This window comes from Streptomyces alfalfae (assembly GCF_004127445.1).
GTDB classification, from domain to species: domain Bacteria; phylum Actinomycetota; class Actinomycetes; order Streptomycetales; family Streptomycetaceae; genus Streptomyces; species Streptomyces alfalfae.
On sequence record NZ_QEXM01000003.1, the window covers coordinates 1 to 55,484 of the forward strand.

Sequence of the window (55,484 nt, forward strand, 5' to 3'; positions counted from 1 at the left end):
GGGGCGCGCGTGGGGGTGGGTCCGGGGTGGGTGGTCCGGGTCAGGCGCCGGCCAGCGCGTCCTGCTCGGTCGCGATGACGATGCGCTCGGACGCCGTACGGGCCGTGCGTTCGGCGCCCCGGCCGTCCGGCCCGGTGGCGATCACGAAGCCGGAGCGCTCCCAGGAACTGCGGATCGGTTCGACGTGCGAGCCCACGGCGACGGAGACGGCGACGTCGCGCACGCCCGCCGTGGACCGGGCCTCGTCGATCCCGCTGACGGACGTGACGCGGCCGGGCCGGACACCCAAGAAGCGGATGGCTGCGCCTTGTGGCCGCCGTGGTGCCGCAGCGGGCTCCTGCCCGGCCGCGATGCGGAACCAGTTGCGCAACAGGTCCCAGTCGTAGGCGAGTTCGATGAGCCTGTGGATCTGGTCGCCGGGCAGCCTCGCGGCGCACTCCACCAGGTGCGGCATCCCGTCCTCGATGATCCACTCGCCGTGCATGACGCCGGTACGGAATCCGGACGCGCGGGCCAGGGCCAGCATGCTGGCGCTCAGCGATTCGCGTACGCCGCCCTCGGGCGGAGCCGGGACGACGTGTCCCATCTCCACCGGGTGGACGCCACCGAGCAGACGCTTGGCGGTCACGTTACAGAACAGCGCGGCGCCGTCGCGCAGCAGCAGCTCGACGCTGAACTCCTCGCCCAGGAGCCGTCGTTCGGCCAGGCACGGGGAGGGCGCCCCGTCCAGGCGCATGGTCCCCCCGATGACGTTGCGCGCGGTGGTGTGCCGCCAGGCCGCCGCCACGTCCGCGCCGGGTTCGAGGACAAGGACGCCTTCGCTGGACTGGAGGGTGGCAGGCTTGAGGACGAACCCGTCGGGGCACCCGGCGGCGAATTCCGCCGCTTCGGCCGCGTCGGACACCTCTCTCCAGGTGGGCTGGGGGATGCCCGCCTCGTCGGCGAGCCGTCGCTGACGGCGCTTGTCGCGAAAGGTCCGGGCGGCCTCGGCGCCGGGGCCGGGCAGACCCCAGGCGTCGGCGAGCACCGCTGCGGCCACGACGCCGTAGTCGTTTCCCGGCAGCACGGCACTGACACCGGGCGGCGGGGCGACGAGGGCGGGCAGCCGGTCCGCGTCGGTCTGCACCGGGGCGGGCAGGACGTCGGCGAAGCAGGCGATCTCGCCGGTGCGGTCACGGGCGCCTCGCACGGCGAGGACTTCCGGTTCGTCCATGACGAGGACGCTGTCCGGCGCCAGGAAGCCGTCGAGGACGCGCAGCAGGTCCGCGCTGTATCCCACCAGGAGGTATGCGGGCATGATCGGTCCCTTTCAGATCTCTCCGGGGCACAGTTCGCCGTGCTGGACGCCGCAGCCCAGAGCCGCCTGCATGAGCAGGACCGCTTCGAGTCGGTTGCGCACGCACAGCTTGGTCAGGGCGTGGGAGACGTGGCTCTTGATGGTGGCCGGGGAGACGACGAGGCAGTCGGACACCTCGCCGGTCGACATCCCCTCCGCGAGCAGGGTCAGCACCTCCCGTTCCCGTCGGGTCAGGCAGCGCAGCCGGACCGCGAGATCACGGCCGGCGTCCGCGGGCTGCATGGCCACGCAGAGTCCGACGAGATCAGGCGAGAGCACGATGTGCCCGGTCGCGGCGGCGGCAGCGGCTTGCGGCAGGTGGGACAGCGCCCAGTCCTTGCTCAGGCAGCCCGAGGTGCCCGAGGCCAGGGCGGCGTCCAGCCGGTGCTTGGACCAGTCGACGCCCACCAGGAGGGTCCTGCCGCCGCGGCGGTTGACGTCCTGGGCCTTGAGGACGTGGTTCTCCAACGGTCCGGAGACCAGGATCGTCAGGTCCGCCCGGTGCAGCGGCCACTCCGCGGCCGGGCGGCGGCTGTCGCCGGTGGCGACCAGGCTGACCTGGTCGTCCGCGTGCAGGGTGCCGCCGAAGACCTGGCGGGAGACCGGGTCCCCGTCGACCAGGAGGACACGGGGTGGTTCGGCGGAGGGCGGGGCGGCCGGCGCGAACACCTGCGCAGGTGCGGGCGCCGTGGCGAGCTCGGCGGTGGCGGGTCCTCCCGTGGTGGCCGCTTCGGCCGGCCCCACGGGGCCGGCCCCTTTTACGACGGGTCCGGCCGGGCGCGAGGGGAGGCGGGGAAGGTTGTCGAGGAGCGCGGCGGCGGGGAGCATTCCGCCCCACGCGCTCGCGCCGGTCTCGCGCGGGGGGTGGCTCGTGATACGGGTCATCGCGGCACCTCCGCGGTCAGGGCGAGACGACACCGGGAAGCTTCGGGAAGGCGGTGGTCTGCCACACGTAGTCGGCGCCCACCAGGTAGCGGGTGAAGCGCTGGACACCGAGCCCGAAGCCCGCGCTCGGCGGTATGCCCTTCTTCACCTCGTCCAGGTACCAGCCGTACTTGGCGGGGTTCTCCCCCGTCTCGCGCATCCGGGTGATCAGACGCCGGTAGTCCGACTCGCGTTCGCCGCCGCTGATGACCTCGCCGTAGCCCTCCGGCATCAGGAGGTCGAACGTCCGCAGCACGCCCGGCCGTTGACTGTCCTCTCGCTCCAGGAAGACGCGTGAGCCCTTGGGGTAGTCGGTCAGGAACACGGGGCGGCCGCTGCCCTCGGAGAGGAGGCGCTCGCCTTCCCAGTCGATCTCGGCCGCCGCGCTCTGGGCATGGCCGCCGTCGACGAGACGGGTGACGGCGTCCGTGTGAGCGAGCCGTTCGAACGGGGCCGCGAGCATCGCCCGCAGCGCGTCCACGTCGCGCCCCAGGTCGCGCAGCGCCGGTTCGCACTCGGCGACGACCGCTCGGGTAGCGGTGGCGATCAGCTCCTCGGCCAGGTCCATCACTTGTTCGCGGCTGGTGTGCGCCATCTCGATGTCCAGCTGATGGAACTCCGCGAGATGGCGCTGGGTGGAGCAGGTCTCCAGTGGCTCCATCCGTACGTTCGGAGCGACGTAGAAGATCTTGTCGTAGGCGAGCAAGGCCGCCTGCTTGTAGACGAAGGCGCTCGTCATGAGTTTGTAGCGGTGGCCGTAGAAGTCGACGTCGACCTGTTTGGCGCCGCGAATTCCGGGGTCGGTGACCGGGCCGATGACGGGAGGGAGGAGTTCCACGAATCCGGCTTCGTACAGGAATTCCCGGGCATGCCGCAGAAATAAGTTCTGCAGGCGGAGAATCCGGCGGGTGCTGTCGGAGCTGAGGTGTGCTCGTGGCCCGGGCGGGAGGTGCGCGCCAACCAAGACTGCGGGTGCTGACATTCTTCGTGCTCCCTCTTTCGCTAAAGGGTCAGGGAAGAACTTCGCCTGATCCACGCTAGGGGAGGGAAGTGACCGGTCCGGAATTTTCCGGCGGAATATAACCGGAACTCTGCCGACAGGACGACCGGCTCGCGGGCAGGTGGGCGCGCCCTGCGGACGTACCACTCGGGAGTGGGGTCTGCGCAGGGCGCGCGGGAGCGTCACGGCCGGGCGCCGGTGTATCGCCGGGGCGCGTCCGTGCACTCAGCGGGTGCGACGTTCCATGTATGCGGTGCCGCCGTCGACGGCGGCCAACCGCCAGCCGTCGCGGGCCACCTCCGTGAGAACACCGGTGGCACCGGGGCCGGACCCCTCGGGGAGCGGCACGGCCCTGTACTCGTAGGCGCAGGTGAGCGCGGGGCGCCGCACATCCGGTGCACCGGCTGGTTCCGCGTCCCTGTCGTCCCCGTCCGCGCCGGTTCCGGCAGCGGCCGGCCGGGCCGTCCCAGCGAGGGCTCCCGGGTCGGTATCGGGGCGCGTTCCCTTGGTGGAGGCGGGAGAGGTGAGCGGGATCGATCCCTGACCGAGCGAGGAACCGGACAACCGTGGTCCCTGTTCGGGGAGTCCATGAGCGTCGTGAAAGGGCTCCCCCGGGGCGGTGGGCCGTCCGAAGTCCGGCGGACCGACGCCGCCCGGACTTCCGTGCGGGCCTTCACGTTCCCCTTCCACGGCGAGTTTCAGCAACCGGTACCGAGTGGACCCGTCGATACGCAGAGCGTCGGCCAGCAGCTGGACGGTCTCTTTGCGCGGATGGCGCACATGACCTTTCTCCAGGTTTCTTATCGCGCGGGAACTGATGGTGGAGAGGTCGGCCAACTGCTGCTGGGTGATGCCTGAACGCAGTCTGGTGCGCATCAGCATTTCGGCGAACTGAAGGTTTTCCATGAGGTCACTCCGACATCTCGTGGACCATACTTCCCCGGATCCGGTACGCGGCCTCCGGCGTCGCCGCGCTCGGCGCATCCGGCGGCGCCGCTTCCCACCATAGGAAGCGCGCTGCCGGGCCTCCACGTCACGACCGTCACACGCCTACGCTTCGCGACAACCTTCCAGCGGCCGACGTCCCCTCCCCGTATGCACAGGTGGGACGCCGCTCCCCAGCCACGGATCCATTCGGCTGACCGAACGGGCAAGAGGCGCCCGAACGGCCCGCCCGCACCACGCGCCCGACCGGGCCCAGGCCGTCGCACCCTGTCTGAGCTGCGGGATGGGCGACCCGGCAGTGCGGCACCGGCGACAGACACCGAACGGCGCCCGCTCACCAATGCAAAATCTGCCAAATGGCCGATTACCTGTGCTAGTTGGTCATACATGGGAATGCGAGTGCCGAGCAGCACCCCTTCAGCCCGCCTCGACGCGTTTGCGTACGCCGCCGGCCGCCCTCCCCACCAGACATCGGCCTGTCTGCAGGTCAGACAGCCTTCGAACTGCTGACCCCTCACCCGGCCGCCCAGGTCGCGGCCCGGCCACCGCCCTACGCCGGCCCTCGCACCACCGAGGCCGTCAGCGGCTGCCCTTCGTACTGATCCGGGAATAGCACCACGAATATCAGGATGCGATGTTGTCCTGCGCGACATCCTCGACGAACGGGCCGACGACGGGCGACGGACCGACCGGCACGCCCGAGACCGCCACGGCCATGTCCGGTCACGATTCACGGGCGGCTCTGTCACCCGTTGACGCCACGCACTCCCGGAGCACCGGTTCCAGGCGCAGCTGGGTGTCCTCGCGGTCGAAGACTTGGAGGGTGCCGAGAAAGTCGACGATCAGCCGTGCCTCGTCCTCGTCATCGATCTTGAGCGCGACGGCGGTCGCCGCGCCTTCCAGGTCGAAGAGGCCGTCCTTGAACTCGTCGGGGAGGGCCCGGTATCCGGCGGCCGGCAGGGGATCCTCGCACACGCCGGTGGCCTCGGCGGATGCGCGGGCCTCGACCCGGTCCGCGCGGAGGTCGGCCAGACGACGCAGCACCTCGTCGGGGTCACTCCATTCCTCGCGCAGGCGGTGGGCTCGGTCCACCAGGAGCGGCCAGCCGCCGGTCAGTTCGTGGAGACGGTCCAGGCGGCCCTCCGCAGGGGACACGTTGACGCGCTGGGCCCAGCAGCGCAGGCTGCGGTGGTCACGCCTACGCAGCACTACCGGGGCGGCCGAGGTGGGCTCGGTTTCCGTCAGCAGGGAGCGCCATAGGGCGAGCTGAGCGGGGTCGGCGACGAGGACGACCCCGCGGGTGACCCCCGGAGTGGCGGGCAGTGGCGTCTCTGCCAGGTCGACGGCTTCGCGACAGGTCTCAGCACGGACCGGCTCCCGGTAGTTGATGAAGGCGCTGATGACGACCCGTCGTTCTCGGGCGCGTCCGCCAGAGCACACCCTGGGCTCCTGACCCCCGCAGCCGCCGCCCACGCACTGCCGGCAACCCGCATCCGCGCAGATCAGCGCACCCGTCCCCGGGGCTTCAGGGGCACAGACGGCAGTTCCGGAGCGGGCAGCGGGTCCCCGTCGTAGCCGTGGACCTCGCCGAAGCGGGCGCCGGCCGTCCAGTCCGCACGCGCCTGCACGATGTCCTCGTTCGACCGTCCGATGAAGTTCCACCACATGATGATCTCCTCGCCGAACGGCGTCCCGCCGATCAGGAGCACGCGCGCGGGCGTGTCCGACTCGTTGGTGAGTGTCAGGGTGGTGTGGCCCGTGCCGAGGTAGCCGAGCTCCGCCGGGCGCAGGGTGGCGCCGGCCATGACGATCTGGCCCTGGTCGACGAGGAGGCCGTGTTCGAAGGACGCGTCCACGGCGAGCGTGGTCGTCGCGCGCGGCTCGATGAGCAGTTCGGCGCCGAGCAGCGGCGAGAACGTCCGCACCGGCGATGTCGAGCCCGCCAGCGTGCCCAGGAAGACCCTGGCCTCGGCTCCGTCCACCCGTACCGGAGTGGGGACGTAGTGCTGGAAGTCCCGGTCGGCGTTCCGATGCCCGTCGGGCAGCGCCACCCAGAGCTGGACGCCGTGGAGCACGGTGGTGGCGGGCGTGGAGACCTCCGAGTGGGCGATGCCGTGGCCGCCCGTCATCAGGTTCAGCTCCCCGGGCCGGACGAAGGCGTGGCTGCCGAGGCTGTCCCTGTGCTCGATCTCCCCGCTGAACAGCCAACTCACGGTCTGCAGGCCGATGTGCGGGTGCGGTGCGACGTCCATGCCGCCGGATGCGGACACGTCGTCGGGTCCGTAGTGGTCGACGAAACACCAGGCTCCGATCAGCGTACGGGCGCGCTGGGGAAGGGTGCGCCGCACCGCCATGGCCCGCGGGCCGCCCAGCGGCACCTCGCGCGCGGAGAGGACCTCGGCCCGACGCGCGGTGCCACTGCCCTCGGCTCCGCAGCGCAGGGCGGCGGGATCACGCTCGGCATTGCTCATCGCTGCCTTCCCCCATCAAGATACTTTGGCTTTCAACCACTGTCTTCGATCATAAACCTTCACGAGTCCCAGAGGGAGCCCACATGGAGCGGCACGACCACCCGGAGCAGCGCGCCCACCAGCCGGAGCAGCACGCCCACCCGACCGTGCAGCGCGTCTACGTCGACAAGCAGAGCCCCAAGGCCTATCACGCGATGGTCGAGGCGTCGGCCGCCGTCAGGGCCACGGCGGCCGACGCCGGGCTCGACCGCATCCTCGTGGAGCTGGTCAACCTCCGCGTCTCCCAGCTCAACGGCTGCGCGTACTGCCTCGACGTGCACACCCGTACCGCCCTGCGCGAGGGCGAGACGACCCGACGCCTCGGCGTGCTGGCCGCCTGGCGGGACACCGAACTGTTCACGCCCCGGGAGCGGGCGGCGCTGGCCCTGGCGGAGGCCACCACGCACCCGGCGGACGCCGCCGCACAGGAGGCGGCGTACGCCGCCGCGCGTGAGCTGTTCTCCGACGCCGAGATATCGGCGGTGATCTGGGTGGCGATCACGATCAACGCGTTCAACCGCGTCTCCATCCTGAGCAAGCATCCGGTGCGGGGCGCCCAGGGGCGGTGAGCGGTCACAGCCGGTGCGCCGGGCGTCGACTCCCGCCGCCCGGCCGTCCCTGGCGTGGCGGACGACGGCCCCATGACGCGGCGTGCGCCACGAGTCGGCGTACGGCGAGTGCCTCCCCGGCGGTCACAGCCGCTCGGGCGTCGTGGGCGCCGCATGTGTCGGGTGCGCCGTATACGTGGGGTCTGCCGCCTGCGTCGGGTGAGCTGCGTGCCCTGCGCGAGCCAGGTGCGCCGCCACGTGAGCGGCAAAGGTGCGCGGCGCGCGGCCCGTGACGCGTTCCACGACGTCGCTGGTACGGTCCTCCGCTCCTCCGGCGATCGCCTCGTCCATGCCGGCGAGGAGATCGGCGAACGGTTCCGGCAGGCCCGTCGCGGTCAGCCGGTCCCGCATCGCCTCGCGGGAGACCGCGCGATGGCGGACCGTACGGCCCGTGACACGGGTGAGCGTGGCGGCGGCGTCGGCGTAACTGAGGGCCTCGGGGCCGGTGATGAGAGGGGCCGCGTTGTGCGGCCGTTCGTCCGTGAGGGCCCGTGCGGCGACCTCCGCGATGTCGTCGGCGTCGATGAACGCGACGCGGCCGTCCCCGGTGGCCGTCACGATCTCGCCGCGCTCGCGGATGCTTTGCGCGTGCACATGGTCACCGGTGAAGTTCTGCATGAACCAGGAAGGTCGGAGCACCGCCCACTGCGGGAACCTCTCACGGATGCCCCGGTACACCTCGCCCAGGCCCTCGTCCGTCTCCGCGATCGCCGATGACCCGAGCAGCACCACCCGCTCGACGCCCGCGCCGCGTGCCCGGTCCAGGAACGGGAGCATGGGCGCGGCCGGGTCCGGTGCGCCCACGGGCGCGACGAGGTAGACGCGGCGCACTCCGTCGAGCGCGGGGGCGTGGGTCGCCGGGTCGTTCCAGTCGAAGCGGGCCGTCTCCAGGCCGGCGGCCGGAGCGAGGCCAGCGGTCGTCCCGTGGGCAGCGGCCGGGTCGGGACCGGCAGCCGTGCCGTCATCGACCGCGGGGCCAGGATGGCGGCTCGCCACTCTGACCGCGTGCCCCGCCGCCACGAGGCGGGCCGTCACGCGACGGCCCGTCGTGCCGGTGCCGCCCGTCACCAGAACGCGCGTCGCCGTGCTCATCGGGCCGCTCCCACGAACGGCGCGTCGGCGCCGCCCGCGATCTCCAGGGCGGTCAGCGGGTTCCAGTAGTCGCGGTAGTGGGTGATCAGTCCCTCCTCGACGGTCACCACGGCCACGTACGACATCTCGAAAGGGTGCCCGGTGGCCACCGCGCGCCCTTCGGAGCGCATCTCGACGACCACCACGTCCGGGTCGCCGGTCCGGTGGACCTCGACGTACGGGATGGCGGTGAGGTCGATGTGGTCGGGATACGCGGTCATGTACGCGCTGACGGCGGCCTTGCCTTCCAGGCGGCACGGGGCGCCCGGCGGGGCGAAGGGGAACTCCATGACTCCGCCCTCGGCCCAGAGGTCGATCCACGCGTCGAACCGCTTGGCGAGGAGGAGGTCGATGCCCTGGCGGAAGACGCCCTCCGGTGTCGACGCCGGCGGGGCGTCCGTGCGGGTGCTGCTGCTGTCGTACGTCATGGCAGTGCGGTGCCTTTCGGCGTAGGGGTGAGGAGTGGCGGGCGGGGCCGCGAGGGCTCGGCCCAGCGCCACACCGCGCGGCGGGCTAATATACGGACCAGCGGTCCGCATCTAGCCCGACTATACGGACCGCTAGTCCGCTTTCGCAATCCCCGCTGCCCACTGCCCCGGAGGAACCCGTGCCCCCACCCCCTCGCAAGGAGCGGGCCGACGCCCAGCGCAACCGCGAGGCCGTACTGGCCGCCGCGGAGGAGTTGTTCGGCGCGCACGGTGACCCGGAGCGCGTGTCCATGGACGACATCGCGGTGGCCGCCGGGGTCGGCAAAGGCACGTTGTTCCGCCGGTTCGGCGACCGCCTCGGGCTCGTCAAGGCGCTCGTGGAGCGGCGCACCGAACAGCTTCGGGCCGACGTCGTCGCCGGTCCTCCGCCGCTGGGCCCCGGCGCGCCCGCCGACGCACGCGCCCTCGCCCTCCTGGACGCCCTGCTCACCCTGAAGCTCGACACGCGTCCTCTGATGCTCGCCCTGGAGAGCGCCGGCCGGGGCAGCCCGTACGACAACGACACCTACGAGCTGTGGCACGCCGAACTCACCGCGCTGCTCACCGAGGCCCGCGGCGAGCGCGACGCCGCCTTCCTGGCACACGCGCTGCTGGCCGCCGTGCGCAGCGACCTGATCGAACACCTCACCACGCATGGCACTTCCCCGGACCACATCCGCGCGGGGGTCACCGCCCTCACCCGCGCCACCCTGCGGCGGCCCTGATCCCGCCGCCTAGCCCGCACGGGCGGCTCGCACGCTGGTGGCTGGCGCCGCAGGGATCGAGTGGAGCGAGACGCGGTGCCGCGCGAACGGCTCTCTCCCGGCAGGACCGCTTGCTCGGCCACCGGGCGGCTCGCTGATGCCGCGCTCTACGAGGCCGTGGCCGGCGACGGCGACCGAACGGAACGGCCGGGCCGGGGAGGGCAACCGCACCCCTCCCCGGCCCGGCCGCCCCTCTACTGACCTGCCGACCCACCGACCACATGACCCTCCGGCCAAGCGGCCGATCGGTTCGGTTCGGCTCACCAGATCCGGACCCGATCCTCCGGGTCCAGCCACAGCCCGTCGCCCTTCACCGTGCCGAACGCCTCGTGGAACTCGTCGAGGTTGCGGACGATGTTGGCGCGGAACTCCGGCGGGGAGTGCGGGTCGATCGTGAGGTACTGCTGCTCCTGCTCCTTGCGGCGCTTGGTGCGCCAGCAGTACGACCAGTTCATGAAGAGTCGCTGGGAGCCGGTGGTGCCGTCCTCGTCGCGCGGCATCGGCGCTCCGTCGAGCGCGATGAGGTACGCCGTGTGCCCGATGGTCAGGCCGCCGAGGTCACCGATGTTCTCGCCGACCGTCAGTGAGCCGTTGACGTGCTCGCCGGGCAGGTTGCGGGGCGAGAAGGCGTCGTACTGCTCGATCAACGCCTTCGACTTCGCCTCGAACGCGGTCTTGTCGGCGGCGGTCCACCAGTCGTTGAGGTTGCCCGCGCCGTCGTACTGCGCGCCCTGGTCGTCGAAGCCGTGGCCGATCTCGTGGCCGATGACCGAGCCGATGCCGCCGTAGTTCTCCGCAGGGTCGGCGTCGGGCGAGAAGAACGGCTTCTGCAGGATGCCCGCGGGGAAGCAGATCTCGTTGGTGCCCGGGTTGTAGTACGCGTTCACCGTCTGCGGCAGCATGAACCACTCGTCGCGGTCGACCGGCGAGCCGATCTTCGCGAGCTCGCGGTCCGACTCGAAGGCGGCCGCCGCCTGCGCGTTGCCGAGCAGGTCGTCGGAGCTGACCCGGAGCGCGGAGTAGTCGCGGAAGGTGTCGGGGTAGCCGATCTTCGGCCGGAAGGTCGCGAGCTTCTCGTACGCCCGCTCCTTCGTCTCGTCCGTCATCCAGTCGAGGCGGGCGATGGACTGCCGGTAGGCCTCCAGGAGGTTGGCCACCAGGTCGTCCATCATCGCCTTGGAGGACGGCGGGAAGTGCCGTGCCACGTACTCCTTGCCGACGGCCTCGCCCATGGCGCCCTCGACGAAGGAGACGGCGCGCTTCCAGCGGGCGCGCAGCTCGGGCGTGCCGTTGAGGGTGCGTCCGTAGAACTCGAAGTTGACGCGCACGAACTCGTCCGGCAGGTACGGGGCGCAGGCGCGCAGGACCCGTGTCGTCGCCCAGTCCCGCCACCGCTCGATCGGCACCTCGGTGAGGACCGTGGAGAGGTGGGAGAGGTAGGACGGCTGGCGCACGCACGTCTCGGCGATGGTGGCGTCCGAGCCGCCCAGGCCGGTCACATAGCCGCGCCAGTCGAACTCGGGCGCGAGGGCGACCAGTTCGTCGTACGTCGTGAGGTTGTAGGTCTTCAGGACGTCACGCGTGGCCGCCCGCTCCCAGTGTCCGGAGGCGAGCCGGGTCTCCAGTGCGAGGACCGTCTTCGCGGCGGCCTCCGGCTCGGCGTGCTTGCCGAGAGTGAGCAGCTCGGTGAGGTGGGCGACGTACTTCTCGCGGATCTCGGCGAACTTCTCCTCGCGGTAGTACGACTCGTCGGGCAGGCCGAGGCCGCCCTGGAGGACGTTGAAGAGATAGCGGTCGGAGTCGCGGTCGTCGGAGTCGATGTACGAACCGAAGAGACCTGAGCCGCCGACGCGCTCGAAGCGGCCGAGGAACGCCGCGAGCTCGCGGACGTCCCGCAGCCCGGCGACCTCGTCGAGCAGCGGCTGCGCGGGGGCGAGGCCGCGGGCGGCGATGGTCTCCTCGTCCATGAAGGAGGCGTACAGCGCGGCGATCTTCTGGGCCTCCTCGGCGGAGGCGCCCTCGCCGGCCGGGGTGTCGGCCAGGTCCTGGATGATCTCCTTCACCTGCTGCTCGGCCGTGTCGGCGAGCTGCACGAAGGGGCCCCAGCTGGAGCGGTCCTCCGGGATCTTCTCCGTGTCGAGCCAGCGGCCGTTGACGTGTCCGAAGAGGTCGTCCTGCGGTCGGATGTCGGGGTTCATGCCCGGGCGGGCGTCATCCAGAATGCTCATCCTGGCAGCCTATGCGAGCGATCAGCCCGGCACGAAGGGCTTGTGCCCGGCAGAACACGGCGGATGGCCGCTCGCGGGGTTCCCACGGGCCCCGCACGAGGTCCGCGTGAGGTCCTCACGGGGTTCGCCCGGCCGCTGGCGGCATGGCTCACGATCGGGGTGCTCTGGCCCTCGCGGGCAGAGCGGCCCGGTGCTCGCGGCCGGAGTGGCTGGGTGCTCGCGGCCGGAGCGGCCCGGTGCTCGCGACAGTGACGCGCCCGCGAAATGCCCCAATCGGAGCGATAAAGTATCGCGTCAGCCTCGTCCCCCCACTGTCTCACCGGGAGCACTTCCGTGACCGTAGCCATGGCCCCGTCCGACGAATTCTGGTCGCCCGAGGAACCCGATGAAGCGGAGCCGGCCTCTCCCGAGGCAGCGGGGGCGCCTTCCCCGTCATCCGGCTCGTCCGGCTCGTCCGACTCGTCCGGGGAGGACAGGCAGTCCGCCGACGCCGCGCGTCTGATCTCCGAGGACGCCCGCGCCTTCGGGGCCTACGCGCGCACCGGCGGCTGGGCCTTCGCCCTGAAGGTCGCCCGCAGCGTCCGGCCGGGCGGGCAGGGCGCGGGCGAGACGCCGAAGATCTCCGCCAAGGAGTTCGCGGAGCTCGCGGAATGCTCGGCCGAGCGCGTCATGCGCTACTACAAGGCCTGGGACAAGGCCGCCGACGACGGCATGGTGCCGCACTTCGAGGCGCTCGCGCCGGGCATGGAGGTGGAACTGCCCGACGCCGACGTCTGGTCGACGTACTACGCCGCGCGCTCCAGCGCCCTGACCCCGCGCGGCAACGCGATCTCCGAGGCCGCCGAGGCCGAGGGCATCCGCCCCACCAAGGCCCTGGAGGTCGCCGAGAACCCGACCGCCCTGCGCGCCGCGATCCTCGCCGACCCGGGCACCGCGGAGGCGGCCCGCAAGGCGCTGATGGACCGCATCGACGAGGACCCGGCGCTCCGCACGGAGCTGGTCCGCGACATCGTCCGCACCGACGATCTCAAGAAGGCCGTCGCCGCCGAGTCCAAGGCGGGCGACCGCGTCGACTACGTCCGCCAGATCGTGGAGAAGGGCCAGGTCAAGACGCCTGCGGGCCAGATGATCGAGGCCCCGGCCGAGCTGCGCGAGGAGGCCGAACGGCACCTGTCCCTCATCGACGAACTCGACGAGGGCGAGGACTCCGGCGAGTGGGCGCGCGAGGCGTACGACACGGTGCGCGACCTCATCGCGGAGACCGTGCAGAGCAACCCGGAGCTGCGGGTGCAGGAGCGCCGCGCCAAGTTCTACAGCAGCCTGCAGAAGGCGACGAAGGTCTTCGAGGAGCTGACCTTCGACGACGTCGATGACATCGACGACATCTACGAGGACGACATGGTCGAGCGCCTGGAGGACCTGCGCCAGGCGATCGGCGCATGCATCGACGCCCTCCAGTCGGCGACCACGCAGGGGCAGACCCAGGCCCGGCCCCGGGCCTGGAGCGAGAGCGAGGCCCGGGGCGGCGAGGAGCGGACCCCGACCGTGCCCGCGCAGCAGAGTCCCGCCGACGCCTCGCAGGAGCACAGCCCTGCCTGATCTCCGGGACGGCGGGACGGCCCTGCGGGGAGTGGTTCGCCCCCGCCCCCCTCGTGCGTCGTGATCACATCACGTGGTCAACGATCCGCAGGGCCGCCGTCCGGTCTTCCGGGTGGACGGCGGCCGTCAGGGGGTGAGGGTGATGCGGATGCCGACCGTTCCGTCGAGACCGCGCCGCATCCTGCTCCCGAGCAGCGTGAGGAAACCGATGACCTTGTACTTGCGGGTGATGAGGGTGCGGTAGCGCGCGGTCACCTCGGGCGGGCATATCTCCGCGGTCGCGGGCGCCTGCGCCCCGGTGGGGTTGCCCCGCACGTCGCACGGTCCGACCAGGACGTCCGGGCGTCTGCGGATGCGCTTCACCTTCCAGGAGTCACTGACCGTCCAGATTCCGAGCGCGTCCCCGTCGCGGACGACCCAGACCGGGCTCGGCACCAGAGTGCCGTCCTTTCGGTAGCTGCTGACCAGCAGGTACTTTCCGCTGCCGAGCCGTGTGAGCTGTGCGTCCCGGTTGTCGGGAGCGTCGGGAGTGCCGGGGGCGTCGTCCATGGCGGGAGTCTAGGCCGCCCGCCCGGCCACGGCACCGTCCGTAACCGTTAACGTTGGTTACATGCCCTCATCCGCGTCCCCCGGCATCCTGATGCGCTCACACACCGGTGCCAGGTACCGCTTCGACCCGGGCGCGCTCTGCCTCGAACTGCTGACGACCGGCGGCATCGGCGAGTTCCGGCGGTATGAGGTGCTGCACGCCCCCGGCGATCTCGCCGCCTGGGCCGAGCGGTCGCGGCTCACGCCCACGCCCGACCTGCGGGTGTCCGAGGCGGAGGTGGCGGACGCCCGGCGGCTGCGCGACGCCCTGTGGCGCGCGATGACCGCCCGCGCCCTCGACGAGACGCCGGACCCGGCCGACATCGCCGCCGTCAACGAAGCCGCCGCCCGCCCGCCGCTCACCCCGGCGATCGCTTTGGACGGGGAGCGGGTCTGGACGGGGACCGCCGACGGGTCCGAGCTGCTCTCCACCGTCGCGCGCGACGCCGTGGACCTGCTGACCGGACCGTTCTCCCACCGCATCCGGATGTGCGCCTCCGACAACTGCTACCTCGTCTACGTCGACACCTCCCGCCCCGGCCGGCGCCGCTGGTGCTCGATGGAGCACTGCGGCAACCTCCACAAGGTCCGGACGCTGCGCGCACGCCGCTCCGAGGAGGACTGAACGCCCGCGCAGGGTCGTCAGGTGCGGCGGTCGCGTCATGCGCCGACGCCACGCGCCACATCAGGTTCGCCACGAGCCGTACGGAAGCGTGCGGCGTATGCGGACGGGGTCGTCCCCAGGTGCCGCGCGAAGGCCCTGCGGAGCGTTTCGTCGCTGCCCAGACCGCTGCGGTGCGCGGCGTCGGTGACGGAGACACCGCGTTCGAGCAGGATGCGGGCGGCCTCCACGCGCAGGAGCTCCACATGGGCGGCGGGTGTGCTGCCGACCTGCTGGACGAAGAGCCGGGAGACGTGCCGGCCGCTGAGACCGGCCCGCGCGGCCAGCGCACGCAGGCTGTGGTCGGCCGCCGGGTCGGCGGCGATGGCGTCGAGGAGCGGACGCAGCACCGGGTGGCGTGTCGTCGCGGTGCGGGACGCCGCCGAGAACTGGGACTGGCCGCCGGGGCGCTGGAGGAAGACGACCAGGTCGCGGGCGACCCGGCGGGCCTCGTCGGGGCCGTGGTCCTCTTCGACGAGCGCGAGGCACACGTCGATGCCCGCGGTGACGCCCGCCGAGGTCAGGACCGGGCCGTCCTGGACGTAGATGGCGTCCGGCGTGACGGTCACGTCGGGATGGGCGCGGGCCAGGTCGTCGGCGTACTCCCAGTGCGTGGTCGCCCTGCGGCCCCGCAGCAGTCCGGCCGCCGCGAGGGCGAACGCCCCGGTGCACACCGACGCCACCCGGCCCGCGCCGGGGGCGAGCCGGGCCACCAGTTCCACGAGTGCGGGGCGTTCGTCGAGGAGGCGCAGGTCGGCGGGGCCGGGGACGACGAGCGTGTCCGTCCGGCCGACGTCGGCGGCCGACACGTCCGCGGCGATGCGCAGCCCGGTGGAGGTCGTGACGTCACGTCCGTCCGGCGTACAGACCCGCACCCGGTAGGCGCCGGTGGTGCGGGCCGCCGTGTGGAAGACCTCCAGCGGGGCGGCCACGTCGAGGAGACGGACGCCGTCGAAGGCCAGGACGAGGACGTCGTGGGCGGGCTGGGGTCGGCGCATGGCCTCAGCGTAGGCGGCGGGCACCTCCGGATCCACGGTGTCCGGATCTGTGGGGTCCGGATCTGTGGGGTTCCTGTCCCTGGGGACATGGCGGGCGCGAGCCCCCTGCCCCAGGCTTGAGTGCAGCGGGCCTGGACGCGTCAGGCCTCACGCAGTCGCAGGTCCCACCCAGCAGCAGACCTCATCCAGCAGCAGGTCTCACGCAGCCGCAGGCCCGAGTGCCGCTCGGCCGATCGACAGGAGCCGCCCGATGAACGCCCAGCCACCCTCCGCTTCCTCCTCCCCCGCGCCCTTCTCCTCCCCCGCCTCCTCCGCGGCGGGAGTCTCCGTTCCTGACACCGAGCTGGCGGCCGAGGCGACCGAACTCGTCCGCGACGTCACGGACGACTTGATCTACCACCACTCCCGCCGCGTCTACTGGTTCGGCAGCCTCCAGGGCCGCAACCGCGGCCTCGACTTCGACCCCGAGCTGCTGTACATCGGCGCCATGTTCCACGACCTCGGCCTCGGCGAACGCTTCCGCTCCAGTGGGCGCCGCTTCGAGGTCGACGGCGCCGACGAGGCCCGCCGCTTCCTGGAGAGCAGGGGCGTGCCGGAGGACGGTGTGCGGCGCGTCTGGACGGCCATCGCGCTGCACACCACCCCCGGCGTCCCCGAGCACATGGAAGCGGAGGTGGCCCTGGTGACCGCCGGGGTCGAGTACGACGTGCTCGGCATCGGATTCCACGACGTCAGCGCGGACGACCGCGCCGAGATCACCGCGCTGCATCCGCGTCCCGACTTCAAGCGACGCATCCTGAAGGCGTTCACGGACGGGATCGCGCCGAAGCCGGAGACGACGTTCGGCAATGTGAAGGCCGATGTCCTGGAGCACTTCGTGCCCGGCTTCACTCGGGGCGACTTCGTACGGGTGATCCAGGACTCTCCCTGGGACGAGTAGCGCGGCGGCCCTGCGGTCCCGGCCCGGTGCCCGTCAGGGCTTCACGGTCTCCAGCGCTTCGGTGAGCGCGGCGCAGAAGCGGGCCTGTTGGCGGGCGCTGGGCGGCAGTTCGGGGTTCCAGGGCAGGGACCGGACGCCCGGCCCCAGGGCGTCGCCGAGTTCGGCCGCGTTGCCGCGCACGTCGGTGAGCACGAGATCGGGTTCGAGGGCGGCGGCCTCGGCCCATGTCGTCGTGGTCCAGTTGCCGCCCTGCCCCGACGCCGGGTCCACGAGCCCGACGCCGAGACCGGCGAGCGCGGCCAGGTCGGGCCAGGCGTCGGGCCTCGCCAGATGGACGGAGTCGGGACCCGCCGGGGAGAGGGCGAGCACACGCGGCCGTACCCGACCGGCCGCGGCCTCGCTCAGCCTGCCCTCCGCGACCGCGAGTTCCTGGTCCGCGTCGGGCTGTGCGGGAGCGCCCAGGCTGCGGGCGAGGGCCGTGACGCGCCCTCTGACACCGGCGAGGCTGCGGCCGCGGCCGACGTCGAGCACGACGAGCGGCACCCGCTCCTCCAGGTGTTTGGCGGCCTCCGGATCGATGCCGTAGACCTGACCGCCGCCGTAGGTGAGGGCGACGACCAGGTCGGGCTCCGCGCCGAGCAGCGCCTCGGTGTCCAGTGCGGGCCCGGCTCCGAAGTAGGGGACGTCCGCCAGGGGCAGGTCCCCCGATTTGGCGGGGTCCGGCGCCGCCGGGTCGTCGTGCGCGGAACCGAAGACGCCGAGCGGGCGTATGCCGTGGTCGTGCAGTGCCGCGCCGGTCGGCAAGTAGGCGACGAGGCGAGCGGGACGTCCGGGCGCCCTCACCAGATGGTCCCGGTCGTCGGTGAACTCCCATTCACGGGCGGTCTCGTGTGCCATGGTGCGACTCCTCCTGCTGCTCCCGTACCACGGCCCAGCCCTTCGCGCCCCTGCCCGGCCGCGAGGCCTCCACCGTGGCCGTACCGGAGCTACCTGCCCGGGCGCGCGGCGCGGTACACCGGGTCTCCGGGCACCTCGGAGCTCAGAGCCGGCGCTCCGCGGCCTCCACCGTGTCGGTGAGGCCGCTGTTGCACGCGAGGTCCGCCTGCGGGGCGTGACGGCGGGTCAGGTCGACGATCTGCTCGAAGAGCGGCAGCAGTTGTTCCGTCTCGCGGATGCCGACGCCGACGACCACCACGTCCCAGGGCCGCTCGCCTCAGCGAGGCCTCGAGCGCGGGCCCTGCCGTTCCGTCGGCGACGACCGTGGTCACCGCGGCGTCGATGCCCCGATCCGCGAACTTGCGCAGCTCCGCGTCGAGCGCCGCCTCGACGGCGTCGGCGTTGGGCATGGCGTGCGGGTCATAGCCGATGACGAGTACGGAGGGCATGCGGCCGATCGTGACAACGGGGAGCGGCGGTGGTGTTGGCCCGCCCGAGCCGCCCCCCTCCATCCGGGCCGCCGGGCGGACGCTCACCGTGAGGCCGCCAGGAACTGCGTCGCCGCCAGTTCTCCGTACAGCCGGTCGGACGCGACCAGTTCGGTGTGGGTGCCGACCGCCCGTACCTTCCCCGCGTCCATCACCACGATCCGGTCGGCCGTCGTCACCGTCGACAGGCGGTGGGCCACCACGAGGACCGTGACCTCGCGGGATATCTCCGTGATGACGTCCCGGAGGGCCAGTTCGTTGACCGCGTCCAGTTGCGAGGTGGCCTCGTCGAGGAGGAGCAGGCGGGGTTTCCTCAGCAGCGCCCTCGCGATCGCGACGCGCTGGCGTTCACCGCCGGACAGCTTGGAACCCCGGTGGCCGACCACCGTCTCCAGGCCCTCGGGCAGCCGCTCGACCAGGCCGTCGAGGCGTGCGCGTACGAGGACGTCGCGGACCTCGGCCTCGGTGGCGTCGGGCGCGGCGAACAGCAGGTTCTCCCGCAGGGTGCCCGCGAGGACGGGGGCGTCCTGCTCCACGTACCCGATGGCGGCCCGCAGTTCGGCCAGCGGCCACCGCCGTACGTCCTCGCCGTCGACGAGGACCCGCCCGCCCGTCGCCTCGTAGAACCGCTCGACGAGGCCGAACACGGTCGTCTTGCCCGCGCCCGAGGGGCCCACGAAGGCCGTCATGCCGGGTCCCGGCACCTCGAAGCTCACGCCGTGGTGGACGTGGGGCAGATCGTCGCGGTAGCGGAAGGTGACCTCGTCGAAGACCACCGAGGCCGGGCCCGCGGCGCCCCGGGCGGACTCCCGGGCCACGTCGGTCATCGGCTCGGCCGTCGGCTCGGTCTCCAGGCGCTCGGCCTGCACGATCCTCGCGACCGCCGCCGAACCCACCTGGTAGTGCGACGCCGCCTCGACCATGCGGGACACCGGGTCGATCAGATAGAAGAGGAAGAGCAGGAAGCCGACGAGCGTCGAGACGGAGATCGCGCCGGACGCGACGCGCGCGCCCCCGATGCCGAGGACGGCGAGGAACGACACCTGCACGGCGAGCCCGACCGAACTCCACGCCACCGACTGCCACTTCGCCGACCGCACGCCGTGCCGCCACGCCTCCCGCGCGGCCTCCTGCACCGCCGCCGCCTCGCGCCCCTCGGCGCCGGACGCCTTGAGGGTGCGGAACGCGCCCAGGGCGCGTTCGAGCGCCGTGGAGATCAGGCCCACCGCCTCCTGGGAGCGCCGCGTGGCCTGCGCGATCTTCGGCATGACCAGGGACACCGCGCCGCCGATGAGCACGATCACGCCGATGGTGACGCCGAGGAGCACCGGGTCCATCAGCCCCATCAGGACGATGGTCGCGGCGAAGGTGAGCGCGCCGGAGACCGCGGAGACCACGGACTGGGTGGTCACGACGCGCAGCAGCGTCGTGTCCGAGGTGACCCGTGACATCAGATCGCCCGGCTGCGTCCGCTCCACCTCGGTGAGGCGCAGCCGCAGCAGCCGTCCGATGAGGGTGCGCCGTGCCGCGAGCACCACCGACTCCGCGGTGCGCTCCAGGATGTACGCGCCCACGGACTCGATCGCCGTGCCGAGCACCACGAGCGCGGTCAGGAGCAGCAGGATCCCGGCTATGGACTCGTCGTCGCCGAGCCGGTCCACGAGGGTCATGGCGGCCAGCGGCTGGGCCACGCCGGTCGCCGCTCCGATCAGCGTGAACAGGGCTCCGAGGGCGACGGCGCCGCGGTGCGGACGGAAGTGCCGGTACAGGGCCTGCCAGGTCTCCCGGGCGGGCAGCCGCTCCGAGCTCTCCTCGGCCGGCGATCGCTCTGTGGCGGCCTCCTTGGTGGGCAGACTCTCCGTGGTCTCCTCCCGGTCGGGGGCGGGTCTCTGCTGGGCATGGGTGAAGGCGCCTTCGGTCACGTCCGGCAGGACGCGGCGGGGGCCGCTTCCACCTGACTGACCGATGACGCGCCGCGCCCGGCGGTGGGCGCTTCGTGGGCCGCCGCGTCACCGCGTGATGGCCCCCAACAGCGTCCTGGCGCACAGGTCCCGCACCTGTTCCCGGGTGAGTTCGGGTTCCTCCAGCCACTCCAGGCAGACCGCCACCATGAAGGCCAGCCAGCCCCGGACCGCCAGTCGCAGCGCCGGCGGGTCCTGGATGGTGTCCGTGGTGGCGGGGTCCGCCGCGAGGGCCGCGAGGATCTGCCGCTCCTGGGCCGCGAGGCCCTCCGCGTAGACCTCGCGGACCAGCGGGTCGCCCGTCGCCTCCGCCCGGTGGAAGGCCCGGAAGCCCTGCGCGTGGCTCTCCACGTAACCGAGGAAGGCGTCGAGCCCCGTGGTGATCTGCTCGCGCACCGGCAGGCCGGGCTCGGCCGCGGTCAGGCGCAGCATGCGCTCGCTCTCCCGCTGGACGACGGCGGCGAAGAAGTCCCGTTTGGTCGGGAAATAGTGGTAGAGGAGTCCGCGTGAGACGCCCGCGATCTCCGCGACCCGCTCGATCCACACGTCGTCGTACGGCTTCTGCGCGAACAGCCGTGATCCGACGGAGAGCAGCTGCTCACGCCGCTCCTCGCTGGTCAGTCTGCGACGCGTGCGCTCCTGCGGGGTGGCGGACATACGAAAAACCTTACTTGACGCGAATTCAATAGCGACCCCAGACTGGGGAGCCCTGTTGAATCCACGTACAACTGGCCCGACGGGCCGCTGTGACAAGGGGAGATGGCGCGCATGGCGCAGACGACGCGGGCCGCGGCGGGGCAGGACGGTCCGGCCGCTCCCCCGCCCAAGGGGTTCCGCAGCGCGGAGCTGGGCTGGCCCGGGCTGGAGCGCATACCGCATCCGCCGTACCGCCTCCCGCTGCTCGGTGACGTCGTGGGCGCGAGTGTGCGCACGCCGTTGCAGGACTCGATGCGGCTGGCCGAGCGGCTGGGGCCGATCTTCCGGCGCAGGGCGTTCGGCAAGGAGTTCGTGTTCGTGTGGGGCGCGGAGCTGGCCGCCGACCTGGCGGACGAGTCGCGGTTCGCCAAGCACGTGGGGCTGGGCGTGGCCAACCTCCGCCCGGTGGCGGGCGACGGGCTCTTCACCGCGTACAACCACGAGCCGAACTGGCAGCTGGCCCACGACATACTCGCGCCCGGGTTCAGCCGCGACGCGATGGCGGGCTACCACCCGCTGATGCTCGACGTCGCACGGCAGCTCACGGCCCGCTGGGACGAGCGGGAGTCGGCGGGGCGGGCGGTGGACGTGCCCGGCGACATGACGAAGCTGACGCTGGAGACGATCGCCCGCACCGGCTTCGGGCACGACTTCGGGTCCTTCGAGCGGGCGGCCCCGCACCCCTTCGTGACGGCGATGGTCGGCACGCTCTCCTTCGCCCAGCGCCGCAACGTCGTACCACCTCTGCTCTCCCCGCTGCTGCGCGGCGCGCACCGGCGCAATGACGCCGACATGGCCTACCTCAACCGCACCGTCGACGCCGTGGTGGCGGCCCGCCGCGCATCGGACGGCTCGGGCGCCCACGGTGATCTGCTCGACCGCATGCTCGACGTCGCCCACCCCGAGACGGGCGAGCGGCTGTCCGCGGAGAACATCCGCCGCCAGGTCATCACCTTCCTGGTCGCGGGGCACGAGACGACGTCCGGCGCCCTGTCGTTCGCCCTGCACTACCTCTCGCGGTCCCCGGACGTGCTGGCACGCGCGCGTGCCGAGGTCGACGAGGTCTGGGGCCGGGACGGCGAACCCGCGTACGAGCAGGTGGCCAAGGTGCGCTATCTGCGCCGGGTGCTCGACGAGTCGCTGCGGCTCTGGCCGACCGCTCCCGGGTTCGCCCGCGAGGCGCGTGCGGACACCGTGCTCGGAGGCGTGCACCCGATGCGCCGGGGCGCGTGGGCGCTGGTCCTCGCCACGATGCTGCACCGGGACCCGGCCGCGTGGGGCGAGCACCCGGAGAGGTTCGACCCCGACCGGTTCGCGCCTTCGGCGGTACGGGCCAGGCCCGCGCATGTCTTCAAGCCGTTCGGCACCGGGGCGCGGGCCTGCATCGGACGTCAGTTCGCGCTGCACGAGGCCACCTTGGTGCTCGGGCTGCTGCTGCGCCGCTACGACCTGCACGCCGACCCCGGGTACCGGCTGCGGGTCGCCGAGCGGCTGACCCTTATGCCGGATGGACTCACCTTGCGGCTCACGCGCCGCTCCCCGGCCGCGTAGGAGCGCCATTGTCAGACCCGTGCGCCACAGTGGAGGTGGGCATCGTCGCGATGCCGCCACGCCACCCAGCGCAGAGGAGTCGCTCGACATGACCGGCACGACGTCCGAGGAACTGCTCGCCGCCCAGGCCTGCTTGCGTCTGCTGCACACGGCGCGCGCCGCGCTGTCCGACGCCGCCGAGGTGCCGCCGGCCGCCGCGGCCACGCTGCTGGCCGGGCCGATCGCGGAAGCCGACGCCGCGCTGCGCCGCGCGGGCCTCACGGGCAACGAGGCGGCGCTCATCGACCGTATCTACGACCTGTCGCCCCACCCACCGGCCGCCCCGCCGGCCCCGCCCGCCCAGCGCTCACCGCAGGCCACGCCGGCCCGTTCCCGGGAGCGGGAGGGCAGCCAGTCATGAGCGCACAGGACGAGACGCCCGGGGCCGGCGCGGAAGGCAACGCCTCGTACGGCCACAAGGCATTCAAGCGCTCGAAGAGCCACTTCGCGGACCGGGTCACCGCCGACGGCAGGGACGGCTGGCCGGTGGAGGCCGGGCGGTATCGCCTGGTGGTGAGCCGGGCCTGCCCCTGGGCGAGCCGGGCCCTGGTCTCGCGGCGACTGCTCGGCCTGGAGGACGCCCTGTCCCTGGGCGTCACCGACCCCATCCAGGACGACCGGAGCTGGCGTTTCACGCTGGACCCCGACGACCGCGACCCCGTCCTCGGCATCCGCTATCTGAGCGAGGCGTACGACGCGCGGGAGAGCCGCTATCCGGGCGGCGTCAGTGTCCCCGCGCTCGTGGACGTGCCCAGCGGCGAACTGGTCACGAACGACTATCAGCAGCTCACCCTCGACTTCGCCACGCAGTGGACGGCGCTGCACCGCGAGGGGGCGCCCGACCTGTATCCCGAGCCGCTGCGCGACGAGATCGACGTAGTGATGGACGGCATCTACCGCGACGTCAACAACGGCGTGTACCGCGCGGGTTTCGCCCCGGACCAGAAGGCGTACGAGGCGGCGTACCACGACGTCTTCCACCGTCTGGAGGTGACGTCCGAGCGGCTGGCGACCCGGCGCTATCTGGTCGGCGACACCATCACGGAGGCGGACATCCGGTTCTTCACCACGCTGGTGCGGTTCGACGCGGTGTATCACGGCCACTTCAAGTGCAACCGCAGAAAGCTGACCGAGGACCCGGTCCTGTGGGCGTACGCACGGGATCTGTTCCAGACGCCGGGCTTCGGCGACACGGTCGACTTCGACCACATCAAGAGGCACTACTACCAGGTGCACTCGGGCATCAACCCGACCCGTGTCGTGCCGCTCGGCCCCGACCTCGGCGGCTGGCTCACACCGCATCGCCGCGAGGAGTTGGGCGGGCGTCCGTTCGGGGACGGCACGCCGCCCGGACCGGTCCCCGCGGGTGAGGAGGTGCCCGTGACCGGAAGGCCCTGAGATCCGCGCCGCGACCGGTCCGGCCGAGCCGTCGCTCCGGCTGTCCCGGCGGCCCGCTGGACCCGTCGGCCCCATGGACCGTCGGCCTAATGGACCCGCCAGGTGAACTTGTCGCCGCCCACCCACCGCACGGTGTCCGGGTCGTCCAGGTCGTGCACGGTGATGCCCGCCATGGCGGCCGCGTCCAGGACATCGGTGACGGTCTTGGCCTTGCCCACCACCTCACCGTCGATCTCCACGATGCGGAAAGGCGGGGTGCCGGCCTGGACGCCGAGCACGGTGATCCGGGGTTTCGCCATGTACAGGTACGCGCTTTCGGTCATGCCCGGAACTCTTCCACGGCAGCCCGGGAACCCGCCTCGGCGCTCGGCCGCTCGGGCTACGGGGGCCTGCGGTCACCCCCTTGCGGGGCGAGCGCCGGGCGCGGACTCAAGCCCTGGCGCGAGGCCGGGAGTTCGCAGCGGCGCTCATCGGGCCCACGCCGGTGTCCATGTGGCGCCGACCCGGTCACCGGGGTGAGCGGCGGCGAGGTGGTCGCGGAGGCGGCCCAGCGCGGGGTGCGGGTTGTCGGCGTGCAGGATCAGGGAGTGCGGATAGACCGGCATCGGGTCGCGCACCGGGATGCGCCGCAGGTCGTCCCCGGCGGGCCGGACGACGTGGGTCCACTCGCCGACCAGCGTGGCGATGCCGGGCGACTCGGCGATGGTGTCGAGGAGCGGCTCGGTGCCGAACTCGGGCCCGGTCGCCTCGATGCTGAGCCCGAAAGCGGCGGCGAAGTCGTCGTAGTAGGCGGCCCACTCGGTGCCCGCGACGAGGCCCGGCATCCAGATGCGGTGCCCCGCCAGTTGCTCCGGCGTGACCGCGCGGGCCCCGGCGAGGGCGTGCTCGGGGCCGGTGAGCAGATGGATGGGCTCGTCGTGCACCCGGACGGCCTCGATGCCGTCGGGGAGCCGGCTCGCGGGCACCGTCACCGCGCGGAAGGTGGCGTCGATCGTTCCGGAGCGCACGGCGGCGATGGCCGCGTCGGCGTCGAACAGCGTCACCATGTCCAGGGCCACGTCGGGGTGCGCCCGGTGGAAGCCGCGCAGCAGGTCCGCCGGTGCGAGCCGCCTGCCGATCACGTCGACGCGCAGCGCACGGCTGCCGGGCCGCACGGAGGCCGCCGCGCGCTCCTCGACCCTCAGCAGGTCCCGGGCGTACGGCAGGAAGACCTGCCCGTCGATGGTGGGCCGGGCGCCGCGCGGTGTGCGGTGCAGCAGCCGCACCCCGAGGTCGCTCTCCAGCACGGCGACCCGCTTGGACACGGCCTGCTGGGTGATTCCCAGGTCGGCGGCGGCCCCCTGGAATCGGCCCGCGTCGACGACGGCGACGAAGGCGCGCACGGCGTGGAGATCCATGCCGGGCAGCCTAATCCGACAACCGGCGGTTGTGGCCGACCCCTCCTGGCAGTTGTTTGATGTCCAGGCCGGTCACCCGCTTGGATGTTCGTCGGCAACGTGCGGTTGCCGGGACGGGAAGAGGACCAACGGAGTGGCGGGGTGAAGGGCAGGCGGTCGCTCGGGCGGCGCTTCGGGTGGCTCTGGGCGGCGTACGCGGTCAGCTCCTTCGGGACGCGGCTGGCGTTCGACGCGTTCTCGATGATCGCGATCCTGGCGCTGGGCGCGGGGGCGACGCGGGTCGCCCTCATTTCCGCCGTGGGCCTCGCGGTGGGTGCGGTGGCGGCGGTGCCGCTCGGCCCGTGGGTGGAGTTCCGCCGCAAGCGGCCCGTGATGATCGCGATGGATGTGGTGCGGTTCGGGGCGCTGGTCAGCGTTCCCGCCGCGTATGCGCTCGGTCTGCTCGGTTTCGCGCACCTGCTGCTCGTCTCGGCCGTCGTCGCCGCGGCCGACATCACGTTCACCGCGGCGAGCGGCGCCTTCCTCAAGGCCCTGGTGCCGCCCCGGGACCTGCTGGTCGCGAACGGCCGCTTCGAGTCGACCACCTGGACGGCCACCATGCTGGGGCCGCCGCTCGGCGGCGCCGCGGTGGGACTCTTCGGCCCCGTGCTGACCGTGCTCGCCGACGCGGTCAGCTATCTGCTGTCCGCCATCGGCATCAAGGCGATCGGCGGCGAGGAGCCGCTGCCGGAGCGCGGTGACACGTCACGGGGGATGCGGGCGGGCGATCTCCTCGACGGCTGGCGGTTCATCCTGGCGGACCCGGTGCTGCGCCCGCTGTTCCTCAACACCGTGCTGGTCAACGGCCTGATCATGGCGGCCACGCCACCGCTCGCCGTCCTGATGCTCGGCGACCTCGGCTTCGCGCCCTGGCAGTACGGCCTCGCGTTCGCGCTGCCGTGCCTCGGCGGCCTGGTCGGGGCGCGGCTCGGCCGGTTCCTCATCCCGAAGCACGGGCAGCGGGGAGTGCTGCTCGCGGCGGGAACGCTCCGGGCGTGCTGGCCCGTCGGTCTCGCCTTCATCGGGCACGGCGCCGCGGGACTCGTCCTGGTGATGGTCGTCGAGTTCGCCCTGATCACCTGTATCGGGGTGTACAACCCGGTGCTGTCCACCCTCCGGCTCGAACGCGCCCCGGCGGACCGCGTCACGCGCATCCTCTCCGCCTGGTCGGTCACCGGTAAGACCACCGTCGCGGGCATGACCGCCCTGTGGGGACTGCTGGCCGCTGTCACCGGCCCCCGCGCCGCGATCGCGGGCGCGGGGCTGATCATGCTGCTGGCCACGCCGCTGCTTCTGCCCTGGCACGACCGCGCACGACACAGGACGCCCGCCGGAACGGGCAGCGCCTAGGCCGGCGGCGCGACAGCCCCGCACGAACCGGCGGCCGTGACGAGGGCGCGTGTCATCGGTCGGCTCCGGGTACGGGGAGCGACACGGATTCGAACCGAAGCCCGCGCGACTCTCAACGTCATGTTTAGGGTGAGACTTCGTGTCGGATTCGCCCGCTCCCCGCTCCCCGGCGTTGACCCGGATCGCCGTACGGAGACGCCCGGCGAGCCCCTCCCGCCACAGGTCCGGCTGCGACACCAACCCGACAGGGCCCTTGCACGGTTTGTTAATGGCATTCATTTTCATATAGCGTGCGGTTCCGTCCCCGCACACAGCTCACCGAGGAGCCCCCCATGGCCGTGCCCAAGCGCAAGATGTCCCGCAGCAACACCCGTCACCGCCGCGCCCAGTGGAAGGCCGTCACGCCCCAGCTCGCCCCCGTCACGGTCGACGGCATGCGGCACATGGTCCCGCAGCGCCTGGTCAAGGCGTACGAGCGCGGGCTGCTGCGCCCCGAAGGCCAGTAGAACGGCACCCCGGGCCCACCCCGGCATGCCGTGCGCCGCCCCGGCTCAGGTCAGCAGGCGCAGCATGTGCGCGCAGGCCGAGGCCTCGTCCCCGTGCCGGGTCAGCGGATGGCGCGCTCCCCGCTCGTACGTCCCGACCTCCCACGTCCCGTCATCGGCGGCCCTGCGGAGGTAGACGAAGTCCGGGGGCGTGGGGGCGGGTTCGTGGACGCCCTCGATCCAGTAGTAGCCGTCGGCCACGCGGGCCGACCGGAGGGCGGACAGCAGCGCCGAGACGTCCACCGGGTCCCCCCTCTCCGGCCGGCCCACGCAGGCGTCTAGGCCTTCGCGGGCTCCAGGTAGCCGTGATCGAGCAGCCACTTCACATGGAGGCGCTGACCCTCGCCGGGGTCCAGGAAGGCCGGGTCGAGCTTGATCTGCTGTCCGCCGCCCGGCTGCTCGAACCAGGGGGCGATGCCGCCCTGCCACACGGAGAACGGCTTGCGCACCTCGTACACACGGTAGTCGCAGGCGTGCGCGGCCTCGCGGGTGTTGAGGTTCTGCGGCGGCAGCGCGCGCTCCGCGTAGGAGTCACCGGCCGGGGCCAGATAGGAGCCGAACTCCGATCCGAAGCGGTCGAGCCGCTCCCCCTTGTCCAGCCGCTCGCGGTGCTTGTCGACCTGTCCGTTGACGGTTTCGAAGCCGTCGTTGGGCGGATACTTCCAGCCACCGGTGGACGCGGGGCCGTCCCAGTACTTCTTCAGGAAGGCCTGCGGCGACAGCCCGCCCGTCCGCTTCCAGCCCTTCAGGAGCGGGCCGACCGGACGCTGCCACTTCTTGGGCAGCCAGCGGGGGCCGAGGCGGGAGTCACCCTGGAACTCCCCCGTGCACGGCTCGCGTGCCGCCGCGCCGACCGGGGGCTCCGGAGCGGCGGCGCTCGCGGTCGGCGCCGCGGCCATGACCCCGGCGACGCCGAGCGCGGCAAGGACGGTTCGGACGCGGGCCGGGTGGCTGCGGGTCAGGGGGCTGCCCGTCCGATGGCTGTGGGTCAACTCGGCGTCTCCTCATCAGGTGTCTGGCGTGCGTGCGACCAAGTGGCTCGCACACCGTATCCGAGCGGTAGCCCTGTGTGTCCGGTCACGCGCGAGCGGCACACCCGCGTCGGCCGAATCGGCGCGGTGGGCGCCGGGAGGCGGTCGAGGCGGTGCGCGTCCGGAGGAGGGCGAGGCGGTGCGCCTCTTGTCGGCGCCGACGGGGACCGGGCAGTGTGGCTGCCACACCCGTCACTCCCGACTCCCCACTCCCGACCCCGACATCAACCCCGCCCCCCGATCCCCGACCCCCAAGGTGCAGCCATGAACAGCGGAACAGGGCCGGACCGCGATCCCGTGAACCCCGCGAGCCCCGCGAGCCGCCCGGGGCGGCGGGCCGTCATCGGGGCCCTCTCGGGGATCGCCCTCGCGGCGGCCGGCGCGGCCTGCGGTTCGGCGGAGCCGCCCGCGCGGCGTGTGCGGCCGGAAGCCAGGCGTACCGAGGCGGCCTCGTCGGCCGCGCACCGGCCTCGCCGCGCGGGGCGGCTGTTCCTCGGGACGTACACCTCGCAGGAGGGCGGCGGCTCGGGCATCGGTCTGGCGACGTACGACGAGGCGACGGGGCGGATCACCGGCGCCGGCACGATCGGCGGGGTGTCCGACCCCTCCTATCTGGCCCTGCACCCCTCGGGCCGCACGCTCTACGCCGTCGACGAGCGTGAGGAGGGCGGCGTGACGGCCGTCGCGCTCTCCCCCGGCGGCGGGCACGAGATCCTCGGCACACGGGGGACCGGCGGCGCGGCGCCCTGCCACCTCTCGGTGCACCCGGGCGGCAAGTGGCTGCTCAGCGCGAACTACGGGTCGGGCAGCGTGGCCGTCCACCCCATCGACGCCTCGGGCGCGCTGGGCGAACGGACGGATCTCGTCAGGCATACGGCCCCGCCGCCGGGCCCCGGGCAGGACGGGCCGCACGCCCACCAGATCGTCACCTCCCCCGACGGCCGCCACGTCCTCGCCGTGGACCTGGGCGCCGACACGGTCTACACCTACCGTCTCGACACCAAGGCGGGCACCTTGCGCCAGGTGTCGTACGCGCGCCTGCGGCCCGGCGCGGGGCCGCGGCATCTGGCGTTCCACCCCTCGGGGCGGTTCGCGTACCTCGCCAACGAGCTGGACGACACGGTGGTCGTCTGCGCGTACGACCCGGGCAGCGGGCGGCTCACCCCCGGCGAACCGCAGCCGACGGGATCCGGCGGGGGCGCCAACTATCCGGCGCAGTTCGTGGTGACCCGAAAGGGGCGCTTCGCCTTCCTCGCCAACCGGGGGCACGGCAGCGTCGCGCGGTACGCCGTCGAGCGGGCGGGGGCCCGGCTGCGGCTGCTCGGCACGGTGGCCGTGGAGGGGGACTTCCCCCGGCATCTGGCGCTCTCGCCCTCGGAGCGGCTGCTGTTCACCGCCAACCAGAAGTCGGGCTCGGTGAGCGTCTTCCGGGTCGACGCCGGGACCGGCGCGTTGCGTCTCGCGGGCAAGCCGTTCGGAGCGCCGGTCGCGGTGTGCGCGCTGCCGCAGGGACCGCCCGTCGGCGACACGGGGCGCGGCAGTCGCTAACGTACGTACGTATGAGCACGGATATGGCCATTTTCCTCACCGTCGCGGCCGTTCTCGTCGCCGCGACGCTCGCCGTCGCCGTCATGCTGCTCGTACGCCTCGTGCGCACCCGCCGCCACCTGCGCAGAGCCGGGCTCCCCACCGACCGCCGCTGGGTCTTCTGGGGTGCCGTGGCCTATCTGCTGCTGCCCGCCGACCTGCTGCCCGATCCCATCTACCTCGATGACATCGGGGTGCTCCTGGTGGCGCTGCGCTCGATGCGGTCAGCCGCCGACGGGCCTGCCGCGCCAGGACGCTGAGAGGCGGGCCTTCATCAGCAGGGCGTGCATGCAGTCCGTCACCTGGGTGACGTCCTCGACGGGCTGGTGGAAGGGCAGGCGCACGTCGGCCTGGCCGCGGGCGCGTTCGAGCCGCAGGGAGATGCCGTGCATGTCCACGGCGAGCGGGCGGACGCGGACCACGCCGTGCAGGCTGTCGGGGCTGATGAGGCGGGTGAGCTGTTCGACGGCGTCCGGGTGGGCGTCGGCGAGGTGCGTGAGGAGGCGCGGCTCGGCCTCGGCCAGCGGATCGGGGGCGGTCAGGGCGAGTTCGTCGAGCTCGATGCCCTCGCGTTCGCCGTTCGCGTCGTGCAGCACCGCGCACGTCGGCTCGAAGAGCAGGTGCTCGCCCTCGTAGGCGAGGGTTCCCGAGAGCCAGAGGCGGGCGCGGATGCGCTCCCTCATGGGGACGGGCGCGACGTCGGCGAACTCGATCAGCGTGGACGGTTCGCCGCGCGGTGTGCAGATGAGGGCGGCGGCCAGCGCGCTGTCGTCGGGCGGGGAGAGCAGCAGCCTGCCGTCCTCGGTCACGCTGTGCGCGCCCACGAGTTCGTCCCTGCCGGTCTGCGTGGTCACCGCGCAGGACCACGCGGTGGCGAGCAGGGAACGCGCGCGTGCCGCCGCTGTGGGCACGATCGTGCTGCTGTGACGGACACCCATCCTGAACCTCCATTAGGTAAGCCTTGCCTAACTTATCGGAGATCGGGGAGTGTCGCCAGTACGCGAAAGGCCCGCACGGCGAACCGTGCGGGCCATCCCCGTGGAACCGGACCCGTCAGTGCCCCCGGGCGATCCACTCCTGGAGATGCGGCGCCTCCGCGCCGATCGTCGTGCTGTCGCCGTGCCCGGTGTGCACCACCGTGTCGGGCGGCAGCGTCAGCAGCCGCCGCTCGATGGACTCGACGATCGTCGGGAAGTCGCTGAAGGAGCGGCCCGTCGCCCCCGGCCCGCCCGCGAACAGCGTGTCGCCGGTGAAGACGGCGCCGAGGCCGGGGGCGTGCAGGCTGACGGCGCCGTGGCAGTGGCCCGGCGTGTGCAGCACCTTCAGGACGGTGCCCGCGACGGCGAGTTCCTGCCCGTCGGCGAGTTCGCCGTCGGGGGCCCGGTCGGGGTGGGTCTGCTCCCACAGCTCGGTGTCGGCCGGGTGCAGCAGGACCGGAGCGCCCGTACGCGCGGCGAGCGCCGGGGCCGCGTCGATGTGGTCGTCGTGGGCGTGGGTGCAGACGACGGCGACGAGGCGCCGCCCGCCCACGGCCTCGGCGATGGCGTCCGCGTCGTGCGCGGCGTCGATGACGACGCACTCGCTGTCGTCGCCCACGATCCATACGTTGTTGTCGACCTCCCAGGTGCCGCCGTCGAGGGAGAACGTCCCCGACGTGACGAGGTGGTCGATCCGCGCGCCCGGGGCGCCGTGCGGGCTCTCGGCGGTCATCAGAACACCACCACCGAACGCAGGACGTCGCCGTGGTGCATGCGCTCGAAGGCCTTCTCCACGTCCTCCAGGGCGATGGTCTCCGTGACGAACGCGTCCAGGTCCAGGCGGCCCTGCCGGTAGAGGTCGATGAGCATCGGGAAGTCGCGCGAGGGCAGGCAGTCGCCGTACCAGCTCGACTTGAGCGAGCCGCCGCGGCCGAAGACGTCGAGCAGCGGCAGCTCGATCTTCATCTCCGGGGTCGGCACGCCGACCAGGACGACCGTGCCCGCCAGGTCGCGGGCGTAGAAGGCCTGCTCATAGGTCTCGGGGCGGCCGACCGCCTCGATGACGACGTCCGCGCCGTTGCCGCCGGTCAGCTCGCGCACGGCCTCGACGGGGTCGGTCTCGCGGGAGTTGACGGTGTGGGTGGCGCCGAGGCTCCTGGCGGTCTCCAGCTTCTTGTCGTCGATGTCCACGGCGATGATCCGCGCGGCCCCGGCGAGCCGGGCGCCCACGACGGCCGCGTTGCCGACGCCTCCGCAGCCGATGATGGCGACCGAGTCGCCGCGGCCGACCTCGCCGGTGTTGATGGCCGCGCCGATGCCGGCCATCACGCCGCAGCCGAGCAGGCCCGCGGCGGCGGGCGAGGCGTCGGGGTCGACCTTGGTGCACTGCCCGGCGGCGACGAGGGTCTTCTCGGCGAAGGCGCCGATGCCGAGGGCCGGGGAGAGTTCCGTGCCGTCGGCGAGCGTCATCTTCTGCCGGGCGTTGTGCGTGGCGAAGCAGTACTGGGGGCGACCGCGCAGACAGGCACGGCACTGCCCGCACACGGCACGCCAGTTGAGGACCACGAAGTCACCGGGGTCGACCTCGGTGACGCCCTCGCCGACCGACTCGACGACGCCGGCGGCCTCGTGCCCGAGCAGGAAGGGGAACTCGTCGTTGATGCCGCCCTCGCGGTAGTGGAGGTCCGTGTGACAGACCCCGCACGCCTGGACCTTCACCACGGCCTCGCCCGGACCCGGGTCCGGCACCGTGATCGTCTCGATCCGCACCGGCTCGCCCTTCGCGCGTGCGACCACGCCTTGCACCTGCTGCGCCATGACTACAGCCCTTCTCTCTCTGCACGTCTTTCCCGCCCCATCGTTACAGGTCCGGCACCCGCTGTCCGCAGCGGCACGGGTACGCCGCCGGCGCGGGGCGGGGCAGCCACGGAGAACGCGGCGTCTGACGCCCTCTAGGGTGTCCGCGTGCGTGATCTCGCTGCTCAGGCCCTGCTCCCCGTCGACACGGCCCTCGCCGTGGCCCTGTTCGCGCTGCTGCTCGTCGCCACGGCGACGGCGGCCGTGTTCCGGCTCGCGCCCGACGGCTCACGGGGCCGGGCGCGCGAGATCCTGCTGGCCGGGGTCCGCGCCACCGTGCAGTTGGGCGCCGTCTCGCTGGTGATCGGCCGGGTGGCGCACCACACGGCGGCGCTCTACGCCTTCCTGCTGCTGATGTTCGGCGTGGCCGCCCGTACCGCGGGGCGCCGCATCACCCGGAACGGCACCTGGTGGTGGGCCGCCCTGCCCGTCGCGGGCCCCGTCATCCCCGTGGTGGCGGGACTGACGGCGGCGGGGCTGCTGCCCGTGCGGGGCATCGCCATGATCCCCGTGACGGGCATCCTCATCGGCGGCGCCCTGACCGCCACGGTGCTCTCGGGACGCCGCGCCCTGGACGAACTCCACACCCGCTACGGAGAGTTCGAGGCGGGCCTGGCCCTGGGCCTCGCCGACCACGACGCCCGCATGGAGGTCGTCCGCCCCGCCGCGTCGGACGCCCTGCTGCCGGGCCTCGACCAGACCCGCACGGTGGGCCTGGTCACCCTCCCCGGCGCCTTCGTCGGCATGCTCCTGGGCGGCGCGTCGCCGGTCCTCGCCGGAGCCGTGCAGCTCTTCGTCCTGATCGCCCTGCTCGCCGTCCAGGCCGTGGCCGTGGCCGTGACGGTCGAACTGATCGCCAGGGGGCGTCTCCACCGCGAAGGGACCGGCCTCGCGAAGACCCGGACGGGCCGGGCGTAAGCTCGACGACCATGTCCGTCTACGAAGAAGAAATCGGCGCCCTGCGGGGCGGTTCCGCCGACCTGCGCCAGTTCGAGGGCAAGACCGTCCTCGTCGTCAACGTGGCCTCAAAGTGCGGTCTCACCCCGCAGTACGCGGGCCTCGAGCGGCTGCACGAGCAGTACGCCCCGCGCGGCTTCAGCGTGCTCGGGGTGCCCTGCAACCAGTTCATGGGCCAGGAGCCCGGCACCTCGGAGGAGATCGCCGAGTTCTGCTCGGCGACGTACGGCGTGACCTTCCCGATGACGGAGAAGGTCGACGTCAACGGCGCGGACCGGCACCCGCTGTACGCGCGCCTCGTCGACACCCCCGACGCCGAGGGCCACACCGGTGACATCCGGTGGAACTTCGAGAAGTTCCTGGTCGACGGCGCCGGCGAGGTCGTCGCCCGGTTCGGGCCGCGCACCGAGCCGGACGCCCCCGAGGTCGTCGCCGCCGTCGAGAAGCACCTGCCGACCTGACACCACCGCCCGCAAGCGGGGCGCCTCCGGCCGGGTGAGGGCGGCCCGGCCGGGGGCGCGGGCCGCCGAGCGGGTGATACGTCCGGCCGGGCCAAGCCGATCTGCGGAGTGACGGCGGCGCTCATACGGTGACCGAATGGTCATCAGGTACCTTTCGCGCTCCTCCTCCGTCCGTACCGCGGCCCTCGCGCTCGGGGCCCTGGTCCTCCTGTCCACGCCCGTCTCCGCCGCCGAGCTTTTGGCGGAGCCCGCGCCGCCGCGCCCCGTCCCCGCGTACACCTCCGCCTACCTGGACCGTCCCGGCGTGCAGGTCAGGCCCGACGCCGACGCGCCGCCGCTGCCCTCTCACGTCTCCGCGCTCGCCTGGCTGGTGGCCGACGCCCACTCGGGCGAGGTGCTCGCCGCGCGGGACGCGCACCGCCCGCTGCCGCCCGCCTCGACGCTCAAGTCCCTCTTCGCCCTCGCGGTCCTGCCCCACCTGGACGTCGGCAGCCGGCACCTGGTCGCCCCGCGCGAACTCGACCTGGTCGGCGCCGGCAGCAGCCTGGTCGGTGTGGCGCCCGGCCGTGACTACCGCGTCGACGACCTGTGGCGCGGCGTCTTCCTCAGCTCCGGCAACGACGCCGTGCACGTCCTCGCGCGGCTCAACGGCGGCCTGGACAAGTCGGTGCGGCAGATGCGGGAGAAGGCCCGGGAGCTGGGCGCGCGCGACACACACGTGGTCTCGCCCGACGGGTACGACGCCGACGGGCAGGTCTCGTCCGCCTACGACCTGGCGGTGTTCGGCAGGGCCGGGCTCGCCGACCCGCAGTTCTCCCGCTACTGCTCCACGCGCGTCGCCCAGTTCCCCGCGGGCGGCTGGTCGTACCCCATCCAGAACACCAACCGCCTGCTGACCGGCGCGGACGGCGTCGCCCCCTACCCGGGGCTGCTCGGCATCAAGAACGGCTACACCAGCAACGCGGGCGCCACGCTGATCACCGCGGCCCAGCGCGACGGGCGCACGCTCGTCGTGACGGTGCTGAACCCGCAGGAGGGCGGCGGATACGCCGTCTACGAGGAGGCCAGGTCCCTGCTCGACTGGGGCTTCGCGGCGGCGGAGAAGGTGCGGCCCGTGGGTTCGCTGCTCCCGCCGCCCGCGAAGATCTCCCGCGCGCGCACGACCTCGGAGAGCGCCCTGCTGGAGCCCGACGACTCCGACTGGCCGGCGCTCATGATGGTCATGGCGGGCGGCGTCGCCGTCCTCGCGGGCCTGATCGTGGCGGTCAGGCGGCGGGCGGCTACGGTGTCCCGGCGCACGGAAGCGAAGAAGAAGATCGTCGAGTGAGGGCCCGCCGCCGCGCGGGCGCCGCGCGAGCGTGGGGAGACGCCGGATGAGCGGAGCGCTGGGGGTGGCCGTGCTCGGCGCGGGCCACATGGGGGCCGACCACATACGGCGCATCGGCGGGACGGTGGGCGGGGCCCGCGTCGTGGCCGTCGCCGACCCCGACACCGCGCGGGCCGAGGCCGCGGTGGCCGGACGCCCCGGTGTCCGGGTGCACGGAGACGCCCTCGCCGCGCTCGACGCCCCCGGCGTGGAGGCGGTCCTGGTGGCCTCGCCCGAGGCGGCGCACGAGGAGGCGCTGCTCGCGGCGTGCGCGCGGGGCCTGCCGGCGCTCTGCGAGAAGCCGCTGACGCCCGGCTCCGCCTCGGCGCTCCGGGTGGTGGAGGCCGAGGCACGGCTGGGCCGCAGGCTGATCCAGGTGGGGTTCATGCGGCGGTACGACGCGGAGTACGCGGCGCTGAAGTCCCTGCTCGACTCCGGGCGGCTCGGCCGCCCCCTCATGCTGCACTGCCGCCACCGCAACGTCTCCTCTCCCCCGCACTTCACCTCGTCGATGCTGATCAGCAGCTCCGTCTCGCACGAGATCGACGCGGCCCGCTGGCTGCTCGGCCAGGAGATCACCGCGGTGACGGTGCTGCGGCCCGCTCCCTCGTCCGGGGCCCCCGAGGGGCTGCTCGATCCGCAGCTCGTGCTGTTCGAGACGTCGGGGGGCGCGGTCGTCGACGTGGAGATCTTCGTCAACTGCGGTTTCGGTTACGAGGTGCGGTGTGAGGCGGTCTGCGAACACGGCAGCGCCCAGGTCGGTGACGCCCGGGCGATGGTCGTCCGCTCGGCGGGCGGCGCGCGCGAGGAGGTGCCGCAGGACTACCTGGTCCGCTTCGCCGACGCCTACGACCGCGAGGTGCGCGCCTGGGTCGCCGCCGCGCGCCGGGGCCGGGCCGAGGGCCCGAGCGCCTGGGACGGCTACGCGGCGGCCGTCGTCGCCGAGGCCGGGGGCGCGGCGCTGCGCGACGGCAGGCGCACGGAGGTCGCCCTGGAGCGGCGGCCCGCGCTGTACGGCTGAGGTCCTGCCCCTCACGGCTCCCGGGAGTCGGTGTCCAGGCGGCGTCTGTCCTGCTCGTCCCATGTGGCGGTGGAGCGTGGTTCGACGTAGGGCTCCTCGTCCGGCGGATGGCCTCCGGCGATGGCCCGCTGCCGCGAGGTCTCGGCGTCGAACTCCAGGCCGAGGAGGATCGCGAGGTTGGTGATCCACAGCCACACCAGGAAGACGATGATCCCGGCGAAGGTGCCGTACGTCTTGTTGTACGAGGCGAAGTTCGCCACGTACAGCGCGAAGGCGGCGGAGGCGATCAGCCAGATCAGCAGGGCGAGGAAGCTGCCGGGGGTGACCCAGCGGAAGCCGCGCACCTTGGCGTTGGGCGTCGCCCAGTACAGGATGGCGATCATCACGATGACCAGGAGCACGAGCACCGGCCACTTCGCGATCGACCAGACGGTCAGCGCGGTGTCGCCGATGCCGAAGGCGGTGCCGGCCTGGCGGGCCAGCGGCCCGGTGAAGACCACGATCAGCGCGCTGATCACGGCGAGAAGCATCAGGACGACGGTGACACCGACGCGGACCGGCAGCACCTTCCAGACCGGGCGGCCCTCGGGGATGTCGTAGACGGCGTTGGCCGAACGGATGAACGCCGCCACGTAGCCGGAGGCGGACCACACCGCGAGGACCAGGCCGACGAGGGCCATGACCGAGCCGACCCCGGCGTTGCCCTGGAGCTGCCGCACCGCGTTGGTGATCACTTCGCGCGCGGCGCCGGGCGTGAGCTCGGTGATGTTGTCGAGCACCTTGTCGGTCGTCGACCTGCCCGCGATGCCGAGCAGGGAGACCAGGACGAGCAGGGCCGGGAACAGCGCCAGGATGCCGTAGTACGTCAGGGCCGCCGCGCGGTCGGTCAGCTCGTCGCGCTTGAACTCGCCGAGGGTCCTGCGCAGCACGTCCCGCCACGACTTCTTGCCCAGGGCCGTGGGTGTGTCCGGCGCCCGCCGCTCCACCTCGGGCCCGGGCCCGTGCTCCGGGTCCCGTCCCTCATCCCCGCTTCGCCCCGGTTCATGTAGCCGTGTCATGTGTCCAGCAGTACCCGTGGTCCGGGCCGCTCGCATGCGGGCCGGGGCTCCGGACGGGTCAGACGCCGCCGAGCAGCCGCGAAAGGCCCTGGTCGAGATCGAGGCTGGTCTCCTCGTCACCGGCGGGGACGGCGGCATAGGTGCGCGACAGGAAGCGGCGCAGCACGGAGGTGTCGAACTGCACCACGGCCAGCCCCTGGTGCGAGTGGAACTCCAGCACGGTCCGCGCCCGGCCGGACGGCCATACGTGCACGTCACCGCCGCCCGCGGGGGCGGTGAGGCCGTCGTCGAGGAGCTGGCGGGCGAAGACCCAGGTGACCTCCATGCCGTCCAGCGAGGCCTCGGAGGGGAAGGTGATCTGGACGGCCAGGGGGTCCGCCGCCGAGTAGCGCAGGGCCACCGCCAGGGCGCGCTCGCGGCCGTCCGGGGTGACGAGGCGAGCACGTGCGGGCTGCTGGAGGGTGTCGGCCATGATCGAGCTCCACTTCGGTCGTTCCGGTTCTCGGGACCTCCGGCGGCGAGGCCCCATGCCCTTGGGACCCGGGACACGGGCCTCCATTACGGCGGCACGCCAAAAGATTCATATGACCTGCGTCACCCCCTCGCCGCTGAGGCTCCGTGGCCGCCCGTGGTCGGCCGCACCGCCGCGCGTTCCGAGTGCCCTGCACGACGGGTCGCACACGTCCCTCCGGTGAACAGCGGCCCCGGCTGCGTCCGGCACGCCTCCGGTGCAGGATGGCCCCATGCTGCTCGCCCGGCTCGCCCACGTGTCCAAGGAAGTGGCCGCCACTTCCGCCAGGTCCCGGAAGATCGCTCTGCTCGCCGAGCTGTTCCGCGCGGCGGAGCCGGAGGACGTGCCGGTCGTCATCCCGTATCTCGCGGGGCGGCTGCCCCAGGGACGCCTCGGCATCGGCTGGAGCACGCTGAAGGAGGCGGGGCCGCCCGCCGGGGAGGCGACGCTGACCGTGGCGGGGGTGGACGCGGCACTCACCGCGATCGGCGCGGTGTCCGGCGCCGGGTCCCAGGCCGAGCGCAGGCGCCTGGTGGGCGAGCTGCTGGGGGCCGCGACCGCCGACGAACAGAAGCTCCTGACCGGCCTGCTCACCGGCGAGCTGCGGCAGGGGGCCCTGGACGCGGTCGCCGTCGAGGGGCTCGCGGTGGCCACCGGGACCCCGGCGGACGCCGTGCGGCGCTCGGTGATGTTCGCCGGGGGTGTGGCCCCGGTCGCCGAGGCCCTGCTCGCACGCGGCGCCGAGGCGCTGGAGGAGTTCCGCCTGACGGTGGGCCGCCCGCTCCAGCCGATGCTCGCGCACGGCGCCCCGTCGGTCGCCGAGGCCGTCGACAAGCTCGGCGCGTGCGCGGTCGAGGAGAAGCTGGACGGCATCCGCGTCCAGGTGCACCGCAGCGGCGACACCGTACGGGTCTACACGCGCACCCTGGACGACATCACCGACCGGCTGCCGGAGCTGACCGCCGCCGCGCGGGAGCTCAGGGGGGACAGCTTCATCCTGGACGGTGAGGTCATCGCGCTGGACGCCGGCGGGCGTCCGCGGCCGTTCCAGGACATCGCGGGGCGTGTCGGCTCCCGCGTCGACGTGGCGGCCGCGGCGGCCGAGCTGCCCCTGTCCCCCGTCTTCTTCGACGCGCTGTCCGTGGCGGGCCGGGACCTGGTGGACCTGCCGCTGACCGAGCGGCACACGGAGCTGACCGCCCTGGTCCCCGAGCCGATGCGGGTCCGCCGCACCCTGGTCGAGGACCCGGCCGACGAGCGGCAGCGCGCCGGGGCCCAGGAGTTCTTCGAGGCGACGCTGGGGCGCGGCCACGAAGGCGTGGTGCTGAAGTCGCTCGACGCCGCCTACAACGCGGGCCGCAGGGGCGCCTCCTGGCTGAAGGTGAAGCCGGTCCACACCCTGGACCTGGTGGTCCTCGCCGCCGAGTGGGGCTCGGGCCGCCGCACCGGCAAGCTCTCCAACCTGCACCTGGGCGCGCGGCGGCCCGACGGGAGCTTCGCCATGCTCGGCAAGACCTTCAAGGGCATGACGGACGAGATGCTGGCCTGGCAGACCGAGCGCCTCCAAGAGCTGGCGGTCGGCGGGGACGGCTTCGTCGTGCGGGTCCGCCCCGAGCTGGTCGTCGAGATCGCCTACGACGGCCTGCAGCGCTCCTCCCGCTACCCGGCGGGCGTCACCCTGCGCTTCGCCCGCGTCGTGCGCTACCGCGAGGACAAGCCCGCCGACCAGGCGGACACCGTCGAGACGGTGCTGTCCCGGCGCGACGTGTGACGGTGCGCGGCGCTTCCGGCGTGATTTTGCCAATCCTTAACGCCCGATAGGGTGACAGCTTGGGGTTGATCGCTTATCACGCAAGGGGAGAGCTGTGCCCGCATCACGTCTCAGCCGTACGCCGCTTCCAGGCATCGGCATCCGGTACGACCTGACCACCCGAGAACAGCGCAGGCTCTCGGTGGTCGCGCACCGGGACGGTGCGCGGACGCTGAGCGCCTACCGCTCCGACGACCCGGACGAGTGCGCGCTGTCGCTGCGGCTCAGCTCGGGTGAGGCGGACGCGCTGATCGACGCCCTGATGCCCTCGCACCACAGCCCGAACCTGCTGCACACCACGGACCTCGGCCTCGTCGCCGAGCGGGTGCTGCTGTCGGCCACCTCGCACTGGAACGGGCGCCTCCTCGGCGAGACCCGGATGCGCACCGAGACCGGCGTCTCGATCGTCGCGGTCCTGCGGCGGGCCGATGCCATCCCCTCCCCCGCCCCCGACTTCCGGCTGGCGGGCGGCGACACCCTCATCGTGATCGGCACGCGCGAAGGCGTGGAGACCGCCGCGACGATACTCGGAAGGGAGTGACCGCGTGCACTCCGCTGTCTTCCTGATCGAGTTCGGCGCGATCATCCTGGCCCTCGGCCTGCTCGGCAGATTCGCCGGGCGCTTCCAGTTCTCGCCGATCCCGCTGTACCTGCTCGCGGGGCTCGCCTTCGGTCAGGGCGGGCTGCTGCCGCTCGGCGCGAGCGAGGAGTTCGTCGCCATCGGCGCCGAGATCGGCGTCATCCTGCTGCTGCTGATGCTCGGGCTCGAATACACCGCGAGCGACCTCGTCAGCAACCTCAAGACGCAGTATCCGGCCGGGCTCGTCGACATGACGCTCAACGCCGTGCCGGGCGCCGTCGCCGCGCTCCTCATGGGCTGGGGCCCGGTCGCCGCCGTGGTCCTCGCCGGTGTCACCTGGATCTCGTCGTCGGGCGTCATCGCCAAGGTCCTCGGGGACCTCGGGCGGCTCGGCAACCGCGAGACCCCGGTGATCCTCAGCATCCTGGTCCTCGAGGACCTGGCGATGGCCGTCTACCTGCCGATCATCACCGCGCTGCTCGCGGGCGTCGGCCTGGCCGCGGGCAGCCTCACGCTGGCCATCGCCCTCGGCGCGGCCGGCGTCGTGCTCTTCCTCGCGGTGCGCTACGGACGGCTCATCTCCCGCTTCGTCTCCAGCGACGACCCGGAGAAGCTGCTCCTCGTGGTGCTCGGCCTGACCATCCTGGTCGCCGGGCTCGCGCAGCAGCTCCAGGTGTCCGCCGCCGTCGGCGCGTTCCTGGTCGGCATCGCGCTCTCCGGTGAGGTCGCCGAGGGCGCCCACTCGCTGCTCGCGCCGCTGCGGGACCTCTTCGCCGCCGTCTTCTTCGTCTTCTTCGGCCTGCACACCGACCCGGCCAGCATCCCGCCGGTGCTGCTGCCCGCCCTGGCGCTCGCCGTCGTCACCGCGTGCACGAAGATCGCCACCGGCTACTGGGCGGCGCGCCGCGCGGGCGTCTCCGTACGGGGCCGCTGGCGCGCGGGCGGCGCTCTGGTGGCGCGCGGCGAGTTCTCCATCGTCATCGCCGGCCTCGCGGTCGCCGCGGGCATCGAACCCATGCTGGGGCCGCTGGCCACGGCGTACGTCCTGATCCTTGTCATCGTCGGCCCGCTGACCGCCCGTTACACGCAGCCCGTCGCGGATCACGTGAGCGGGGTCATCGCCCGCCGCCGCATGGCCGGGGACCCCGCTGCCGCGGTGGTGCCCGGACCGCGGGAGACCGTGGAGTCGCTGGACGGGCAGGACGCGGGCGAGCGGTCCTAGCCGGCGGCGCGCGCCCCGCCGGGCAGGGGGCGCGCCGCGGGGAACTCCAGGACCGCCGCCCGAGGCCCCCTTCCCGCCTGGCACGATGCTTCCCATGACGTCAGGGCCCGCGTTCCGCCTCGCACGAGCCGCCGTGTTCGCGGCCGTGTGCGTGGTGGCGACGGCCCTGGGTCACGCGCTCATGTCCGGTGCCCCGCTGCCCTGGTGGGCGGTGGGGTACGCGTTCGCCGCCACGTCGGCCGCCGCGTGGTGGCTGACCGGGTGTGAGCGCGGGGCCCTCGCGGTCACCGGCGCCACCGTCGCGTCGCAGCTGGGCCTGCACGAACTGTTCGGCCTGGCCCAGCGGGTGAGCGCGCCCGCCCCGGCCGCCGTGCCGGCCTCCGCGCCCGTGTCCACGGCCACGGGTGGCGGCATGGACCACACGGGCCACCCCATGCCGGTGCCCGTGCCGGCGTCACCGCACGCCGCCATGCCGGACGAGGGCGTCTCCCACTGGATCATGTCCGTCTTCGGGCACAGCGCCCTCGGCATGTTCCTCGCCCACCTCACCGCCGCACTGCTCTGCGCCCTGTGGCTGTGGCGCGGCGAGGCGGCCGTGTTCCGCACCGGGCGGGCCCTCGCCGCCGCCGTCTTCGTGCCGCTGCGGCTGGTCCTCACGGCCCTGGCCGTCTCCCTTCCCCCGGCCCCGCCGCACGTCGGCGCGCTCGCGCCCGTACCGCGGCTGCGCGGGGTCCTCCTGCAGCACGCCGTCTCCCGCAGAGGTCCGCCGGTCCTTCCGGCCAGTTCCTGACACCGCCCGCACCCCACGTGCCGGGCGGATCTTCGGCGTTCCCCGCCGAAGCACCGAACTCTCCTCACCGAAGGACCTCTTGCGATGCCTCATGCCCTCGTGCACCCCGGACACGGCACGGACGCGGCCCGGGACGAGCTGATAACGGAATGGGCCCTCGCCGCGCGCGACGGCGACGGCGACGCGTTCGAGCGGTTCGTGCGCGCCACCCGGCGTGACGTCCTGCGCTTCGTGGCCCACCTCAGCGGCGACCCGCACGCGGCCGACGACCTGACCCAGGAGACGTATCTGCGCGCCCTGACCTCGCTCCACGGCTACGCCGCCCGCTCCTGCGCCCGCGTCTGGCTGCTCGCCATCGCGCGGCGCACGGTCGCCGACCGCTTCCGCATGGCGGCGGCCCGGCCCCGGATCTCCGACACCGGCGACTGGCAGGCCAGCGCGGAGCGTGCCCAGCCGCGCGGTCTGCCCGGCTTCGAGGAGGGCGTGGCCCTGCTCGACCTGCTGGCGGCCCTGGACGCGCCGCGCCGCGAGGCGTTCGTGCTGACCCAGCTCGTCGGACTCCCGTACGCGGACGCCGCCGCCGCCGTCGGCTGCCCCGTGGGGACGGTGCGCTCCCGGGTGGCGCGCGCCAGGGAGCGGGTGAGCGCGCTGCTGCTCGCGGCGGACCGCGTCGCGTGACCCGCACCGGCTGACCACGACGGGCCCCGGCCGTCGGCCCCCGCACACCTCGCGGGGACCGGCGGCCGGCTCCAGGACCGGCCCTAGCCGGTGTTCTCGCGCACGAACAGCGTCACCGACACGCTCGCCTCGAAGCCGTTGGCGCGCATCAGGGCGGCCGACGCCGTGTTGCGGGACTCGACGTCCGTGACCACGGCGTCGGCCCCGGCCTCCGTGAGCGTCGCGCAGCACGCCTTGACCAGGCGGCTCGCGACGCCCTGGCCCTGGTACTCGGGGGCGCACGCGATCCACTCCAGGTTGCCCCAGTCGGAGCGCTGGTCGAAGCCCATCGAGCCGAGCACGAAACCGGCGAGTTGTTCCCCGTCGAGCGCCACCCAGCAGGCGGACGCCTCGCTGTCGAGGTGGCCCGCGATGGCCGAGAGGGACCACGACGTGTACGGCTTGACGGAGGTGTCGTAGACCCTCCGCCCCAGGGCGAGGACATCGGCCAGATGGGCGGGCGTCATCGGGGCGAGCGCGACGGCCCCGCGTTCCGGCGGCGCGGCGGGGGTGGACATACGGGCCTCCCAGGGGCGGGCGCGGCGCCGGGCCGCGCCTTCGTCACCTCACGCTATGAGGCGGACCGCGGTCGCGCACGCGGAGCGGACCCGGGCGGCGGCCGGGCCGCACATGCCGCCGGGAACCCCGCGCCCCACCTGTCACTGGGCCAACTGGGCTACGCCGGACGCCCTTTGCCACACCTCCCGGATCGGGGACACGTGCGTGACCCGCCCCCGCGAAGGCCTATCGTGGAGCGCATGTCCGCTCCTGAACTGATCCGCATCGTCTCCCGCTCCTCCCCCATGGCCCTGGCCCAGGTGGAGCGCGTCCGCACCGAGCTCGCCGCGCTGCACCCCGGTATCCGCACCGAGGTCGTGCCGGTCACGACCTCGGGCGACCGCTGGATGGGCGACCTGGCGCAGCTCGGCGGCAAGGGCGCCTTCACCAAGGAGGTCGACGCCGCGCTGCTCGCGGGCGAGGCGGATCTCGCCGTGCACTGCGTGAAGGACGTACCGGCGGACCGGCCGCTGCCCGCGGGCACGACGTTCGCCGCGTTCCTCAAGCGCGACGACATCAGGGACGCGCTGATCCACCCCGGCGGCCTCACCCTCGACGAGCTGCCGGCCGGCTCCCGCATCGGCACCTCCTCGGTGCGCCGCCGGGCGCAGCTCGCCGCCTCGCACCCCGAGCTGGAGTGCGTGCCCATGCGGGGCAACGCGGGGCGCCGCCTGGAGAAGCTCGCCGCGGGCGACGCCGACGCGCTGCTGCTCGCGCAGTCCGGCCTGGAGCGCATCGGCCGCCCCGACCTGGCGACCGACGTGCTGTCCGTCGAGACGATGTGTCCGCCGATCGGCGCCGGCATCCTCGCCCTGCAGTGCCGTGAGGACGACACCGCGACGATCGACGCGGTGTCGGCCCTCGGTGACCGGGACGCCTGGCGCGAGGCGACGGCCGAGCGCATGTTCCTGCACGTGCTGCAGGGCCACTGCAACTCCCCCATCGCCGGGTACGCGCGCTCCGAGCGGGGCGGCGACCTGTCGCTGCGCGCCTGCGTCTTCACCCCCGACGGCAAGACCGTGCTGAACGCCCACGAGTGGGCGGGCCCGCTCGACCCGGCGACGCTCGGCACGTCGGTGGCCGTCGCGCTCCTGCGCCAGGGGGCGCGGGAGCTGATCGACGGCATCGCGCACTGACGGGGGCGTCCTCAGCGCCGCTCGAAGACGGCGACCGTACGGGCGGGGACGGTGAAGGTACCGGACTTCCGCTCGTACGAGGACGCCTTGACGGTGGTGTCGGCGCCCTTGGCCTGTACGGGGTGCAGCCGGTACGCCGTGTCCTTCAGGCCCGCCACCCGCTGCTCCCGCGCGTCCGGGGTCGCGTTGAAGACGACGACGAGGTCACCGACCCGCATGGTGACGACGCCCGGCGTCTCCGCGTCGGTGCCGGAGAGCGGGAAGGAGAGCCGGGACTGGACCTCGGCGGCCGTGGTCAGGGAGAAGGCGGGCTCGCTCGCGCGCAGCTTCACCAGGTCCCGGTAGGCGGCCGACGCGCCGTCGATCTCCCGGCAGCCGGGGTTCAGGGCGGCGGAGGCCAGGAGGGGCTTGGCGAAGCTCCACTTGGCCTTGTTGTCCGCGGCCACCGGCAGCCCGCGCCCGAAGCCGTTGCCGTCGCGGCAGCTCCAGTGGATGGCGTTGAACCAGTCGCCGCTGTCGAAGGAGTTCCGGTCGAGGGACTTCGAGCGCAGCAGGTCGCTGCCGGCCTGGGAGAGCGAGGGGCCCTGGGCGAGGGTCGCGGTCGCCATGGCGAGCACCTGCATGCGGGCGCGGTCGGCGGGTGAGGTGTCCGCGGGGAGCTTGAAGGCGAGCGCGTCGTACAGCGACTCGTTGTCGTGCGCGTCGGCGTAGGAGAGGGCGTCGCCGGGGGCCGCCGCGTATCCGGCGGGGGAACCGTTGTAGTCGACCTGCGAGCCCTTGACCCTGCGGCCCGCGGAGTCGGTGAACGTGTACGAGGCCAGGTTGCCGGTCAGTCCCACCTTCAGCAGGTCCTGGTAGTGCAGGAGCCGGGCCTTCTGCTCGGCCTTCGTGCCGTTCGCCTTCGAGGCGTTGGGGTCGGTGTAGAGGCCGCTCGCGAAGCCCTGGACGCCGGGGTCCTCGTCGAAGGGGCTGCCGCCGCGCACGGCGTCACGGGCGCGGTCGGAGAAGGTGGCGACGCCGGTGCCCGCCATGTTCTTCTGGGTGGCCTGGACGAAGCGGGCGTCGTCGGCGACCTCGCCGAAGTTCCAGCCCTCTCCGTAGAGGATGACCTTCTTCCCGTCGACGCCGTCCTTCTTCGGCGTCAGCGCGTCCAGGGCCTTCCGCACGGCGACGATGTTGGCCTTGGGGTGGTGGCCCATCAGGTCGAAGCGGAAGCCGTCGACCTTGTACTCCTTGGCCCAGGTGACCACGGAGTCGACGACGAGCTTGCCCATCATGGCGTTCTCGGGCGCGGTGTTCGCGCAGCACGTCGAGTTGGCGACGCTTCCGTCGGCGAGGAGCCGGTGGTAGTAGCCGGGCACGATCTTGTCGAGGACGGACTCGTCGGCCTGGCCGCCGGCGACCGTGTGGTTGTAGACGACGTCCATGACGGCCCGCAGCCCGGAGCGGTTCAGGCCTTGGACCATCTGCCGGAACTCGACCGTGCGCCGGGTCCCGTCCGGGTCGCTCGCGTAACTGCCCTCCGGCACGGTGTAGTGCACGGGGTCGTAGCCCCAGTTGTAGCCGTCCTCGGCGGCGGCCTCGGAGACGCACGCCTGCTGCTCGTCGGAGTCGGGCGCGGACGCCGTCAGGTCGCAGTCGGGCTCGGCCTGGTCACCGCGGCGTTCGGGGACGATGCCGAAGTCGGAGACGGGCAGCAGGTGGACGTACGACGTGCCGGCCCTGGCGAGCTCGCGCAGGTGCTTCATGCCGTCGGACGCCTTGTCCGTGAAGGCGCGGTACTCACCGGGGTGGCGGGACGTGCGGTCCTCCACGGAGAAGTCGCGGACGTGCAGTTCCTGGATCTGCGCGTCCCGCAGCGGTGTCGCCCTCGGCTTCCGCAGCCGGTCCCAGCCGGCGGGGGCGAGCCGCGGGTCGTCGAGGTCGGCGGCGAGGCTGCGGGCGGAGTCGGCGGTGAGGGCGGTGGAGTAGGGGTCGGTGACCTTGTTGGTGACCACCTTCTGGACGCTGGGCGCCCACACCTTCACGACGTACCTGTACGGCTTGCCCTGCCAGGCCTTGGGGCCGCTGACGGACCACACGCCGCTGGTGTCGTCGCGCCGCATGGGCACGGTCCTGCCGTCCAGTTCGAGGGCGACGGACCGGGCGGTGGGCGCCCAGACGGCGAGCGAGGTGCGGCCGTGGCGGAACCTCGGGCCGAGTTCCGCCTTGGTGGCGGCGGCGCCGTAGAGGTCATCGAGGATGCCCTGCGTCTGGACGCCGGTGGCGTCGAGCAGCGTCCCGTCGGCGTCCTCGCGGACCGCGACGACCTGGCCGGTCAGGGCACGGCGGGCCTGCGCGCGGTCGCGCGGCTCGACGCTGAAGGCGGCATAGCCCTTGAGGTGCGGGAACTTCTGGCGCTGGGCCTCGGTCAGGCCGCCCTCGACCGGTGTCAGGCGTATGCGCCGCCCTTCCCCGACCAGCTTCCCGTCCCGCACGGTGAGCCGCCCGTCGGGGTCGTACACCAGCTCGTGCCGGGCGCCGGCGGCGCCGGGCAGGTCCCAGGCGAGGGTGTTCCGGTCGATCCACTGGGCTCTGGCCTTGGTCGGATCGAGCGCGTCGCCCGCGTCGGCGACGGCCGAGGCCCTGGGCGCCGCGCCGACGGAGGGGGCCAGGGGCACGACGACGGCGAGCAGGGCGAGGGAGGTGGCGAGGAGCGAACGACGGGGGGAGCCGGTCAAGGGGGTCTCCTTGAAGGGGGAGGGACGGAAGCGGGGCCCCTCGGGCGTGTGGCGGAGGAGGAACGGGACCAGGGGCGGAGCCCTGAAATCACTCCGGCGGAGGAGGAGCGACCCAGGGGCGACGCCCTGGGATTCAGCCCCTCCGGCGTTTGAGGAGCGGGGTCCGGGGCGGAGCCCTGGAATCCAGCACCCCGGCGTCAGGGGGCGGGACCAGGGGCCGAGCCCTGAGTCACTCCGGCGTGAGAGGGGCGGAGCCCGGGGCGGGGCGGGCCGCCCGGCAGCGGGAAGGCGGATGCCGGGCGGCCCAGAGGACGGGTTCAGCCGCGCCGCACGGCGCTCAGCACTTGCGGGCCCCCACGTGCAGCGCGAGCGCCGTGTCGGGCGCCACGGACGCCGTGAACTGCCCCGAGCCGTTGACGTTGACGGTCCTGCGGCCCTGGACGTCGCAGTACGTGCCGGCGGCCAGCGAGGTCTGGAAGGTCCGGTTGACGGCGTGACCCTCGTGGTTGATCACCACGTACGCCTTGTCGCCGCGGCCGAAGGCGATCGCGTCGTTGCCGTTGTCCCACCAGTTGGTCATGCCCTTGCCGTGCGCGGCGTTGCGGAACTTGACCATGCTCTTGATCTCGGGCCAGGCGTGCTGGCACTTCCAGCCGTCGTTGTAGCAGGCCTTCACATGACCGCCGTCGGGCGACCCCGCGTCGTTGTTGCTGAACTCGTAGCCGGAGTGCACGTCGGGCGAGCCGTAGGGCAGGGCGAGCATGAACACGTGCGCGAGGGTGTACTTCGCGCCGTCCTTGTAGTTGAGGCTCTGGCCGTGCCGTTCGGTGTCGTGGTTGGTGACGAAGACGGACGACTTGGAGCCGGGCATGTAGCCCCAGCCCTCGCCGTAGTTCTTGAGGTAGGCGAGCTTCTCGTCGTTGAAGACCCGCTTGAGGTCCCAGGCGTACCGGAACTCCTGCGCGTCGCCGACGGCGGTGTACTCGCTCGGCGAGACCGCCTCGTTCGCGCCGTACAGCGTCTCCTGCTTCCAGTAGACGTCCTGCTTGTTCAGCCGCGACTTGATGTTCTTGAGGTCGTCGACGGGGATGTGCTTGGCCGCGTCGACGCGGAAGCCGTCGACGCCGAGGGAGAGGAGGTCGTTGAGGTAGGTCGCGATCCTGCCCCGGACGTACTCCTCGCCGGTGTCGAGGTCGGCGAGGCCGCCCAGTTCGCAGTTCTGGGTGTTCCAGCGGTCCTGGTAGTTGCTGATGGACGCCTGGCAGTTGTCCATGTCGAAGCGGGAGTACGTGCCCGGGTAGTCGTATTTGGTGAAGCGGGAGCCCGCGGAGCCGGTGCCCGAGGCGTTCGTCATGTGGTTGATCACCGCGTCGGCGACGACCTTGACGCCCGCGGAGTGGCAGGTGTCCACCATGTTCTTGAACGCGGACCGGTCACCGAGCCGGGTGCCGATCTTGTAGCTCACGGGCTGGTACGCGGCCCACCACGCCTCGCCCTGGAGGCGCTCCTGTGGTGGTGACACCTGCACGGCGCCGTATCCGTCGGGGCCGAGCTGGTCCGTGCACGCCTTGGCCACCGAGGCGTACTCCCACTCGAAGAGCACGGCGGTGACGTCCTTGCCGCCGGGCGGGGCGGCCTGTGCCTGCGGGGCTCCGGCGACGAGGCCGCCGGCGACTCCGGCGGCGAGGGCGAGGGTGGCGGCGAGGGGTCTGCGGACCCCGGTCTTCCGGGCAGCCATGATGGTCTCCTGCGTCAGTGGGGATGGCCCTGTGCGGCAACGCGCCGTGCCCGTCAGGCCGTTGAAGGATGTTGCAGCAACATTTCAACGCCGATTTCGGACGAGACCGTACGACCCCGGGGAACCGGGGTCAACCCTTCACGCACAACTGGTCGCCACACTGCGGTTTCCGGGATTTCATACGCCGCAAGACCTTTCGCAAGAGATTGCGACGGTGTTACGTTCAACCACGACTCCGGTTCGAGCGGCCGGGGGCCCGGCACACCGGGCCCCACGCGCCCGGCCGTTCGGGCCGGGTCCCAGGAACGGGAAGGCCCCGGGGCCACATCGTCACCCCGCTGCCCCGACCGGGCCGGCTCCGGGGCCGTCCTTCCAGAGCCTGGCCCGTACGTCCGCTCTCAGCGCGGCGCCTGCGCCGTGGACCCCCGGACGACCAGCTCGGGCTGGAAGACGAACTCCGTGTGCTGCACGGGGTTGCCCTGGATCTCTTCGAGCAGCGCGCCCACCGCCGCGGTGGCCATGGCCTGCACCGGCTGACGCACCGTCGTCAGCGGCGGGTCGGTGAACGCGATCAGCGGCGAGTCGTCGAAGCCGACGACGGAGACGTCCCCCGGCACCGAGAGCCCGCGCTGACGCACCGCGCGCACGGCCCCGAGCGCCATCATGTCGCTGCCGCAGACCATCGCCGTGCACCCCTGGTCCAGGAGCGCGCTGGCCGCCGCGTGGCCGCCCTCGACGGTGAACAGGGTGCGCTGCACCAGCCGCTCGGCCTCCCCCTGTGCCAGGCCGAGCAGGCCGTGCAGCGCCGCGGTGAACCCCTCCGCCTTGCGCCGGGAGGGCACGTACCTGGTCGGGCCGATGGCCAGACCGATCCGCTCGTGCCCCAGATCGACCAGGTGGCGCACCGCCATCCGGGCCGCCGCTCGGTCGTCGGGCGAGACGAAGGACACCGGGATGTTCTCGTTGTAGCCGTTGATCAGGACGAACGGCGTGCCCCGCCCCGCCAGTTCGAGGTAGCGGGTGGGGTCCGCCGTGGTGTCCGCGTGGAGCCCGGAGAGGAACACGATGCCGCTGACGCGGCGCTCCTCCAGTTGCTCGACCAGTTCGTCCTCGGTCGCGCCGCCCGGCATCTGGGTGCACAGCATGGGCGTGTAGCCGTGCCCGGCGAGCACCTGCTCGACGACCTGCGCGAAGGCGGGGAAGATCGGGTTGCTCAGCTCGGGGACGACGAGCCCGACGAGACCGGCGCTGTGCCGCTTCAGGCGCAGCGGGCGCTCGTAGCCCAGGATGTCCAGGGCCGCGAGCACCCGTTGCCGCGTGCCCGTCGCCACCCCCGGTTTGCCGTTGAGCACCCGGCTCGCGGTGGCTTCGCTCACCCCGGCCTGGGCCGCGATGTCCGCGAGGCGCGGAGCACCGCGGTCGGCCCAGTCCGAGGCGCGCGGCGGGGAGGTGGTCACACCGCCCACCAGGCGGTGGTGTCCGCGGGCAGTTCGGTCGTGCCGTCCACGATCTCCACGGCGGTGTTGGCGAGCAGGACCCGGCCGGGGGCCGGCATCCGCACCGGGGCGCCCGTGGTGTTCGCGGTGCACACGAAGCCCTCGCGGCGGAAGGCGAGCACGCCCTCGGGGGCGTCGAGCCACTCCAGCGAGTCACCGGCGCCGAGGCCCGGCTGCGTCCGCCGTACGTGCAGCGCCCGCCGGTAGAGCTCCAGGGTCGAGTCGGGGTCACCGGTCTGGGCCTGGACGCTCAGCTCGCCCCAGCCGGCGGGCTGCGGCAGCCAGCTCCCGCCCGCGCCGAAGCCGTGGCTCGGCCCGTCGACGGTCCACGGGATGGGCACCCGGCAGCCGTCGCGGAAGCCGTCCTGGCCGCTGGCCCGGACGAACGAGGGGTCCTGACGCACCTCGTCGGGCAGGTCGGTGACGTCGGGCAGGCCGAGCTCCTCGCCCTGGTAGACGTAGGCGGAGCCGGGCAGCGCGAGCATCAGGAGGGTCGCGGCGCGGGCGCGGCGCAGGCCGAGCTCGCGGTCGCCGGGCGTGCACAGCTGGGTGCCGAGCCCCGGCGGGTTGGCGAACCGCGTGGCGTGGCGGGTGACGTCGTGGTTGGAGAGCACCCAGGTGGCGGGGGCCCCGACGGGCCGCATGGCGGCCAGCGACTCGTCGATGACCGCGCGCAGCTCGGCGGCGTCCCAGTAGGTGCCCAGGTAGTGGAAGTTGAAGGCCTGGTGCATCTCGTCGGGGCGCACGTAGGCGGCGGCGCGCTCGACGGTGGGCGTCCAGGCCTCGGCGACGAGGATGCGCGCGCCCGACCCCTGGCCCCGGCCCCCGGAGCCCGCGGGGCCGAGGTCGTTGCCCGCGTACTCGGCGAGGACGGCGCGCCAGCTGCGGTAGATCTCGTGCACACCGTCCTGGTCGAAGAACGGCATGGCGTCGTTGCCGAGCAGCTTGAGCTGGTCGTGGGTGCCGAGGTCGGGCAGGCCCTCGGCCTTGACCAGGCCGTGGGCGACGTCGACGCGGAAGCCGTCGACGCCCATGTCGAGCCAGAACCGCAGGATGGAGCGGAACTCGTCCCGGACGGCGGGGTGCTCCCAGTTGAAGTCGGGCTGCTCGGGGGCGAAGAGGTGGAGGTACCACTCGCCGTCCTCGACGCGCGTCCAGGCGGGGCCGCCGAAGATGGACTCCCAGTCGTTGGGCGGGAGTTCGCCGTCGGCGCCCTTGCCGGGGCGGAAGTGGTAGCGCTCGCGCAGCGGGGAGCCCGGGCCCTCGCGCAGGGCGCGCTGGAACCAGTCGTGCTGGTCGGACGAGTGGTTGGGCACCAGGTCGACGATGACGCGCAGGCCCAGCGCGTGGGCGTCGCGCAGGAGGGCGTCGGCGTCGTGCAGGTCGCCGAACATCGGGTCGATCGCGCGGTAGTCGGCGACGTCGTATCCGGCGTCGGCCTGCGGCGACGAGTAGAACGGACTGAGCCAGACGGCGTCGACGCCGAGGTCCCGGAGGTAGGGCAGCCTGGCGCGGATGCCCGCCAGGTCGCCCATGCCGTCACCGTTGCCGTCGGCGAAGCTGCGCGGATAGACCTGGTAGATCACCGCGTCGCGCCACCAGTCCGTGCGGGTGCCGGAGGCGGGGGCTGTGGGGGCAGCGAGATGCTGGGTCATGTCTTCCCTGGGATCGAGAGATCGAGAGTCAGGACTTGGTCGCGCCGGCCGTCAGTCCGCCGACGAGGTGGCGCTGGACGAAGCCGAAGATGATCGCGGCGGGCACCGCGACGATCACCGCGGCGGCCGTCAGCGAGCCCCAGTCGCTGGTGTACTGGTTGACGAAGGTCTGCAGGCCGCCGGCGAGGGTGAGGTTCTCCTCGCCGGTCATGAACGCGGACGCGTAGGCGACCTCGGCCCAGCCGGTGATGAAGCTGTAGAAGCCGGTGACGGCGAGCCCCGGCTTGGCCAGGGGCACGATGAGCCGCCAGAAGGTGCCGAACGGGTTGAGGCCGTCCACGCGCCCCGCCTCGTCGATCTCCACCGGGATGGTGTCGAAGTACCCCTTCATCATCCAGGCGCAGAACGGCACGGCGATCGTCAGGTAGGTGACGACGAGGCCGATGGGCTGGTTGAGCAGGCCCAGGCTCGCGAGGAGGTTGTACAGCGGCACGATGAGCACCGCGACGGGGAACATCTGGGTGATGAGCAGCAGCCACATCAGCGGCCGCATGCCGGGGAACCTGAAGCGGCTGACGGCGTAGCCGGTGGTCGCGGAGATGAAGACACCGATGACGGTGGTCAGGCCGACGACGAGCAGGGAGTTGCCGACCCAGCTCACGAACTCGGTGTCGTTGATGACGTGGTCGTAGTTGCCGAGGGTGAAGTCCTTCACCAGGGCGGTGGAGAACGCCTCGCTCTGCGGCTTGAACGACGTGATCAGCAGCCACAGCGGCGGCAGGACCGCGATGGCGGAGGCGATGAGCAGCGTCACGTGGAGGCCGACGGAGGCCAGGGGGCCGCGTTCGCCGCGCGCCCTGACCTTCCGCTTCGGCTCGCTCGGGCTCGTGGTCCCGGTCGGTCGGTTCGTCGCGGTGGTCACCAGACTTCTCCCTGCTTGCGGAGCGCGCGGCGGTAGAACACCGCGAAGAGCGAAAGGAGCAGCAGAATGATCACGCCCCAGGCCGCGGAGCCCGCGAAGTCGCGGGGGCTCACGACGAAGGAGAGCCGGTAGGCGTACGTCACCAGGATCTCGGTGGCGTCTCCCGGACCGCCCCGGGTGAGCAGGAAGATCACCGGGAACATGTTGAAGGTCCAGATGCTGCTGATGAGGATCACCGTGCTGCTGACGGACCGCAGGCCCGGCAGGGTGATGTGCCGGAAGCGCTGCCAGGCGTTGGCGCCGTCCATCTCGGCGGCCTCGTACAGCTCGCCCGGGATGGACTGGAGGCCGCCGAGCATGGCGACCAGCATGAACGGCACGCCGAGCCAGACGTTGACGGTGATCACCGAGAGCTTGGCCCAGGTGGGGTCGTTCAGCCACGGGATGGCGTCGATGCCGCCGCCGGCCAGGAGCTTGTTGAGGATGCCGTTCTTCTCGTTGAAGATCAGCCGCCAGGTGAACACGGAGACGAAGGCGGGCACCGCCCAGGGCAGGATCAGCGCCATCCGGTAGAAGGAGCGTCCCGCCAGCTTGCGGTTGAGCATGTTGGCCAGGGCCAGGCCGAGCGCGAAGGACAGCGCGACACAGGAGACGGTCCAGATGACGGTCCAGGTCAGCCGGTCCCAGAACACGCCGTCGGAGAGGACCGCGGTGTAGTTGTCGAGGCCGACCGACTCGTACGTCGCCGGGATGTGGTTGACGCCGATGGTGCGCTCGACGTTCGCCTCGTTGGCGTCGGTCGTCGACAGGTAGAGGCCGCGCACCAGCGGGTAGCCGATGATCACGCCGATCACGGTCACCACGGGGGCGACCATGGCCCAGGCGTACCAGTGGGTGGACAGCGCCCGGCGCAGGCGCCCGGGGTTCTTGCCGGACCGGTGGTTCTTCCCGGTGCGGTCGGTTTTGCCGGTCAGGTGGCCGCGGCCGCGGATGCCCGGGGCATCCGCGGCCTTCACCACCGACTGGCCGCTCTCGACAGCCATGAGGCGGTCAGCCCTCCTCTTCTTCCCGTTCCCGCTGCTTACTTGTAGTCCTTGAGGAGCTTGCGGTAGGCGTCACCGACGCCGTCCGCCGCGCCCTGCGGCGAGGCCTTGCCGCTGAGCACCTTGCCCATCTGCAGGCGGATCGGCTCGAAGAGGGAGTTGGCCTGCGGGATCCACGGGCGCTCCACGGACTTGTCCACGGCCGGCTTGAAGAACTGCACCATCTGGTTGTCCTTGACGGACTTCTCGTCGTAGACCGACGTGCGGGTGGGCAGCAGGCTGAGCTTCTCGGTGGTCTGCTGCTGCACCTTGGCGGAACTCATGTACTTGATGAACTCGTAGCTCGCGTCGAGGTTGCCGGAGCCCGCGTAGGCGGCGAGGTTCCAGCCGCCCTGCGGGGAGGCCTGACGGTCGCTGCCACCGGGGACGGGGGCGACGCCGAGGTTGCCCTTGTCCGCCTTGAACTCCTTGCCCTGCAGCGCGCCCTCGATGGACCAGGGGCCGTCGATCGCCATGGCGACCTCGCCGTCCTTGAAGGCGTTCAGCTGGTTGTTGTAGCCGTCGCTCGCGTCGGTGGTGGCGGCCTTGGAGTCGACCAGGTCCTTCATCACCTTGAACGCGGCGGCGCCCTCGGGGTCGTCGGCGGTGATCTTCTTGTTCTTGGTGTCGAGGAGGTCGCCGCCCTCGCCGTAGAGGTACGGGAGGTAGTAGTACGGGTCGTCGCCGCGCAGGTAGAGGCCGGTCTTGCCGGTCTTCGACTTGATCTTCTTCGCGGCGGACTTCACCTCGTCGAAGGTGGCGGGGACCGGGACGCCGGCCTTCTTGAGCATCTTCTTGTTGTAGAAGAGCGCCAGGGTGTCGATGGTCTGCGGGACCGCGTACGTCTTGCCCTTGAACTTGGTGCTCGCCGCCGCCTGCGGCAGGTAGTCGCCCGCGTCGTCCAGTGCGGCGGTGCCCTCCAGCGGGGCGAGGTAGCCGAGGTTGGCGAAATCGGCGACCCAGGCGACCTCGGTGCGCATCACGTCGGGGGCCCCGGAGTTGCCGCCCGCGGCGTTCTTGAACTTGGCGTTGGCCTCGCCGAACGCGACGCTCACGTAGTTGACCTTGACGTCGGGGTGGAGCTTCTCGAAGCCCTTGGCGAGCTTCTCGTAGGTCCCCTTCTCCGCGTCGTT

General features: G+C 72.6%; 52 protein-coding genes and 2 pseudogenes (1 of these 54 running past the window's edge). 22 read left to right on the forward strand and 32 right to left on the reverse strand.

Going from position 1 to position 55,484, the window contains the following annotated elements:
- Positions 1–40 precede the first annotated feature (40 nt).
- The 6 genes from DCW30_RS00720 to DCW30_RS00745 form a co-directional block, all read right to left on the reverse strand.
- Positions 41–1,297: an ATP-grasp domain-containing protein gene (locus tag DCW30_RS00720; RefSeq protein WP_076682618.1), complete on the reverse strand. Its 1,257-nt coding sequence runs from the start codon at positions 1,295–1,297 to the stop codon at positions 41–43.
- A gap of 12 nt (positions 1,298–1,309) precedes the next feature.
- Positions 1,310–2,221, reverse strand: a complete 912-nt coding sequence (locus DCW30_RS00725) for a response regulator transcription factor (protein WP_076682621.1) — start codon at positions 2,219–2,221, stop codon at positions 1,310–1,312.
- A gap of 16 nt (positions 2,222–2,237) precedes the next feature.
- Entirely contained in the window at positions 2,238–3,242 is a 1,005-nt protein-coding gene (locus DCW30_RS00730) for an asparagine synthetase A (protein WP_076682622.1), read from the reverse strand.
- A 243-nt stretch (positions 3,243–3,485) separates the two neighbouring features.
- Entirely contained in the window at positions 3,486–4,166 is a 681-nt protein-coding gene (locus DCW30_RS00735) for a helix-turn-helix domain-containing protein (RefSeq protein WP_076682624.1), read from the reverse strand.
- 762 nt (positions 4,167–4,928) lie between these two features.
- Complete coding sequence (locus DCW30_RS00740) at positions 4,929–5,645, reverse strand: hypothetical protein (RefSeq protein WP_237283305.1); 717 nt, start codon at positions 5,643–5,645, stop codon at positions 4,929–4,931.
- A 62-nt stretch (positions 5,646–5,707) separates the two neighbouring features.
- Positions 5,708–6,676, reverse strand: coding sequence for a pirin family protein (locus DCW30_RS00745; RefSeq protein WP_076682626.1), 969 nt, complete (start codon positions 6,674–6,676; stop codon positions 5,708–5,710).
- A gap of 83 nt (positions 6,677–6,759) precedes the next feature.
- On the opposite strand from DCW30_RS00745, the gene DCW30_RS00750 reads away from it, so the two are divergent.
- Positions 6,760–7,284 carry a carboxymuconolactone decarboxylase family protein gene (locus tag DCW30_RS00750; RefSeq protein WP_079249870.1) on the forward strand — a complete coding sequence of 175 codons (525 nt, stop codon included), beginning with the start codon at positions 6,760–6,762 and terminating at the stop codon, positions 7,282–7,284.
- A 123-nt stretch (positions 7,285–7,407) separates the two neighbouring features.
- Here DCW30_RS00750 and DCW30_RS00755 read toward each other — a convergent pair whose 3' ends face one another.
- Positions 7,408–8,415 carry an NAD(P)H-binding protein gene (locus DCW30_RS00755; protein ID WP_076682628.1) on the reverse strand — a complete coding sequence of 336 codons (1,008 nt, stop codon included), beginning with the start codon at positions 8,413–8,415 and terminating at the stop codon, positions 7,408–7,410.
- On the reverse strand, positions 8,412–8,882 hold the full coding sequence (locus DCW30_RS00760) for a nuclear transport factor 2 family protein (protein ID WP_076682630.1): 471 nt from the start codon (positions 8,880–8,882) through the stop codon (positions 8,412–8,414). Before DCW30_RS00760 ends, DCW30_RS00755 begins: the two co-directional genes overlap by 4 nt.
- A gap of 179 nt (positions 8,883–9,061) precedes the next feature.
- On the opposite strand from DCW30_RS00760, the gene DCW30_RS00765 reads away from it, so the two are divergent.
- Positions 9,062–9,646 carry a TetR/AcrR family transcriptional regulator gene (locus DCW30_RS00765; RefSeq protein WP_076682632.1) on the forward strand — a complete coding sequence of 195 codons (585 nt, stop codon included), beginning with the start codon at positions 9,062–9,064 and terminating at the stop codon, positions 9,644–9,646.
- A gap of 299 nt (positions 9,647–9,945) precedes the next feature.
- Here the strand turns inward: DCW30_RS00765 and DCW30_RS00770 are convergent, their stop codons facing one another.
- On the reverse strand, positions 9,946–11,913 hold the full coding sequence (locus DCW30_RS00770; RefSeq protein WP_076682634.1) for a M13 family metallopeptidase: 1,968 nt from the start codon (positions 11,911–11,913) through the stop codon (positions 9,946–9,948).
- 333 nt (positions 11,914–12,246) lie between these two features.
- On the opposite strand from DCW30_RS00770, the gene DCW30_RS00775 reads away from it, so the two are divergent.
- Positions 12,247–13,512, forward strand: a complete 1,266-nt coding sequence (locus tag DCW30_RS00775; protein ID WP_237283306.1) for a hypothetical protein — start codon at positions 12,247–12,249, stop codon at positions 13,510–13,512.
- A gap of 126 nt (positions 13,513–13,638) precedes the next feature.
- Here the strand turns inward: DCW30_RS00775 and DCW30_RS00780 are convergent, their stop codons facing one another.
- Entirely contained in the window at positions 13,639–14,061 is a 423-nt protein-coding gene (locus tag DCW30_RS00780) for a PPOX class F420-dependent oxidoreductase (RefSeq protein ID WP_076682635.1), read from the reverse strand.
- A gap of 61 nt (positions 14,062–14,122) precedes the next feature.
- Here DCW30_RS00780 and DCW30_RS00785 point away from each other — a divergent pair, with 61 nt between their 5' ends.
- Positions 14,123–14,725, forward strand: a complete 603-nt coding sequence (locus DCW30_RS00785; RefSeq protein WP_076682637.1) for a CGNR zinc finger domain-containing protein — start codon at positions 14,123–14,125, stop codon at positions 14,723–14,725.
- Between the two features lie 35 nt (positions 14,726–14,760).
- On the opposite strand, the gene DCW30_RS00790 is transcribed toward DCW30_RS00785, so the two are convergent.
- The gene (locus DCW30_RS00790) at positions 14,761–15,759 is read right to left on the reverse strand and encodes a GlxA family transcriptional regulator (protein WP_076688478.1); all 999 of its coding nucleotides are present in this window, start codon (positions 15,757–15,759) and stop codon (positions 14,761–14,763) included.
- Positions 15,760–16,009: 250 nt separating this feature from the next.
- On the opposite strand from DCW30_RS00790, the gene DCW30_RS00795 reads away from it, so the two are divergent.
- Complete coding sequence (locus tag DCW30_RS00795) at positions 16,010–16,699, forward strand: HD domain-containing protein (protein WP_076682639.1); 690 nt, start codon at positions 16,010–16,012, stop codon at positions 16,697–16,699.
- Between the two features lie 33 nt (positions 16,700–16,732).
- Here DCW30_RS00795 and DCW30_RS00800 read toward each other — a convergent pair whose 3' ends face one another.
- The 4 genes from DCW30_RS00800 to DCW30_RS00815 form a co-directional block, all read right to left on the reverse strand.
- Positions 16,733–17,596: a substrate-binding domain-containing protein gene (locus DCW30_RS00800; RefSeq protein WP_076682642.1), complete on the reverse strand. Its 864-nt coding sequence runs from the start codon at positions 17,594–17,596 to the stop codon at positions 16,733–16,735.
- Between the two features lie 142 nt (positions 17,597–17,738).
- Positions 17,739–17,894 (reverse strand): hypothetical protein, encoded by a 156-nt coding sequence (locus DCW30_RS38030; RefSeq protein ID WP_309029599.1) that lies wholly within the window; start codon positions 17,892–17,894, stop codon positions 17,739–17,741.
- A 273-nt stretch (positions 17,895–18,167) separates the two neighbouring features.
- Positions 18,168–19,919 carry an ABC transporter ATP-binding protein gene (locus tag DCW30_RS00810; RefSeq protein ID WP_206269297.1) on the reverse strand — a complete coding sequence of 584 codons (1,752 nt, stop codon included), beginning with the start codon at positions 19,917–19,919 and terminating at the stop codon, positions 18,168–18,170.
- A 213-nt stretch (positions 19,920–20,132) separates the two neighbouring features.
- A complete protein-coding gene (locus tag DCW30_RS00815) occupies positions 20,133–20,741 on the reverse strand; it encodes a TetR/AcrR family transcriptional regulator (RefSeq protein WP_062772551.1) in 609 nt (202 codons plus the stop codon).
- A gap of 111 nt (positions 20,742–20,852) precedes the next feature.
- Between DCW30_RS00815 and DCW30_RS00820 the strand changes: the two genes are divergently transcribed.
- From DCW30_RS00820 to DCW30_RS00830, 3 genes are all read left to right on the forward strand, one after another.
- Complete coding sequence (locus tag DCW30_RS00820) at positions 20,853–22,331, forward strand: cytochrome P450 (RefSeq protein WP_076682644.1); 1,479 nt, start codon at positions 20,853–20,855, stop codon at positions 22,329–22,331.
- Positions 22,332–22,419: 88 nt separating this feature from the next.
- On the forward strand, positions 22,420–22,731 hold the full coding sequence (locus tag DCW30_RS00825) for a hypothetical protein (RefSeq protein WP_076682646.1): 312 nt from the start codon (positions 22,420–22,422) through the stop codon (positions 22,729–22,731).
- A complete protein-coding gene (locus DCW30_RS00830) occupies positions 22,728–23,768 on the forward strand; it encodes a glutathione S-transferase family protein (protein WP_076682648.1) in 1,041 nt (346 codons plus the stop codon). Before DCW30_RS00825 ends, DCW30_RS00830 begins: the two co-directional genes overlap by 4 nt.
- Positions 23,769–23,854: 86 nt before the next feature.
- Here the strand turns inward: DCW30_RS00830 and DCW30_RS00835 are convergent, their stop codons facing one another.
- Both DCW30_RS00835 and DCW30_RS00840 read right to left on the reverse strand, forming a co-directional pair.
- Positions 23,855–24,091 carry a hypothetical protein gene (locus DCW30_RS00835; RefSeq protein ID WP_062772561.1) on the reverse strand — a complete coding sequence of 79 codons (237 nt, stop codon included), beginning with the start codon at positions 24,089–24,091 and terminating at the stop codon, positions 23,855–23,857.
- 144 nt (positions 24,092–24,235) lie between these two features.
- Positions 24,236–25,165, reverse strand: a complete 930-nt coding sequence (locus DCW30_RS00840; RefSeq protein ID WP_076682650.1) for a LysR family transcriptional regulator — start codon at positions 25,163–25,165, stop codon at positions 24,236–24,238.
- A 141-nt stretch (positions 25,166–25,306) separates the two neighbouring features.
- Between DCW30_RS00840 and DCW30_RS00845 the strand changes: the two genes are divergently transcribed.
- Together DCW30_RS00845 and rpmF are read left to right on the forward strand one after the other, a co-directional pair.
- Complete coding sequence (locus DCW30_RS00845; protein WP_076682652.1) at positions 25,307–26,554, forward strand: MFS transporter; 1,248 nt, start codon at positions 25,307–25,309, stop codon at positions 26,552–26,554.
- Between the two features lie 332 nt (positions 26,555–26,886).
- On the forward strand, positions 26,887–27,060 hold the full coding sequence (gene rpmF, locus DCW30_RS00850) for a 50S ribosomal protein L32 (protein ID WP_076682654.1): 174 nt from the start codon (positions 26,887–26,889) through the stop codon (positions 27,058–27,060).
- A 45-nt stretch (positions 27,061–27,105) separates the two neighbouring features.
- On the opposite strand, the gene DCW30_RS00855 is transcribed toward rpmF, so the two are convergent.
- Both DCW30_RS00855 and DCW30_RS00860 read right to left on the reverse strand, forming a co-directional pair.
- Positions 27,106–27,342 (reverse strand): hypothetical protein, encoded by a 237-nt coding sequence (locus DCW30_RS00855; protein ID WP_076682656.1) that lies wholly within the window; start codon positions 27,340–27,342, stop codon positions 27,106–27,108.
- 35 nt (positions 27,343–27,377) lie between these two features.
- Positions 27,378–27,998 (reverse strand): TNT domain-containing protein, encoded by a 621-nt coding sequence (locus tag DCW30_RS00860; protein ID WP_076688482.1) that lies wholly within the window; start codon positions 27,996–27,998, stop codon positions 27,378–27,380.
- A 396-nt stretch (positions 27,999–28,394) separates the two neighbouring features.
- Here DCW30_RS00860 and DCW30_RS00865 point away from each other — a divergent pair, with 396 nt between their 5' ends.
- Complete coding sequence (locus DCW30_RS00865) at positions 28,395–29,678, forward strand: lactonase family protein (protein ID WP_079249872.1); 1,284 nt, start codon at positions 28,395–28,397, stop codon at positions 29,676–29,678.
- Positions 29,679–29,689: 11 nt separating this feature from the next.
- The gene (locus tag DCW30_RS00870; RefSeq protein WP_062772576.1) at positions 29,690–29,977 is read left to right on the forward strand and encodes a DUF1232 domain-containing protein; all 288 of its coding nucleotides are present in this window, start codon (positions 29,690–29,692) and stop codon (positions 29,975–29,977) included.
- Here the strand turns inward: DCW30_RS00870 and DCW30_RS00875 are convergent.
- The 3 genes from DCW30_RS00875 to DCW30_RS00885 all read right to left on the reverse strand — a co-directional run bounded on the left by DCW30_RS00875 (position 29,942) and on the right by DCW30_RS00885 (position 32,512).
- Positions 29,942–30,655 (reverse strand): DUF2470 domain-containing protein, encoded by a 714-nt coding sequence (locus DCW30_RS00875; RefSeq protein ID WP_076682658.1) that lies wholly within the window; start codon positions 30,653–30,655, stop codon positions 29,942–29,944. The two genes, DCW30_RS00870 and DCW30_RS00875, sit on opposite strands and share 36 nt — an antisense overlap.
- Before the next feature lie 115 nt (positions 30,656–30,770).
- Positions 30,771–31,427, reverse strand: coding sequence for an MBL fold metallo-hydrolase (locus DCW30_RS00880; protein ID WP_076682660.1), 657 nt, complete (start codon positions 31,425–31,427; stop codon positions 30,771–30,773).
- Positions 31,427–32,512, reverse strand: a complete 1,086-nt coding sequence (locus DCW30_RS00885) for an S-(hydroxymethyl)mycothiol dehydrogenase (protein WP_076682662.1) — start codon at positions 32,510–32,512, stop codon at positions 31,427–31,429. Before DCW30_RS00885 ends, DCW30_RS00880 begins: the two co-directional genes overlap by 1 nt.
- Positions 32,513–32,659: 147 nt before the next feature.
- On the opposite strand from DCW30_RS00885, the gene DCW30_RS00890 reads away from it, so the two are divergent.
- The 4 genes from DCW30_RS00890 (at position 32,660) to DCW30_RS00905 (ending at position 36,356) form a co-directional block, all read left to right on the forward strand.
- A complete protein-coding gene (locus DCW30_RS00890) occupies positions 32,660–33,469 on the forward strand; it encodes an ABC transporter permease (RefSeq protein WP_076682664.1) in 810 nt (269 codons plus the stop codon).
- Between the two features lie 11 nt (positions 33,470–33,480).
- Complete coding sequence (locus tag DCW30_RS00895) at positions 33,481–33,969, forward strand: glutathione peroxidase (RefSeq protein ID WP_076682666.1); 489 nt, start codon at positions 33,481–33,483, stop codon at positions 33,967–33,969.
- Positions 33,970–34,105: 136 nt separating this feature from the next.
- The gene (locus DCW30_RS00900) at positions 34,106–35,296 is read left to right on the forward strand and encodes a D-alanyl-D-alanine carboxypeptidase family protein (RefSeq protein ID WP_076682668.1); all 1,191 of its coding nucleotides are present in this window, start codon (positions 34,106–34,108) and stop codon (positions 35,294–35,296) included.
- A gap of 46 nt (positions 35,297–35,342) precedes the next feature.
- Positions 35,343–36,356 (forward strand): Gfo/Idh/MocA family protein, encoded by a 1,014-nt coding sequence (locus DCW30_RS00905; protein ID WP_076682669.1) that lies wholly within the window; start codon positions 35,343–35,345, stop codon positions 36,354–36,356.
- A gap of 11 nt (positions 36,357–36,367) precedes the next feature.
- On the opposite strand, the gene DCW30_RS00910 is transcribed toward DCW30_RS00905, so the two are convergent.
- Together DCW30_RS00910 and DCW30_RS00915 are read right to left on the reverse strand one after the other, a co-directional pair.
- Positions 36,368–37,414: a YihY/virulence factor BrkB family protein gene (locus DCW30_RS00910; protein ID WP_076682671.1), complete on the reverse strand. Its 1,047-nt coding sequence runs from the start codon at positions 37,412–37,414 to the stop codon at positions 36,368–36,370.
- A gap of 58 nt (positions 37,415–37,472) precedes the next feature.
- A complete protein-coding gene (locus tag DCW30_RS00915; RefSeq protein ID WP_076682673.1) occupies positions 37,473–37,886 on the reverse strand; it encodes an SsgA family sporulation/cell division regulator in 414 nt (137 codons plus the stop codon).
- Positions 37,887–38,157: 271 nt separating this feature from the next.
- On the opposite strand from DCW30_RS00915, the gene DCW30_RS00920 reads away from it, so the two are divergent.
- The 5 genes from DCW30_RS00920 to DCW30_RS00940 all read left to right on the forward strand — a co-directional run bounded on the left by DCW30_RS00920 (position 38,158) and on the right by DCW30_RS00940 (position 43,005).
- On the forward strand, positions 38,158–39,696 hold the full coding sequence (locus tag DCW30_RS00920) for an ATP-dependent DNA ligase (RefSeq protein WP_076682675.1): 1,539 nt from the start codon (positions 38,158–38,160) through the stop codon (positions 39,694–39,696).
- A 94-nt stretch (positions 39,697–39,790) separates the two neighbouring features.
- Complete coding sequence (locus DCW30_RS00925; RefSeq protein ID WP_062772610.1) at positions 39,791–40,276, forward strand: cation:proton antiporter regulatory subunit; 486 nt, start codon at positions 39,791–39,793, stop codon at positions 40,274–40,276.
- 4 nt (positions 40,277–40,280) lie between these two features.
- On the forward strand, positions 40,281–41,537 hold the full coding sequence (locus DCW30_RS00930) for a cation:proton antiporter (RefSeq protein ID WP_076682677.1): 1,257 nt from the start codon (positions 40,281–40,283) through the stop codon (positions 41,535–41,537).
- A 94-nt stretch (positions 41,538–41,631) separates the two neighbouring features.
- The gene (locus DCW30_RS00935) at positions 41,632–42,327 is read left to right on the forward strand and encodes a hypothetical protein (RefSeq protein ID WP_076682679.1); all 696 of its coding nucleotides are present in this window, start codon (positions 41,632–41,634) and stop codon (positions 42,325–42,327) included.
- A gap of 84 nt (positions 42,328–42,411) precedes the next feature.
- Positions 42,412–43,005: a sigma-70 family RNA polymerase sigma factor gene (locus tag DCW30_RS00940; protein WP_076682682.1), complete on the forward strand. Its 594-nt coding sequence runs from the start codon at positions 42,412–42,414 to the stop codon at positions 43,003–43,005.
- An 83-nt stretch (positions 43,006–43,088) separates the two neighbouring features.
- Here DCW30_RS00940 and DCW30_RS00945 read toward each other — a convergent pair whose 3' ends face one another.
- Positions 43,089–43,562, reverse strand: coding sequence for a GNAT family N-acetyltransferase (locus DCW30_RS00945; RefSeq protein ID WP_076682684.1), 474 nt, complete (start codon positions 43,560–43,562; stop codon positions 43,089–43,091).
- A 240-nt stretch (positions 43,563–43,802) separates the two neighbouring features.
- Between DCW30_RS00945 and hemC the strand changes: the two genes are divergently transcribed.
- Positions 43,803–44,738: a hydroxymethylbilane synthase gene (gene hemC / locus DCW30_RS00950; RefSeq protein WP_076682686.1), complete on the forward strand. Its 936-nt coding sequence runs from the start codon at positions 43,803–43,805 to the stop codon at positions 44,736–44,738.
- An 11-nt stretch (positions 44,739–44,749) separates the two neighbouring features.
- Here the strand turns inward: hemC and pulA are convergent.
- From pulA to DCW30_RS00985, 7 genes and pseudogenes are all read right to left on the reverse strand, one after another.
- A pseudogene (gene pulA / locus DCW30_RS00955) lies at positions 44,750–47,341 on the reverse strand (pullulanase-type alpha-1,6-glucosidase); the annotation flags it as partial.
- A 457-nt stretch (positions 47,342–47,798) separates the two neighbouring features.
- Positions 47,799–49,196: pseudogene (locus tag DCW30_RS00960) on the reverse strand (alpha-amylase); the annotation flags it as partial.
- Between the two features lie 398 nt (positions 49,197–49,594).
- Positions 49,595–50,662: a LacI family DNA-binding transcriptional regulator gene (locus DCW30_RS00965; RefSeq protein WP_062772629.1), complete on the reverse strand. Its 1,068-nt coding sequence runs from the start codon at positions 50,660–50,662 to the stop codon at positions 49,595–49,597.
- Positions 50,650–52,347, reverse strand: a complete 1,698-nt coding sequence (locus tag DCW30_RS00970) for a glycoside hydrolase family 13 protein (RefSeq protein ID WP_076682692.1) — start codon at positions 52,345–52,347, stop codon at positions 50,650–50,652. The genes DCW30_RS00965 and DCW30_RS00970 overlap by 13 nt, the downstream gene beginning before the upstream one ends.
- Positions 52,348–52,375: 28 nt before the next feature.
- Positions 52,376–53,272 (reverse strand): sugar ABC transporter permease, encoded by an 897-nt coding sequence (locus tag DCW30_RS00975; RefSeq protein ID WP_373569006.1) that lies wholly within the window; start codon positions 53,270–53,272, stop codon positions 52,376–52,378.
- On the reverse strand, positions 53,266–54,312 hold the full coding sequence (locus tag DCW30_RS00980; protein ID WP_076682694.1) for a carbohydrate ABC transporter permease: 1,047 nt from the start codon (positions 54,310–54,312) through the stop codon (positions 53,266–53,268). Before DCW30_RS00980 ends, DCW30_RS00975 begins: the two co-directional genes overlap by 7 nt.
- Positions 54,313–54,350: 38 nt before the next feature.
- Positions 54,351–55,484, reverse strand: partial view of an extracellular solute-binding protein gene (locus DCW30_RS00985; protein WP_076682696.1) — the 3' portion only. It continues 138 nt past the right edge of the window; only the last 1,134 of its 1,272 coding nucleotides appear in the window; its start codon lies off the right edge, out of view; its stop codon occupies positions 54,351–54,353.

Excerpts from the sequence above, each read along its gene's own strand:
- DCW30_RS00920 (WP_076682675.1), top strand. The coding sequence starts at position 38,158 with ATGCTGCTCGCCCGGCTCGCCCACGTGTCCAAGGAAGTGGCCGCCACT.
- DCW30_RS00970 (WP_076682692.1), bottom strand. The coding sequence starts at position 52,347 with ATGACCCAGCATCTCGCTGCCCCCACAGCCCCCGCCTCCGGCACCCGC.
- DCW30_RS00905 (WP_076682669.1), top strand. The coding sequence starts at position 35,343 with ATGAGCGGAGCGCTGGGGGTGGCCGTGCTCGGCGCGGGCCACATGGGG.
- DCW30_RS00840 (WP_076682650.1), bottom strand. The coding sequence starts at position 25,165 with ATGGATCTCCACGCCGTGCGCGCCTTCGTCGCCGTCGTCGACGCGGGC.
- DCW30_RS00885 (WP_076682662.1), bottom strand. The coding sequence starts at position 32,512 with ATGGCGCAGCAGGTGCAAGGCGTGGTCGCACGCGCGAAGGGCGAGCCG.
- DCW30_RS00825 (WP_076682646.1), top strand. The coding sequence starts at position 22,420 with ATGACCGGCACGACGTCCGAGGAACTGCTCGCCGCCCAGGCCTGCTTG.
- DCW30_RS00725 (WP_076682621.1), bottom strand. The coding sequence starts at position 2,221 with ATGACCCGTATCACGAGCCACCCCCCGCGCGAGACCGGCGCGAGCGCG.
- DCW30_RS00790 (WP_076688478.1), bottom strand. The coding sequence starts at position 15,759 with ATGCGCCGACCCCAGCCCGCCCACGACGTCCTCGTCCTGGCCTTCGAC.
- DCW30_RS00880 (WP_076682660.1), bottom strand. The coding sequence starts at position 31,427 with ATGACCGCCGAGAGCCCGCACGGCGCCCCGGGCGCGCGGATCGACCAC.
- DCW30_RS00945 (WP_076682684.1), bottom strand. The coding sequence starts at position 43,562 with ATGTCCACCCCCGCCGCGCCGCCGGAACGCGGGGCCGTCGCGCTCGCC.
- DCW30_RS00820 (WP_076682644.1), top strand. The coding sequence starts at position 20,853 with ATGGCGCAGACGACGCGGGCCGCGGCGGGGCAGGACGGTCCGGCCGCT.
- DCW30_RS00800 (WP_076682642.1), bottom strand. The coding sequence starts at position 17,596 with ATGGCACACGAGACCGCCCGTGAATGGGAGTTCACCGACGACCGGGAC.
- DCW30_RS00815 (WP_062772551.1), bottom strand. The coding sequence starts at position 20,741 with ATGTCCGCCACCCCGCAGGAGCGCACGCGTCGCAGACTGACCAGCGAG.
- DCW30_RS00935 (WP_076682679.1), top strand. The coding sequence starts at position 41,632 with ATGACGTCAGGGCCCGCGTTCCGCCTCGCACGAGCCGCCGTGTTCGCG.
- DCW30_RS00785 (WP_076682637.1), top strand. The coding sequence starts at position 14,123 with ATGCCCTCATCCGCGTCCCCCGGCATCCTGATGCGCTCACACACCGGT.
- DCW30_RS00735 (WP_076682624.1), bottom strand. The coding sequence starts at position 4,166 with ATGGAAAACCTTCAGTTCGCCGAAATGCTGATGCGCACCAGACTGCGT.
- DCW30_RS00795 (WP_076682639.1), top strand. The coding sequence starts at position 16,010 with ATGAACGCCCAGCCACCCTCCGCTTCCTCCTCCCCCGCGCCCTTCTCC.
- DCW30_RS00835 (WP_062772561.1), bottom strand. The coding sequence starts at position 24,091 with ATGACCGAAAGCGCGTACCTGTACATGGCGAAACCCCGGATCACCGTG.
- DCW30_RS00940 (WP_076682682.1), top strand. The coding sequence starts at position 42,412 with ATGCCTCATGCCCTCGTGCACCCCGGACACGGCACGGACGCGGCCCGG.
- DCW30_RS00860 (WP_076688482.1), bottom strand. The coding sequence starts at position 27,998 with ATGGCCGCGGCGCCGACCGCGAGCGCCGCCGCTCCGGAGCCCCCGGTC.
- DCW30_RS00865 (WP_079249872.1), top strand. The coding sequence starts at position 28,395 with ATGAACAGCGGAACAGGGCCGGACCGCGATCCCGTGAACCCCGCGAGC.
- DCW30_RS00755 (WP_076682628.1), bottom strand. The coding sequence starts at position 8,415 with ATGAGCACGGCGACGCGCGTTCTGGTGACGGGCGGCACCGGCACGACG.
- DCW30_RS00915 (WP_076682673.1), bottom strand. The coding sequence starts at position 37,886 with ATGGCCGACACCCTCCAGCAGCCCGCACGTGCTCGCCTCGTCACCCCG.
- DCW30_RS00980 (WP_076682694.1), bottom strand. The coding sequence starts at position 54,312 with ATGGCTGTCGAGAGCGGCCAGTCGGTGGTGAAGGCCGCGGATGCCCCG.
- DCW30_RS00895 (WP_076682666.1), top strand. The coding sequence starts at position 33,481 with ATGTCCGTCTACGAAGAAGAAATCGGCGCCCTGCGGGGCGGTTCCGCC.
- DCW30_RS00870 (WP_062772576.1), top strand. The coding sequence starts at position 29,690 with ATGAGCACGGATATGGCCATTTTCCTCACCGTCGCGGCCGTTCTCGTC.
- DCW30_RS00750 (WP_079249870.1), top strand. The coding sequence starts at position 6,760 with ATGGAGCGGCACGACCACCCGGAGCAGCGCGCCCACCAGCCGGAGCAG.
- DCW30_RS00770 (WP_076682634.1), bottom strand. The coding sequence starts at position 11,913 with ATGAGCATTCTGGATGACGCCCGCCCGGGCATGAACCCCGACATCCGA.
- DCW30_RS00830 (WP_076682648.1), top strand. The coding sequence starts at position 22,728 with ATGAGCGCACAGGACGAGACGCCCGGGGCCGGCGCGGAAGGCAACGCC.
- DCW30_RS00875 (WP_076682658.1), bottom strand. The coding sequence starts at position 30,655 with ATGGGTGTCCGTCACAGCAGCACGATCGTGCCCACAGCGGCGGCACGC.
- DCW30_RS00900 (WP_076682668.1), top strand. The coding sequence starts at position 34,106 with ATGGTCATCAGGTACCTTTCGCGCTCCTCCTCCGTCCGTACCGCGGCC.
- rpmF (WP_076682654.1), top strand. The coding sequence starts at position 26,887 with ATGGCCGTGCCCAAGCGCAAGATGTCCCGCAGCAACACCCGTCACCGC.
- DCW30_RS00730 (WP_076682622.1), bottom strand. The coding sequence starts at position 3,242 with ATGTCAGCACCCGCAGTCTTGGTTGGCGCGCACCTCCCGCCCGGGCCA.
- DCW30_RS00745 (WP_076682626.1), bottom strand. The coding sequence starts at position 6,676 with ATGAGCAATGCCGAGCGTGATCCCGCCGCCCTGCGCTGCGGAGCCGAG.
- DCW30_RS00910 (WP_076682671.1), bottom strand. The coding sequence starts at position 37,414 with ATGACACGGCTACATGAACCGGGGCGAAGCGGGGATGAGGGACGGGAC.
- DCW30_RS00780 (WP_076682635.1), bottom strand. The coding sequence starts at position 14,061 with ATGGACGACGCCCCCGGCACTCCCGACGCTCCCGACAACCGGGACGCA.
- DCW30_RS00720 (WP_076682618.1), bottom strand. The coding sequence starts at position 1,297 with ATGCCCGCATACCTCCTGGTGGGATACAGCGCGGACCTGCTGCGCGTC.
- hemC (WP_076682686.1), top strand. The coding sequence starts at position 43,803 with ATGTCCGCTCCTGAACTGATCCGCATCGTCTCCCGCTCCTCCCCCATG.
- DCW30_RS00760 (WP_076682630.1), bottom strand. The coding sequence starts at position 8,882 with ATGACGTACGACAGCAGCAGCACCCGCACGGACGCCCCGCCGGCGTCG.